Here is a 57,671-nt window from a genome sequence, read left to right on the forward strand (position 1 = left end):
AAATCTCAGTTTGTGTTGTCGAGAAAGGTTCAGAAGTCGGAGCGCACATACTCTCTGGCGCGGTGTTTGAAACGCGCAGTCTGGAGGAGTTGTTTCCTGATTGGGAGGCAATGGGTGCCCCACTGAATACTAAAGTCAATCAGGATAAAACCTACTATCTGAGTAATGAACTCAATGGTCATGAGCTGCCAACGTGGGCAGCGCCTAATACGTTACACAACGAAGGTAACTACATAATAAGCTTAGGTAACTTATGCCGCTGGATGGCGAATGAAGCGGAAAACTTAGGCGTAGAAATTTACCCTGGTTTCAGTGCCAGTCATGCTATCTTTGACGAGCAAAACCGTGTTTTTGGGGTAATTACTGGCGATATGGGCTTGGATAAAAATGGCGAGCAGAAAGCCAATTTTGAGCCGGGTATTGAGCTTCGCGCTAAGTTTACTTTGTTTGCCGAAGGTGCACGTGGTCATATCGGTAAACAATTGATTAACAAATTTAATCTGGCTGATGATAAAACGCCTCAGCACTATGCGATTGGCTTTAAAGAGCTGTGGGAAGTTCCAGCCGAGCAGCATCAGCAAGGGTTAGTTGTGCATGGATTAGGCTGGCCACTTGCGAGTGAGGCAACAGGGGGAAGCTACCTTTATCATTTGGAAGGTAACCAAGTTGCGGTTGGTCTGATCATCGACCTCAATTATACGAACCCTCATCTCAGCCCGTTTGACGAATTCCAACGGTTCAAACATCACCCGATGATTGAGCAATACCTTAAAAATGGTAAGCGCATCAGCTATGGCGCGAGAGCGATCGCTAAAGGCGGATTTCACTCCCTTCCAACTCAACAATTTGCTGGGGGATTACTGATTGGCTGTGATGCTGGCACGCTCAATGGCGCCAAAATTAAAGGCACTCATACCGCAATGAAATCAGGTATGCTTGCCGCCGAAGCGGTATTAGAAGCAATTTTAAATCAGTCGGTTAGTGCTGATTACCAGAAACATTTCCAACAGTCTTGGTTATACGAAGAACTGTATCAGGCGCGTAACTTTTCTAGTGGTATTCACCGCTTTGGCGCTTGGTTAGGTGGAGGCTTGGCGATGCTGGAACACAACGTGTTAAAAGGCAAAGCGAAGTGGAATGTACGCTGTGATAATCCTGATCATCAGTCGTTACTTTTGGCAGAAAAGAGCCATGAGATTGCCTATCCAAAACCGGATGGCGTATTGAGTTTTGATCGCCTCTCTTCAGTCTATTTGTCCAATATCTTCCACGAAGAAGACCAGCCATGTCATCTGCATCTTGCTAGTCAGCGAATTCCAATAGAGCAGAACTTAGCTCTTTACGCCGAACCAGCACAGCGCTATTGCCCTGCTGGGGTGTATGAAATAGTCAAGGGTGAGGAACAAGCTGAATTACAGATTAATGCGGCAAACTGCATTCACTGTAAAACCTGCGACATCAAAGACCCAAGTCAAAACATTACCTGGACACCTCCAGAAGGGGGCGGTGGCCCTAACTATCCGAACATGTAATTTTGCATGTAATTTCTATTAACAATTTATTTACTTAAAGTTTGCGTTAGTTCAAATCTTAATCGATGAACTGGATTGCAACTTCAACTTCTAGGCACTATTCTGACTTTAACTTGACGTTTACGTAAACTGAATAAATGAGTTGATGCATAGGTGTATAAGCAGTTGCCAGTATCAACGTCAGGCTGGATATGGAAATAGTGCTTCACGGAACGCACTCAAAAAGAAAGGGAGATCAACTATGGTATCGGAAACACCTCTTTTGCAGGTAAACGATATTTCATTGGCCTTTGGTGGGGTTAAAGCTTTAACCGATGTGAGCTTCCATGTGAACGAAAAGGAAATCTTTTCAATCATTGGTCCCAATGGTGCTGGTAAAACATCAATGCTCAACTGCATTTCAGGACGATACACGCCTAACAAAGGCTCCGTAGTGTTTGCCGGAAATGACGTCACCAAGCGTACACCGAGTCAACGAGCAGAGTTAGGTCTGGGTAGAACGTTCCAGAACCTGGCGCTTTTTTCTCATATGTCTGTACTCGACAACATCATGGTTGGCCGCCATCACCTGTTGAAAAACAATTTCGTGACAGGCCCGCTTTACTGGTTTTCTAACGCACAAAAAGAAGAGATGGCACACCGCAAGTACGTAGAAGACGTCATCGATTTCTTAGAAATCCAACACATTCGTAAAGCCACCGCTGGCACGCTCTCTTATGGGTTACGTAAGCGTGTTGAGCTTGCTCGCGCTATTGCTTTGAAGCCAAAACTACTTCTGCTTGATGAACCAATGGCCGGTATGAACCTTGAAGAAAAGGAAGACATGGCACGTTACATCATGGATCTCAACGAAGAACTGGACATCACCATCATCATGATCGAGCACGATATGGGTGTGGTCATGGACATCTCCAATCGGGTTCTCGTTTTGGACTTTGGTAAACACATTGCAATGGGGCAGCCAGAAGAAGTCATGGCGAATCCACACGTGAAACAAGCTTATTTGGGTGAAGAACTTCCGACATTAGAGGAGAGTGCATAATGGCACAGCAACATAATGATTGGGCAGATATAACCAACTTAGATACCTTTCCAAAAGTGTTGCAGCACAACGCCAAGCACTGGCCAGATCAGGTCGCAATGCGCGAGAAGGAATTTGGTATTTGGCGAGAATTTACTTGGCAGGATTATGAAGATCGAGTCAAGTGGATGGCGCTTGCACTACAAGATTTAGGTGTTGGTGAACAAGACGTTGTGGGGCTTTTAGGCGACAACCGACCTGAATGGGTGTGGGGCGAACTGGCCGCGCATGCGATCAAAGGTTATTCACTGGGCATCTATCAAGACTCGATGCACGAGGAAGTGGCGTATTTAATCAACTATGCCAAAGCGAAAGTAGTGATTGCAGAAGATGAAGAGCAATGTGACAAGTTGCTTGAGTTGGGCGATGAGATCCCGAGCGTTGAGTTCATCATTTATTGTGATCCACGCGGAATGCGCAAGTACGATGATCCAAGACTTATCGATGTCGAGAAAGCGTATAAAAAAGGTCAGTTAATCGACAAAGCTGACCCTGACAAATATCTGAATATGGTTGCGGCAACCAAAGGCAGCGATCTTTCGATTCTTTGTACCACTTCGGGTACGACTTCTAAACCAAAGCTCGCACAGCTTCACAGCGGCACGTTTTTGGATCACTGTGCGGCTTATCTTCGTGCCGATCCACGTTCTCCAGGTGATAACTACGTTTCGGTACTGCCTCTGCCTTGGATTATGGAACAGGTATATGTGGTTGGTCAGGCGTTGATTTCCCGTCAAATCGTCAACTTTGTCGAAGAGCAGGAAACCATGATGGCGGACTTACGCGAGATTGGCCCAAACTTCGTTCTACTGGCACCACGCGTATGGGAAAACATTGTGGCAGACGTGTCTGCTCGAATGATGGACTCTACGCCGTTTAAGCAGAAAATGTACAAACTCGGCATGAAGTTGGCGAATCAAGCCTTGGATCAGGGTAAACGCTCCAAGTTGGCGGAATGGATTCTTCTGCGAGCACTGCGAGACCGTTTAGGTTTCTCGAATCTGACTTCTGCGGCAACAGGCGGTGCGGCAATGGGTCCCGATACTTTCCGTTACTTGCAAGCGATTGGTGTGCCACTCAAACAGCTTTATGGTCAGACCGAAATGTGTGGCGCGTACACCGTGCATAAAGCGGATGATGTCGACTACGACTCAGTCGGTGTGGCGTTTGACAATGCGGAAGTGAAAGTTATTAACCCAGACAGCAATGGTGTGGGTGAGATCATTGCCAAAAGTACTGGCATGTTTACCGGCTACCTCAATAACCAGGCCGCTTACGATGAAGATGTGCAAGATGGCTGGATGCATACTGGCGACGCGGGCTACTTTAAAGAATCTGGCCACTTAGTGGTGATTGACCGTCTGAAAGATATGTCGGAAACCAGCCATGGCGACCGTTACTCTCCGCAGTTTATTGAAAACAAACTCAAGTTCTCACCATTTATCGCAGAAGCGGTTGTGGTGGGCAAAGACAGACCTTGGCTCTCTGCAATTATCTGTATTCGCTACGCGATCGTCGCCAAATGGGCAGAGCAAAAGGGTATTGCGTTCACCAACTACACCAACCTTTCTGCGCAACCTGAGGTGTTTAAAGCGATTCGCGAAGAAGTACTCAAAGTGAACGAGTCTCTGCCGGACGCACAGAAAATCAGCAAATTTATTCTGCTTTATAAAGAGCTGGATGCCGATGACGGCGAGTTAACCCGTACGCGTAAAGTTCGTCGTGGTGTGGTTGCGGAGAAATACGGTGACATCATCGAAACCATTTACAGTGCTGCGCCAAATGTCGATGTCGATACGGTGATTACTTATCAGGATGGGACTAAGACACGCATTCAAACGTCACTGGTGATTGAAACGCTTATTCAACATGAGCTGACACTGGTGGATAGCGAACAACGGAGGATCGCATAGTGAATACGGATTTATTACTGCAACTCGTCATTAATGGCGTAATCGTCGGCATGTTGTATGGCGTTGTCGCCATGTGCTTTGTATTGATTTACAAATCGACTCAGGTGGTGAACTTCGCGCAAGGTGAATTTCTACTGATCGGCGCATGGGTGTGCTGGGCGGCGTTGGTTCACCTTCAATTACCGTTCTTTATCGGATTCTTACTGACACTCGCCTTTATGATGGTGTTTGGTATTGCGGTCCAAACCATTGTACTCAGACCTTTAATCGGTGAGCCGATCATCTCGGTCATTATGGTGACCATCGGTCTGTCGATGTTCTTCCAAGCACTGATGAAATGGATATTTGGCGTATCAGCGGTATCGTACCCGCAAGTATTCGAAACAAACGTGGTGAATATTGGTGGTCTCAACGTTGAATTTGCTTACATCCTTAGTTTAATTTTCTCGATGATCATCATGGGTGCTTTCTACTGGTTCTTCAAATTCAGCAAAATGGGTTTGGCGATGCGAGCGACGGCATTTAACCAGCAAGTAGCCCAGAGTCTTGGCATTTCCATCAAGAAAGTGTTTGCGATCAGTTGGGCTATTTCGGCGATGGTATCCGCGACAGCAGGGATTGTTATCGGGATTGTAAACGGTGTTTCTGACGCGCTATCCATCATCGGCATCAAAGTATTCCCAGCGGTTATTTTGGGTGGTTTGGACTCGGTTGTTGGCGCGATTGTCGGTGGTATCACCATCGGCTTACTAGAGAATCTGGCTGAGTTCTTTGATAGCCAATACCTGCAAGTGGGTAACCTGTATAACATCGCACCTTTCTATGTGCTGTTAATCATTCTTGCCTTCAAGCCATACGGCCTGTTTGGTACCAAAGATATTGAGCGTATTTAAGGAGAAATAACATGGCTCAACTTAGCATGCGCCCATGTGGGGATTTTCGAACCACATACAAAAGTGATACGCCGATTTTTGAAACCAAAACCATTAGAAGACTAGCGATAGCGGGTGTTATCGCGATGTTGGCAGCGCCGCTGGTTCTGGATATCTACTTCCTCAACCTATTTATTCAGATTGCATATCTGGGTATTGCAGCGCTGGGTCTGAACATTCTGGTCGGCTTTACCGGGCAAATTTCGTTAGGTCACGGTGCGTTTTTTGGCTTCGGCGCATTTGCATCGGCATGGCTGAATAACCAATACAACATTCCTGTGGTGCTTGCCATTCCGCTCGCGGGTTACCTGACTATGATTGTCGGGATGATCTTTGGTCTGCCAGCGGCGCGTATCAAAGGGTTGTACCTCGCAATCGCAACCTTAGCCGCGCAGTTCATCTTAGAAGATTTCTTTGCTCGCGCTGAGTGGTTCAGTGGTGGTTCATACGGTGCAAGTGCAAACCCAATCAATCTGTTTGGTTTCGAATTTTCGACCGATGAAAGCTTCTTCTATGTTGCACTGTTTGCGCTGATCTTTATGTACATGTGGGCATCGAACCTGATTCGTTCACGTGATGGACGTGCGTTTGTCTCAGTTCGAGATCACTATTTATCCGCAGAAATCATGGGTATCAACCTGACCAAGTATCGTCTGCTCTCTTTTGGTGTCTGCGCATTCTACGCAGGTATCGGCGGCGCACTCTACGGTCATTACTTAGGCTTTGTCTCTGCGGAAGGCTTCACCATCATGATGTCTATCCAGTTCCTGGCGATGATCATCATCGGTGGTCTGGGCTCTGTAAAAGGCACATTAATGGGCACGATATTTATCGTATTGCTGCCGGAAGTTTTAGAGTTTGGCGTGACGGGTCTGGCTGCGTTTAGCGATAACACTTCGTTTATTGATGGGCTGGCTTACTTCAAAGAGATGGCAATTGGTCTGGTCATCATGCTATTTCTGATTTTCGAACCTCAAGGGCTGTCACATCGCTGGCAGCAGATTCGAGCATATTGGAAACATTATCCGTTCTCTTACTAATCGGTACGTCGTGTACTTAAGTGGAATATACCTCAATAACAAGGACAACGAGTTATGAACAAAGGACATTTAGCGACAACGTTGGTGCTATCTTCAGCACTGTTTACTACCGCATCTTGGGCAAAAGATTCCGTATTTGTCGGGCATCTGGTGGACTTCTCTGGTCCAACGGCTTATGTAAGTAAACCGTACGGCTCTGGTGTGCGAGATGCACTGCAGTGGATTAACGAAAATGGCGGCATCAACGGTACCGAATTAGAATTTGAAACGGTGGATATGGCGTACAAAGTGCCAGTTGCGATTTCTAACTACAAACGTTGGGTTGCCCGTAAGAACATGGTAGCGCTGCAAGGTTGGGGTACGGCGGATACCGAAGCGTTAATCTCTTTTGTCACCAAAGACAAAGTGCCAGTCTTTTCGGCATCTTACTCGGGTCACTTAACTGACCCAACAGGTAAAAACCCGAAAACAGCCAAACCTGCTCCGTACAACTTCTTCTACGGCGCTTCTTACTCAGATGCCTGTCGTGCATTGGTGAAATGGGCGAAAGAAGACTGGGAAGCGAAAGGCAATACCACTGCGCCTAAATTTACTCACATCGGTGATAACCACCCGTTCCCGAATGCGCCAAAAGAGGCGTGTGCAGAGTATGCCAAAGAACTGGGCTTTGAAGTGCAAAACCCAGTGGTTGTGTCACTTAAACCGGGCGATTTCAAAGCGCAATGTCTGTCGCTTAAAGAGTCTGGTACCAACTACGGCTACATCGCAAACTTAGGTGGTTCGGTTATTTCTCTGGTGAAATCGTGTAACACGGTCGGCACCGACTTCCAATACATGGCGAACATCTGGGGCGGTGATAAACCGGTTATTGAAGCGGCGGGTGACGGTCTGAAAGACTACGTTTTCCCGGGTATGACCGCATTCTGGGGTGATGATACAGAAGGAATGAAACTGGTAGAGGAAATTTCCAAACTGTCAGAATCGGAACCGGGAGAGTTTCGAACTCACCACTACATCCGAGGCGTGTGCTCTGCGTTCTACATGAAAGAAGCGATGGAGTGGGCGAAAGACAACGGTGGTATTACGGGTGATAACATCAAGAAAGGCATGTACGTACACAAAAACTGGGTACCAAAAGGTCTAGAAGGAGTATGTATTCCTGCTAACTGGCAACCAGAAGATCACCGTGGCACCACTACCGTAAACGTGTTTATGGGTAATAACCAAGGGGGCGCGGTAGACATCAAGAAAGTGTCTCAAGTTACATTGTCACGTCGTGATGATTGGTTAGGTTACTAATCTTCTACTTACTAAGCATAACGATTACTAAGAATAGGATAGGTGAGAGGCAACTCTCACCTGCACAAGGAGTGGCTTGATGAGTGAATTAGCAACGAATATAGAACCAGCAGAAATTCTGCTCTCGGTGAACAATATCGAAGTGGTCTACGACGAAGTAATCTTGGTTCTGCGTGGCGTGAGCCTTGAAGTACCAAAAGGTCAAATCGTGACGCTATTAGGCGCAAACGGGGCGGGTAAATCGACCACACTAAAAGCGATTTCGGGTTTGTTGAAAACCGAAGACGGTGAAGTGACTCGCGGTGAAATTACCTTCATGGGCGAGCGTATCGACAACAAGAGCCCGGAAGAAATTGTCCGTTCGGGGATCTTCCAGGTGATGGAAGGGCGTCGAATCGTTGAAGACATGACAGTTATTGAAAACCTTCGTTTAGGGGCGTTTACCCGCAACGACAACGAGGTCGAGAAAGACATCGAAATGGTGTTCGACTACTTCCCTCGACTCAAAGAACGTACTGGTCTTGCTGGCTACTTGTCTGGCGGTGAGCAGCAAATGCTCGCAATTGGCCGTGCACTCATGGCTCGCCCAAAAATGATCTTACTTGATGAACCGTCGATGGGGCTATCGCCACTGCTGGTGAAAGAAGTGTTCAGCATCATTGAGAAGATCAACAAAGACCAAGGCATTACCATGTTGCTGGTGGAGCAGAACGCGAACTTTGCTCTTCATGCAGCCGATTATGGTTACATCATGGAATCCGGCAAGATTGTGCTCGATGGCACTAAGCATGAGCTGCTTAACAATGAAGACGTGAAAGAGTTCTACCTTGGTGGCGGCGATGAAGAGCGCAAGAGCTTTAAGAACTTAAAATCTTACAAACGTCGTAAGCGTTGGTTGTAAGGAGTGGTGATGAACGAATTATTCGATGCGAAAGAGTCTCTGCCGTCAACAGAGAGAGAAGAATCTCTGTTTAAACGTCTGCCGACACTGATTGAAAATGCAAAAGCGCACAGCGAGCATTACGCCAAACTATTCGCAGATATTGATCCTACTGCGGTAAGTTGTCGCGAAGAGATTTCGAAGTTGCCGATTACACGCAAGTTTAATGTGCCCAGCCAGCAGCAACTCAACCCGCCGTTTGGGGGCGTCAGTATCGGGCATATGGCTCGCGTGTTTCAATCTCCTGGCCCATTGTATGAAGCGCAAACGGATGAAGCCGACTTCTGGCGTATGGGGCGTGCGTTTCACGCGGCTGGGTTTCGCCGCGGAGATTTAGTCCACAACACACTCTCTTATCATTTTTCCCCGGGCGGATTCATTATGGATGGCGGGGCGAGAGCCTGCGGCTGTGCTGTGTTTCCGGCTGGAGTAGGGAATAGTGAAGCGCAGATTGAAGCGATCAAGCAGCTTCAGCCAACGGGCTACACCGGGACACCATCTTACCTAATTACGTTGCTAACCAAGTATCAAGAGCAATATGGTGAGAAGCCGAGCATTGACAAGGCTCTGGTTTCTGGAGAAGCGGTCACTGCAGACATGCAAAAAGCGTTTTCAGACATGGGCATTGCAGTGTCTCAAGCGTATGCGAGCGCCGAACTTGGTTTGATTGCTTATCAGGTTTCTGGTGAACAAGGCTTAGTGATTGCAGAGGATATCATTGTCGAAATCGTTGACCCTGATGGTATGCCTGTTCAATCAGGTGAAATCGGTGAGGTGGTGGTGACTTCTCTGGATGAAAAATTTCCGCTTATTCGCTACGCAACCGGTGATCTCTCTGCTCACATCGAAAGAGACTCTGATTCACCACGTACTAATATGCGCATAAAGGGCTGGATGGGGCGCGCCGATTCGGCAGTCAAAGTTAAAGGCTTATTTGTTTATCCGCACCAGATACAGGAAGTGTGCCGTCGCCATGAAATTACCGGCTCGTTAAAAATTGAGCGCGATGGTTTCAGCGATACGATTACATTCTGTTGCCAGGAAGGTCACGTTTCTGCCGATGATATTCAAGCAACGTTGCAGTCTGTTACTAAGCTCAAGGGCAAGGTCCAGTTTGTGCCGAACAGCGCGGAGCAACCTCTGATTAACGATTTACGCAATTAGCAACGTTAGATATAACAGGGTAAGGCTAGGATAAAAGGGATACCGAGATAAGTCGCGTATCCCTTTTTAAGTTAAACAATACCGATTTAAAGGAAGTGCAATGAAAACGACAGACTCACCAAGTATCGATGTGAATTTCTGGGATGATTTGTTTGTCAAAGGCACAATGCCGTGGGATCGAAATCAAGCGCCCGAAGACCTAAAACGTTACCTAAGCCAAATCTCCGGTGATGCTCAATCTGTGTTTATTCCCGGTTGTGGTGCAGCGTATGAGGTAACACAGTTCGTCGATCATGGACATGATGTTGTCGCGATGGATTATAGCGAAGAAGCCGTGAAAATGGCTCAATCAAAGCTTGGCAGGCACAAAGATAACGTCAGGTTAGGGGATGTGTTTAGTGCTGAATTCTCCGAGCCGTTTGACGTGATTTATGAACGAGCATTTTTAGCCGCATTACCAAAAGAGAAGTGGGACGATTACTTTGCAATGATTCAGCGGTTATTACCAAGCAAAGGTCTTCTGGTGGGTTATTTTGTTATCGATAACGACTATCTATCGCGCTTTCCTCCGTTTTGTTTGCGCAGCGGCGAGTTGGAAAGGCGGTTAGATAAGTCGTTTTCTCTCATAGAATCCGAACCAGTGACTGACAGCGTCGACGTGTTTAAAGGTAAAGAGTATTGGATGGTGTGGCAAAAGAAGTAATGTTTTACGTTCCTGATGTGTAAACCGGACATGGAATTGAAAAACCATCGTTTACCTCTTTACTACTGGGAAAATAAGAGGCCTACGATGGTTTAGTTGGCTATTTTAATTTTTATTCAACGATATCGAACTCCGATAAGCCGTTTGCAGCTGCGCGCACTTGTTGCACCGTCACCATTGTTTTGCCTACAAAGACCTTCGCATAAGCACTGGCATCAGAAAGTTCCTCTGTAGTAAGACCTACACCTGCTTTGGTGGTAAAGTAAGCTTTAATCTCATATTCACCGGCATCCATATTAGGCAAGATAAAGTTAAAGTGGTGTGCTGCGAGAGTATCTTGCATTAGGCCTATTTCTTCGTCGGTAACTTCACAATCTTCTGTTACGTCTAAGGAGCCTTCGCTTACTACGTCTCCATTTTCATCAAGAGTACCTTCGACAGATAGCTCACATGTTTCGATAACGCCTGCCAACGTTGCACTCATCTCTTGAATTCTTTGAGAAAGAGTAATTTCACCAGGAACAGCTTCTACTTCTTCGCCTCCACCTACAGGTGTTGCCGTTACAACTACTGTCGCTCGTCCATCAGCAATCGCTTTGGCTAAAGCACCGTCTTTACCTTTGACTGATGTGTCAGTGACAATGCCAATCTCAGCAGAAACGCCAATCAATAGCTCTTTGTCTTGAGGTACTTTCAAGGTAGTAATAACATGACCGTGTTTTTCGGGTGCAACAATTTCATTCGTGTCATAGTTTTCAAAGTTGAGTGCTACAATCTGTGCCGGATTTGTGCTCCATGTTGCAGCGAATTTTGCAGATGGGCCTGCTAGTGCGGAAGTTGAGCCTAAGGCACCTGTTATCGCTGTTAATAACAAAATATTTTTAAAACTCATGTCTAACTCCTGATTATTGAAACAATAAGTTCCCCAGATTCTTAATACAATCAATAACGAAATGGGATACGACAATAAAATGACAGGCCACGTTTAAATTTAGTTATGGCCAGAATGGTCTTTAAATTAGTCCTTGATAAAAACCATTGGATAAGATACTAGTTGAAATAAAATTAATTGCACAAAAATAGTTTGCTTATTTAAAATTTCTATTTTAAAAAAGAAAACAATATGCAATTTGTTTTTTTCACAGCGAAAAACGCGAGATGGGAAAGTCATGAATAAGGAAGTTTTGTTTAAAGCTTTGATAATAAGATAAATTTATTTTGTTTTTCTGTTTAATTGTGGCAGGTGGTTAAATTTAAACTCTATATAAACATAGTTTCATATAAGTTGTAGTGAGTATTATAATTATTTGTTTATAATACGGTTTATAAATTTCCTCTTATTTTTATTATAAAAAATTAAATTTGAAAAATAGGCATAAGCAATCTAGTGAATAAATGAAAATAGTTTGAGGCCCATAAAGTTTACTCTTATTTATATGGGCGTTTTAATTGTTAAGTTATTAATTGAATTTACTAGCATTATTTGGAAGAAGAGAATTATTGGCCATAGTAGACAGATAAATAATCAAGAACAGCTTCACGATCATCGCCATCGAGTTCTTCCATACCTTGCTCTTCTATCATCCAGTCGAGCATTTTATCCCAACGCTTTCTGCTTAAACCTTGCTGAGCGACCATATGTAAAGAATGACAAGCAGAGCATATTGCCGCAACCAGTTCCATGTTTTCTCCCGGTGTTAAGATTCCATCCCCCGCTGATTTTACTTCCATTCCGGACGAAGGGGTGACCCAGTCAGGAGGTGAGGAGTTCTTAGTCGCAAGCCACGCGATGATGGCGGCTCGAGCCCCTGGGTCTTTCACTCCCGGAAACACCATGTTGGTGCCTGGTGCGAACTCAGTGGGGGACGCTAAAAATGCATCAAGCTTTTCAGCATCCCATTTGCCTTGATGCTGTTTTATTCCCTCGCTGTAATTAAAGCCCGCAAAACTAGCAATAGAACGTTCTGCCAGCCCCCACAGTGGCGGACCAACCACAGTGACGCCATTGGGTTCAAATTGGTGACAAGCTTTACATACCATTGCTTGTTGTTCGCCCACTTCAATTAACTCTGTGTTTGCAAAGGTAAGCCCACTAACAAGGCTTAATAGTGATAGAGAGAGCGGGAAGACCCGCTCTCTAAGGTTATGACTTTTCACTGTGGTTACCCCTTAACGACCAAAGCAACGCGATGAAAGGTGTTATTTAGGTATCCTTTTGGATTCCAAGCGATGGCAAAAGGTTGGCTAACATTCTGATCATCGGTCGCTTTCGCCCAAACTTCATAATAGCCCGGCTGAGGGAACTTCACTTTGGCGTTAAAGGTCTGCCATGCGCCGTCGTTTGCTGGATCGGCGAGGTCAGCATCCATCCATGTTGCGCCAAAATCTATCGAAAGCTGAACTTTTGTCACTTTACGGTCTCCAGACCAGGCATGACCGCGCACCGCAACCTCGTTTCCATCCACTTGTGAGTTTGTTTGAGGTGACGTGATGAGGGATTTCACCGGCATACGCTCGATGATTTCAAAATCCTCTTTTGCAACTTCTTCGCCGGGAGCCACTGGTCTGTTAGGCACACGATAGGATGTCCCTGTCATTTTCGGACCGTCATGTACCTGATCGCGGATTTGAATTCGTGTCAGCCATTTTTGCGAACAGGAGCCAGGCCAACCTGGGACAACTAAGCGTAGAGGCGCACCATTCATTGGGTGAAGAGGTTCACCGTTTTGTTCGAAAGCGATAAGGTTTTCAGCGCCCATCGCCTTGGCAATGGGTACGCCGCGAGAAATTGGTAACTTACCTTCCTGACCCGAAAGGTGTTTATCTGCACCGTAATGTGCCGTATAAACCGCACCGTCTTTGACACCGGCAGCTTTGAGAACATCAGCTAGCCTCACTCCCGTCCAGCTTGAACAGGCAACCGCACCATAAGTCCATTGATTACCTGATGCTTTAGGATCGAAGAATGCACGGCCATTACCGCCGCATTCCACGACAAGTTGTTGCTCGATCACATCGAAGTTTTTCTTCAGATCGGCAATCGTAAGTGTCATGGGTTTGTCCACCAGACCATCGATGGTTAAGTTCCACGCTTCAGCGTTGACTGCGGTTGGAGGGATGCCGTTGTTGCGTATGAAATGATGGCGGGTAGGCGTAATGTCGTCATTAAGAAGGTGAGGTGGCGTTTCAGCATTCATTGGTCTGTCGTTAAGCACAGTCAGACCATCTTTACCTTCAATCATTACGTCATCGAGCCCTTCCGCAAATGCTGCCGGGATAATCCCAGCTGGCATGTTTCGGTGGAAGGGAATGGCTCCGCCAAGCACGGCGGCCATCGTTGCTAATCCCGCGCCTTTTAAAAAGCCTCGTCTGTCAGGGTGACTGACTCGTCCAAAGACTTTCTCATCCGCAGACTCAGGATTTTTTTCATAATATTTATAAATCCCTTGTGGCTTGTTTTTCTCGTTCTCACTCATGATGCGTTCCTTTACCGGTTAACGCCCAAGAACATCTCTGTACTTTTATGGTTCTGCAGGTCGTTTCACCGAACTCTACAAATAACGTCCGAAATAAGTTTTACATCACTAACATTAGTCGACTATTGATAGCCTTAACAATATTTGAGAAAAATTTGCTCCTCATCAGCACACTTCGATGCTTTTTCGGATTTACAGGTTCTATTTTGATTCGGAGAAGGCTTAAAACCTTCATTTGTCGTTATGTGGATTACAATTTAATTAACACGCGTTGTATTAATCAAAAACAATAAGATAAAAGTGAGCTTCTATGTTCGATAAAGTCATTTCCTTTCTAGAGACCACCTTATTTACCTTTAATGATCAACCCATCACTTTGTGGGCAATATTGATGGTTCCCACTTGGATACTGGTTAGTTTGTGGCTGTCCAAAATACTTATTAAAGCGGTTACGTCCAGAATGGCGTCAGCAGGGAAAGATCCGAATGTTATTCATTTAGTTAAGCGGATATTGTTCGTCATCGCTCTCGGGATTATTTTCCTCACCACTCTTTCGTTGATTAATGTACCTATTACCGCGTTTGCCTTCCTGTCTGGTGCTGTCGCGATTGGCTTTGGTTTTGGTGCTCAAAACATCATTAATAACTTTATTAGTGGCTGGATTTTGATTGGTGAAAAGCCGATTAGGATTGGTGACTTTTTGGAAGTAGAAGGAGCAAAAGGCACGGTCGAGCAAATTAATACCCGTTCTACGCGGATCAGACGTACTGATGGTGTGCACATGTTAATACCAAACAGTCAGTTGATTGAAAACGTGGTCATTAACTGGACACTCTGCGACAGGTTGGTAAGAGGCACTGTCGTGGTCGGTGTTGCTTATGGAAGTGACGTAAAACTGGTCGCGTCGTTAATGAAAGAAGTGACGTTAAAACAAGAACAAGTGCTTGGTAACCCAGAGCCCGATGTATTCTTCCAGGACTTTGGTGATAACGCTCTTATCTTTGAATCGTATTTTTGGATCCATTCAACGGTTGAAGGAGGGATTCGTGCGGTATCCAGTCAGATACGTTTTGAAATTTATGAAGCCTTTGAGCGAAAAGGCATTGAGATCGCATTCCCTCAACGTGATGTCCATATTGATGGCGAAATTAAAGTTTCTCGGGAGCGTTAGCCAACCTTGCCTTGATTCACCGTTTCATGTGATGGCTCCTTAACCTTTAAAACCTTGAACCTCAGCGATACTCGCGGATTGTATGAATGCGCAAAAGGTTGCATTATGTGTGCTTCGTTTTCTTCATTAGAGAAGCAGGGAAATAATGAACACAAGATATAAGGATTTATTAGGTACCGAACTTTGCGTTATTCAGTCGCCGATGGCGGGTGTCCAAGGAAGTAATCTGGCCATTGCTGTGAGTGAAGCAGGAGGGCTAGGGTCCTTACCTTGTGGCATGTTGAGTATCGATCAAATCGTGAGTGAAATTGAGGCGATCAAAGCGGCAACCAGCAAACCATTTAATCTCAACTTTTTCTGTCATGATGCATCGCCTTTCAATCAACAGCGCCAAGCGATTTGGCAAAATGAGTTAAAACCGTTTTTTGATGAACTTGATTTAGATATGAAGCTTGCGGCTGGTGGAGCGAACAGGGTGCCATTCAGCCATGAGATAGCGGATGCGATTGAACCGCTTTCTCCTGAGTTCATTAGCTTTCATTTTGGTCTGCCCGATAGTGACTTGCTAGAGCGAGTCAAACGATGGGGCACCAAAGTCGTGTCATCTGCGACGACGGTAGAGGAAGCTCTTTGGTTAGAGTCTCGCGGAGTGGATGGCATCATTGCACAAGGCATAGAAGCTGGTGGACACCGCGGGATGTTCTTATCCAAAGATATCTCGACGCAAATGGGGTTGGTTGCACTTCTTCCTCAAATTGTAAATCGAGTCAACGTTCCGGTGATAGCCGCAGGTGGTATTGCTGACAGTCGCTCAGTGCATTCTTGTTTACAGCTAGGAGCGACAGCGGTACAAGTCGGAACGGCTTATCTGTTATGTAAAGAAGCTCAAACATCGCCATTGCATAGACAGGCTCTGAAAGAAACGAAATCACAACATACCGCATTAACGAATATTTTTTCTGGAAAACCAGCGCGTGGCATTGTCAATCGAGCAATGAGAGATCTGGGTTATATGAGCTCGTCTGTGCCGGAATTCCCATTTGCTTCCATCGAAATGACGCAACTTCGCAAGCAAGCTGAAAGCCAAGGCATAGATGACTTCACCCCGTTATGGTGCGGCCAAAATACACAAGGTTGCCAAGAAATATCGGCAAAAGAGATGACACTTGCGTTAGCTGGGCTGCGTTAATTTTCAATATTTATAGAGATTGGTAGTACGACTTAATCTCCCTGAGGCTGATGATGAGCACTCTGAATCGCATTAAGGGTATCGCGCACCAACTCTTGAGTTTGTTGCTTGAGCAGTTTAACAAACTGCACTTCAATATCGCTCAACGAGACCGTTTCTGGCGTTACTAGGTACATTTCGGTTACGGGCAGTGATTCGTAGGGAGGAAGTGGCCACAGTAGTCCTTGTGCAACGTAAGGTTTGGCGCTTTCGACAGTCAGAGCACCAAAGCCGATTCCTGCCATGATCATGCGGCGAACTTCCTCAACATTGGATGAAACGGCAACTAACTTCCCCCAAAACTGCTGTTGTTCACGAAAGTGGGCGATAGCGTCCAGTCCTTCTCCTGGCTGGTCGCTTTCAAAAGAGATGTAGGGCAAGCCTTTAATTTCGTCGAGGGTCAAGTCTTCGCGTCCAAAGCACAGGTGGGTTCGTCCGCAATAAAAACCCATCTGTTCGTAGCCGAGAAAGTCACAACGAATGCCTGTTTTGGCTATCTTCTTATTACTCAATCCTATGTGCAATAAACCGTCAGCAACGTGACTGACGATGTCAGCGCTTGGATGGGTATTAACGTTAAAAATAACGTTAGGGTACAGCGCGTGATAGTTCGCCAGTGTGGCATCAAACGCCGGGCACTGCAGATGACTGGCTATCTCAATCGTCAACTCGCCTTGAATATTATCCGCTTGATCAACAAATTGATCCGCCATGTTGCCAATGATACGACTCACTGATGAGGCATACTCGTAAACTCGCATCCCGTGCAGAGTAAGAGAGAACACGCCTTTTTTGCGCAGGATGAGCCGTTTATCTACGTGCTCTTCAAGTCGCTTCAACGCATTACTTACGCTGGGTTGGCTGAGCGATAACTTACGCGCAGCAGCACTAATACCACCTTCGTTAACAATGGTTAAGAACGTATACAGTAAGTTCCAGTCGAGATTACGTAAAAGGCGGTCTTTAGGGTTGAGCATGTGCTTCTTTCCTTGAATGGTTACTTGAACGAACACCCCATAGCGATAGGCTATGTATATCATACTAATTCATCATTATGGCTTTTAACTACTTTTTTCACATACTCAATACTGTCTTTGTGACCGTTTGCTGAAGTAGAAGGGAGATGTCTTCTTAGCGAGCGAGAATCTGGAATGAAACGATAACAAGAGTAGAAGGGAATCCATGATGTCAAAAGGAAAATTTTTAGGTGCTTTGCTTGCTACCTCCGTGGCCGTCGCTGCTTCAGCGGGCGTTAACGCAGAAACAATCAAAATTGGTACAGAGGGAGCGTATCCTCCGTTTAACTACTACACCGCAGACGGCCAGCTAGCTGGTTTCGATATCGAAATCGGTAAAGCACTCTGCAGCGAGATGAAAGTCGAATGTGAGTTCGTCGCTCAGGATTGGGACGGTATTATTCCGGCGCTTTTGGCGGGTAAATACGACATGATTCTGGCTTCCATGTTCATTACCGATGAGCGCAAACAACAAGTGGCATTCAGCGCTCCGTATCAGGCGTCTGCGATGACGTTTGTTGTCGATAAGCAGTCAGGTATTAAAGATGTGTCCCCAGAGGCGATGAAAGGCATGATCATTGGTGCACAAGGGTCTACGACACAGGCTGAGTACCTGCTAGCGAAATACCCAGATTCTGAAGTGCGTTTATACCCGACACAGGATGCAGTAAACCTCGACTTGGTTAGTGGTCGTATTGACGCTCAAGCGGGCGACATCATGCCAATGACGGACTGGCTAAGTTCTGAAGATGGCGCGTGTTGTGAAAAAGTTGGCAACCTGATCATGGACCGACAATATGTGGGTGATGGCGTGGGTATCGCATTTCGCAAAGAAGATCAGGAACTTCGCCAACGTTTAGATCAGGCGTTAGTGAGCATCATCAAAAATGGTACTTATCAGAAAATCAACGACGAGTTCTTCTCGATTAACTTACTGACTCTGAAATAAGTCAGATCAAATGTGGCGGCCTATGTCGCCACTGAGTAGTAAATCAAAAAGAGAGCGACGCGATGGATTATCTGATGTATCTGAGTCTGGGTGACACTGGCTGGGGAGACGAGCTGCTTAAAGGCTTAGTGGTGACTCTGGGGTTAGCTCTGTGTGCTTTGCCTGTGGGATTATTTTTGGGCACGGGCGTGGCCGCACTGTCGATAAGTACTAACAAGAGCCACCGCTGGTTTGCCAATGTTTATACCACGGTACTGCGCGGGCTTCCGGAGCTGCTGACTCTATTTATTATCTACCATGGCGTCGGTCTGCTGATTAACAAAACGCTGAAATGGATTGACCCTAGCAACGGTTTTTTCGAACTGAATCCGTTTGGTGCAGGTGTGATTGCACTTGGTCTGGTCTTTAGCGGCTACGCGGCAGAGGTGCTGCGTGGTGCCTGGAAAGCGATGGATAAAGGTCAGCGTGAGGCCGGATACGCACTCGCGTTGTCCAGACTTCAAATATTCTGGCTGATCGAGCGCCCGCAATTGCTGCGTTTGGCTCTGCCGGGGTTAGGTAACTTGTGGATCAACTTATTAAAGGATACCGCTCTGGTGTCGGTCATTGCACTCGATGACTTGATGCGTGCGGCGAACATCGCTGTAGGTGCCACCAAAAAGCCATTTTTGTTCTATCTGACGGTTTGTTTAGCCTATTGGGCTGTGTGCTTGTGCTGCGAAAGATTATTGGCAGCAATGGAGCAACACTCAAAACGTGGTATTCGAGTGAGTCGCTAAGGAGAAAGCTATGACAGATTTTATTGCTAAGGTCGCTCCTATGTTACTCGATGGGGCATGGATGACGCTGAAAATCACCTTTATTTCGGTTTCGATAGCGGCTTTGCTGGCATTGCCTATGTCACTATTGCGTATTCAGCGGGCACGCATCTATCGTTGGCCAGCACAGCTCTTTATCTCTTTCTTTCGTGGAACGCCACTTATTGCTCAGCTGTTTTTACTCTATTACGGCTCTGGTCAGTTTCGCCCTTGGCTAATGGAAATGGGAATGTGGGGCTTATTCCGCGATCCAGTTAACTGTGCGCTATTGGTGTTCACCCTCAACTCACTGGCATATCAGACCGAGATATTACGCGGTGCAATTCAGTCTGTAGATGCAGGTGAGATAGAAGCGGCCAAATCAATGGGCATGAATAATAGCTTGTTGTACAGACACATCGTCATGCCGCTTGCGTATCGTATTGCTTTTCCTGCTCTTGGGAATGAATGTATTTTAATGCTCAAAGGCGGCGCAGTCGCGAGTGTGATTACCGTGATGGACTTGATGGGACAAACTCGACGCGCATTTTCTCAGACTTTTGATATCTCGACGTACTTTCTGGCGGCAGCGATGTATTTGGTGATTGCAACTGTATTTGTAATGGCCTGGCGTCAGGCAGAACGTTATCTCTATCGTCATCAGATCCAGCGAACGCCAGGCACACAGCCAGCGACTGTCGCTACGACCTGATTTTTCAACCCTACCACAACCTGATGGCAACAGGAGCAAAGACTCTTGTGGGCTCGTTTGACTTTAAAAAAGGATCAACACAATGAACAAGATTGAATTGAAAACGCCTTATTTGGTGTTTCTGGGCGATGCAAATGATCTTCTAATGGCGAAAGTAGCTAAAGGTGTGGCTCACTGGCGACCAGAAAAGTGTCTGGCGCAATATCGACTTCCGGGCGCAAAAGCAGACCTCGGCATCGCTGAAATGTCACCGCGCGAAGCGGCTGAGTGCGGCGCGAAAACCTTTATTCTTGGCCTAGCACCCGTAGGTGGCACGTTGCCACTGGCTTGGATTGACATCTTAATTGAAGCGATGGAATCGGGAATGGACGTCGCAAGTGGTTTACACATGCGCCTAAACGACATCCCTGAACTGGTTGCAGCAGCTGAACGTACGGGTCAAAAACTTCTGGATGTTCGCGTGCCTCAAGGGCCAATGGTATGTGGCACAGGCCTTCCGCGCACTGGTAAACGTCTGCTGAGCGTTGGTACTGATTGCTGTGTTGGAAAAATGTTTACCACGCTAGCGATCCATCGAGAGATGGAAAAACGCGGTATTCCGGCAACGTTCCGCGCCACTGGCCAAACCGGTATTCTTATTGAAGGTAGCGGTGTGCCTGTAGATGCCGTGGTTTCCGACTTCATTTCAGGCATGGTTGAAACGCTCTCTCCAGATAACGCACCAGAACATTGGGACATTATCGAAGGGCAGGGCTCACTTCTGCATCCAGCTTATGCGGGGGTAAGCTTGGGCTTGTTACATGGTGCTCAAGCGGATGTGATCATCGTTTGTCACGAGGCTGGTCGCACGCAAATGGATGAAATGGAAGGTTACAGCGTGCCTGATCTACAGACGGTTATCGACATTAACCTTACGATGGGCCGCGTGACGAACCCGAATATTCGTCTGGGTGGTATCGCGCTGAACACGGTGAATTTGAGTGAAGAAGAGGCACTCGCTGAAATTGCACGTATTGAGAAACAATTTGGTGTACCTGTGGTCGACCCTGTCCGTACAGGCGTGGCGAAAATTGTCGATGGCATCGAAGAGGTTTGCTATGCGTAAGATGAGTGTGCGCGTTGAAAGGTGGCCACTGCATGAGCCATTTGTCATTTCACGCATGGATCCGATGCTGCATGGTGAAGTTGTGGTTGTTGAGATAGAACAAGATGGACTCGTAGGGCGTGGCGAGTGCGAACGGATGAATGTCTTCGAGCCCGATTACCCTTACGATGTCTTGGCGGATGTTGAATCTGTTGTTCAAGCAGTAGAGTCGGGTATCAGCCGTGAAGAACTCGGTGAGTTGTTACCATCTGCTGCGCCACGCAATGCCGTTGACTGTGCTTTGTTTGAATTGGAAGCCAAGCTAAAACAGCAACCAGCATGGCAAATGGCGGGTTTTAGTGACGCACCTCAGCCAGTAACAACGGTATTCACTTTATCACTCGATAGTGCTGAAAAAATGGGCAAAGCGGCTGAAGCGCAAAAACATCGCCCAATTCTGAAGCTAAAACTCGGTCGCGACGGTGACTTAGAACGTGTCCGTGCAGTACGTGAGGCAGCGCCTAATACCCGTTTGGTGATTGATGCCAACACCGGTTGGAGCTTTGCACAGCTGTGTGAGTACTTGCCAGTTCTCGCTGAACTCGGTGTGGAAATGGTTGAGCAGCCGTTGTCGTTTGAAGAAGAGCACTTACTGGAAACGATCACGCCGTTGTTGCCCATTACCGCGGATGAGTCTTGTATTGATCGTTCCTCGCTAGCTGCTTTGAAAGGACGCTATCAGGCGGTGAATATTAAACTGGACAAAACCGGTGGCATGACAGAAGCATTGGCTTTGCTTAAAGATGCGCAGGAGATGGGCTTTGAAGTGATGGTCGGGTGCATGATTGGGACTTCTCTTGCTATGGCTCCGGCACTGCTTCTCGCTCAACAAGCTCGATGGGTCGATATTGATGGGCCACTTTTGTTATCAGAAGACAGAACACCTGCGCTCAATTATTGCGAGAGCGTAGTCGAGCCGACAGAAGGTGTATGGGGATAAGACTGCAGCCTGACTTTTATCTAACGTCTAACTTTTATCTCGTTCAAAGCCATGGTCAAGTGCCATGGCTTTTTTGTTATTTTGGCGAGAGCGAATTCCTGATCGTATAAATTAGCCACAGTCTCGCTTGGCTTAGGCCTCTGAGGGACAGGTAATTTCTTGCAACCATTTGTTGACTTCGAATGCATTGGCTCCGAATGGTCAAATGATGATGAGGTATCGTAGGTGCAGGAGTGGCATTGAAAGCAATGTTGCCTGTCATTTGGTAGGATGTTGTTCTTTTTATAAGTTAACTGGTTGTTAGAGCTAAAAAATGGCGTTCAGCACTCCCTAAGTTGCAACTATGTTGATAAGATGACGGCGACGATTATGTAAAGAAGGCAAAATTACATCGGCAAAGAGAGCAATGCTGCTGACTTACAGTGCATTTTAGTTCTTTGTCTCGGGGAATCGATTGCTTTGGCTGACTTGATTAAAAACCGTGTATGAAACGGAAAGCAAACTATACATCCACAGTAAAGACTGATGTAATACCTTCGAGCTTCAATATTTGTGCGAGTAGCGCTGAGTAAAAGACTGTATATGAAAAAAATTATCTCCTTGGCTGTGTTAATTAGCCTAGCAGGGTGTGTTACGACATCTACTAGTAATCCTGTTTTATCGGATGTACACGTAGAAAAGTGTGAAGAGCTCGGTAGACTAGTCGTCACTCAAGATAAAGAGTTCCAACCATCAATGTCAGTGTCATCGCTCGTTTTAAACCAGTTGCCAGTTGTTGCTGAAGATTTTAAGGGTGGTGTTCTGACCTGTAGTGTTGTCGGAGCTACTGATACGGGTTACGCCATTGCGTATGACGAGAGTTCAGAGATTTATCTACACCGCAGGTTTAGTGGCAACAACAAGACTGCAGTTCTGGCTAGCCTGACCGAGCAAGTGGCACAAGAAGAGCAAAGACGCCAAAATTTAGAGCGCGAGAAAAGAGAACAAGAGCAAGCTGCTAAACGTCAGGCCATGATTGATGAACGCATTCAGTTTTGTTTGGACTTTGGGGCAAAATACGCTGATATCCTTAAAGGGCACGGCATGAGAGTTGATAACGTGTCAGTATACGACTCGTGGAACAGCGGTGAATCCGTCACTTGTGTTAATAGTTACGACGGTTACTGGGTCGATGATATTAATGAAAAGGGTACCGAACAAGTGAGAGAACAGCATGTTATCAATAAGAAAACGGGAGAGTATCAAACGATTTTTCGCTGATAATCGACCGTTAGATTAGGCCGAAACCTTAGATTACTCAGATTTCTATCTGTTTGCCCAAGCCTAATTCTAAAGGCAAAGATAGACAATCACATTTGATGAAGGGTTACCAGTTGGACAATGGATTCAGAATCCATCCAGTTCGAACACGGTAACCCTCGCTTTAGTTTGAGAACGGTTAAGCCAATAGTTCTCTTCTAACGATGTCCGCTCCGGCACTTAGGGCATTAAGTTTGCCTCTCGCTATTTGTCGAGACAACGGTGCCATACCGCAGTTGGTGCAAGGGTAAAGCTTATCGGCATCAACAAACTCAAGTGCTTTTCTCAACGTATCGGCGACTTCCTCTGGTGTCTCAATCGTATCGGTTGCGACATCAATTGCCCCAACCATCACTTTTTTACCACGAAGAAGTCCGAGTAACTCGATAGGCACTCGAGAGTTGTGACATTCTAATGAGATGATATCGATATTAGATTTTTGCAGCTTTGGAAAGACTTCTTCGTATTGACGCCACTCAGAGCCCAACGTTTTTTTCCAGTCGGTATTGGCTTTGATGCCATAGCCATAGCATATGTGGACAACCGTTTCACATTTCAGGCCTTCAATGGCTCTTTCTAATGCTGCGATTCCCCAATCATTGACTTCGTCAAAGAACACATTAAACGCAGGCTCGTCAAATTGGATGATGTCCACACCCGCAGCTTCGAGTTCTTTTGCTTCTTGGTTGAGTATTTTGGCAAATTCCCAAGCCAGTTTTTCACGACTTTTATAATGATCATCGTATAGCGTATCAATCATCGTCATAGGACCTGGCAATGCCCATTTGATGGGTTTATCGGTCTGCTGGCGCAAGAACTTAGCATCTTCGACAAAAACTGGCTTTTGGCGAGAAACAGGGCCCACTACGGTTGGAACACTCGCATCATAGCGATCACGAATTTTAACCGTTTTGCGATTCTCAAAATCAACGCCGCTGAGATGCTCAATAAACGTCGTTACAAAGTGTTGTCGCGTTTGTTCGCCATCGCTAACAATATCAATATCTGCGAATTGTTGTTCCTGCAAAGAAATACGTAACGCATCTTCTTTACCGGCCGTTAGTTCTTCACCTTGTAATTTCCAAGGTGACCAAAGTGTTTCAGGTTGAGCGAGCCAAGAAGGTTTAGGTAAACTGCCTGACGTCGAAGTAGGTAATAATTTTTTCATAATAAAGGCTGCTGTCTATATTCGTTGATTATAAAGCGTAGTTAACTGACCAATTCTCAAGAATTGTTTTATATGGTTTGATGAAATGTTCTTCAGTAAACTTGCCCTGTTGAATAGCTAACTGGCTACGTTCTTCTCGGTCATAAACAATTTGAGTTAATGAATGATCCAGGTTATTCAAGTTTGGCTGATAGCGCTTTCCTGCCGTCGAATTAGCATTATAAATCTCAGGACGATATATTTTCTGGAAGGTCTCCATCGTACTGATCGTACTAATGAGCTCAAGATTGGTGTAATCATTGAGTAGATCACCAAAAAAGTAGAAAGCTAAAGGCGCGACACTATTTGGTGGCATAAAATAGCGAACCTGTAAGCCCATTTTCTTGAAGTACTGTTCAGTCAAAGAAGACTCATTAGGTTGGTACTCAAAGCCCAGCACAGGATGATGGTTCTCTGTACGTTGATAGACTTTGTTGTCTGAAACACTCAAGCAGATAACCGGCGTTTTTTTGAAGTTTTTCTTGTAAGTATCTGAATCTACGAAGCTCTTGAATATCTTGCCATGTAAATCGCCAAAGTTATCTGGAATGCTAAATTGATTTTGGTTCTTGTTATGATCCAAAAGTAATACGCTAAAATCATAATCTCGAACATAAGAAGAAAAGTTATTGCCAACAATGCCTTCAATACGCTCATTAGTTTTATGATCAACAAAGTTCGTTTTTAATATTTCAATCGAGGGGAAGGTTTGACCGCTGCCTTCAATATCCAGATCAACAGAAATTATTTCCAGTTCTACTGAATAACGATCGCCAGCGGGATTATCCCAGCTCGCTAAGGCGTTAAATCGATTGTTAATCATCTTTAAGGTGTTGCGTAAGTTCTCTTGACGACTCTCACCTCTAGCCAAGTTGGCAAAGTTTGTCGTGATACGTGTGTTATCAGAAGGCTGATAATTTTCATCAAAGCAAATGCTATTAATCGTAAATGTAAAGTCTTTATTCATTTTGAGCTGACATCCTATACCTAAGGTAAACCTGAACTTATTCCTAGCTATCTCTGTACTTTCTAAATTTTTTCTGACGTTATCTTTGTTGTTAGTGACAAAAAATCGAGTAGAGATTCAAATTCAATATTATTTTGAGTTATAGATAGAGTGTTTTTTATACCCTTCGTGCCACATGAATTAAAACGCTTTTACTTAATGTGGCACATGAAAAATATTCATGGTGTGGCATAGAGAGGAGGGAGAGGCTCAATAATTTCCTTGTTCTCAGTGTTAAATCTGCTTAATCAAAGCACGTAAGTACCAAGCGCGACGATCACGACAGAGAGATTGATCTCTGCAAGAATGCTGTTATCATTTCAAATGGTTTGAATTCAAATTATATTAATTGAAGTTATTATGAGCAGATTAAAATTCGGTATTCAATTTTCGATTACCTCCCGTTTATGGCGAAGACACATCGACCAACGACTAGCTCAGGTAGGTTTTACCGATGTGAGTTGGTCACCGCTTTTGCACTTAGACGAGTTTGGTGATGGTATCAGTCAAAAAGCGTTGGCATCTTCTGTTGGCATAGAAGGCTCATCACTGGTTCGCCTTCTCGATAGCTTAGAAAAGAAAGGCTTCATCACTCGCCAAGCCGACCAACATGATCGTCGGACAAAACGAATTTATTTAACGAGTGAGGGTCGCCAGCAGGTTTCGGTGTTACGTGGCCATTTGCAAGAAATTGAAGAAGATATGCTGTCTGATATTTCTGATGAGGAGATAAACACCATGCTGGGCGTATTGAATAAGTTAACCACTCGTTTTAAAAGTTAAGTAGTGAGAGGCCGAATGCTGGAGAGATTAGTACACTGGGGATTCGATACCAGCCGTCTTAGTTTTGCGTTTAGGACGGCCGTTGCGTCTTGTGTGGCGTTATTTATTGGATGGTTACTCGGGTTAGATCACCCATCCTGGGCAGCGATGTCTGTTTGGGCAGCCTCCCAGCCAGGGCGGGGCATGCTGATAGAGAAAGGGCTATTCCGTATTCTGGGAACACTTATCGGTACGCTAGTTGGGTTGGCTTTAATGCATCTTTGCGGTGACCAGTTATTTTTGCTGGTTATCGGCTTGGCATTATGGGTTGGTCTATGTACAGCCGCAGGTAATGTCATCCATGGTTTGTTTAGCTACTGTACCTTACTGTCTGGCTATTCTGCTTCACTGGTTGTGCTTTTAAGTGAGGTCAACCACCAAAGCATCTGGACGCTTGGCGCGGACCGCCTTCTCACAGTTCTCACTGGTGTCATTGTGGCACTTGTGGTCGGCCTTGTGTTCGCCCATCGAAGTGACGAGGACGCGCTGATCTGGCGACTTCGAACTCTGACGGTATCCGTACTGCGTGCGTTGCAGCAACAGGTTCGACAAGAGCCGCTTTCTCAGTCCGTCGAACAACTTCTATTGGAAGCTTCACAAATTGAAGAAGCGTTAGATCCACATAGCGCAGGCTCACTTCGTTCTCGTCGTGCCGTCCAATCCATGCGTGCTGTGGTATTTGCGCATGTTTCTCTCTTAACAATACTGGCCGAAAAGCGTCCTGTTCTTCGCAATGATGAGCTGGCGGATTACTTACAAAAAGTCATTGATGCGCATGATCTGAAATCTCCTCTTGAGCAAGTGGTATCTAACCTGACTTATGCCATTCAAGCCTGTAACACACCTCATGTCGCTCACGGACTGGCTGAACTGAAACAAGCGTTATCTGGTAGGCACGCATTTAATCAACACGGTCGAATGACTACCACACAATCGCCTTATCACGTTGTACTTCATCGTGATTGGGTAAGTGCTTTGCAGGCTATGTATCGCACTAGTGCGCTTATCCTTATTGCGGGTTCAGGTTGGGCTATTACCGGCTCGCCGATAGGGGCATACGTTTTACTCGGAACATCTGTAATGGTGACGCTGTTCTCTACCTTTGAGAGTCCGGCACTTATTATGAAACACATCACCTTATGGCAAGTGGTGGCAGTGGCTGCAACTGCTATCTGTCAATTGTTGTTGTGGCCATTGGCGAACTCGGAATGGCAAATGCTAGTTATGATGGTTCCGTTTATTTTGCTCATCACACTTCCGTTTGCTTACCCTAAGGTGATGTCAGGATCGATGGATTATGTGATGATCTTTTTGTTGCTCTCGACACCAAGTTTGCCTTATACCCCTGATGCAGGCGAAATGGCTATCAAAGGCGTCGCAATCATCGCCGGACCGACACTGGCACTATTGGCATTTAAGCTTATCTTTCCAACCAATTTGCTTCGCAGACAACAAGTGCTCATGCAGGCGATGTGGCGTTCTCTTTCCTCTCTAGCTTCAGATACTACGTCTTTCCCGTTTTGGCAGGCGCGTATGAAACACAGAGTTGTTAGGCTAACGAGTATGACTCGAAAAACCAGTCTGGACTGGCCGCAGCATGGTCGTGCAGGGCTCGGGCTTCTGATGCTTGGTCAGTGTGTTGAAAACTTGCGCCGAGAAGCAGCAGAGTCGCCAGAAGGGTATCATCAGTCACGGCATCAGGTTTGGTGTAAGCGCCTGCAACAGGCATTACGTCAGTCACCACAAGACACGTTAGCGCTATTACATCGCTATGCTGAGATGGAGAAACATCGAACGCCACTCCTCAGCGCGCAGGCTTCAAGTGCGGCGGAAGAGTTGGCACAAACCCAGCCACTTTGGAGTCGTTGGGTAGGGTAATTTGTAGGTTTATGATTAGGCTGACTATGATGCAGTGACTCAGGTTGGCTGGCTTACATCGCCAGATTACCCTGAGTTACTGCGTAGTCACTTTATAGGCTTCTCGGTTAAAGGCTTCTAGGATCGCCAAGTGCAAGCGCAACTTTTGACGCTGGCGGTTTACCTAATGCGCGGCAGATTTGCCAACCTGCTTCATTGACAGCGTTGAGATCAACGCCCGTTTCAATACCAAGTTGCTCACACAGATAAAGCACGTCTTCTGTTGCGACATTGCCACTCGCTCCTTTTGCGTACGGGCAGCCTCCCAGACCAGCAACGGCGCTATCAATAGTATTGATTCCAATTAGCAAGGCTTGGTAGATGTTGGCCAATGCCTGCCCGTAAGTATCGTGAAAATGTACTGCGAGCGCATCCTTTGGTAGTTGCATTAACAGCGAATCAAGCATGGCAATAACGCGATTTGGGGTTGCTTTGCCGACAGTATCGCCCAGAGAAATTTCATAACATCCCATATCAAACAGTGTATTCGCTACCGCGGTGGTTTGCTCTGGTTTGATTTCGCCCTCGTAGGGGCAAACCATGGTGCAGGATAAATACCCACGTACAGGAATGTTATGCTGCTGTGCTAACGCTACCACAGGTTCAAACCGCGCGAGGCTTTCCGCAATACTGCAGTTAATGTTCTTCTGGCTGAACGCTTCAGAAGCGGAGCCAAATACCGCAATTTGCTTTACGCCACTTTCCAACGCTCGTTCTAATCCTGCTAAATTGGGGGTGAGCGCACTGTAAACTACGTCTTGTTGCCGAGTGATTCCCGCAAATACTTGATCAGAATCGGCCATTTGTGGCACCCATTTCGGCGAGACGAAAGAACCCGCTTCAATGTGTTTTAACCCGCTGAGGCTCAATTGATCGATTAAGCGGACTTTATCCACCAACGTCACTGCGGTTTCATTTTGCAGGCCGTCGCGAGCGCCAACTTCGACGATATTAACCTTCGCTGGTAGCATACTCGCGCTCCTTATCTACATAGACACTTTCTGGTGCTGAAGCTAAATGCAGCAGTATCGAACCATGCTGTACTTGGTCTCCATGCTGATAAAAAACCTCATCAACAGTAGCAGCTACCGGAGCGGTGATGGTGTACTCCATCTTCATCGCTTCGAGAACTAACAGTGGATCGCCAGCGGCCACTTCGTCGCCTTTATTCACCATGACAGCGGAGATTATGCCGTTAAGTGGCGCGGTTGGGCTAAGCTCATCCTCTTTGCCTTTTGGTGATTCAAAGCTTGGTTGGTGCGCAAATGTACGTTGCTGACCAAGATAAAACAGCGTCGTTTTTTGTTCGTCGTTGAGTGCATTAAAGATGTAACGCACCTCATCAATATCAACGATGAACTGTCCATCTTTTTCAAGCAGGCAGACCTGATGTACTTGATCACCACATTGAATCGTAAATTGGTCAGGATGCTGGAAACCGGACTCCTTAGCAGAATGGTGTAAGCGTACTTGATGGTTAGACGTTGCATCCGTGAAGTTAAATCGATACACGTTCTCAACCGACAGCCTAAAACCTTGCTTAGTAGGGGACGGTAATGATGAATCTCCAGACGTCGAGGTGATATCGTTCCAGCGCGCAATCGCGGCCAATGTGAGCCAGATCGAATCAGACACGTTTTGTTGCTCGTTAATGCCTTGCTGGTGTTGGACCAAGAATCCAGTATCAAGCTCAACATCAGCAAAGGCTGGCTGCGAAATAATGCTGTGCAGATAACCAATATTGGTGGTGACGCCACGCACGTGATACTCAGTTAAAGCCTGTTTAAGCTGTTTGAGTGCAATGTCACGCGTTTGACCCCAAACGATCAGTTTACTGATCATCGGATCGTAGTACTCACTAATGGCATCGCCTTGTGTGACACCACTATCGACACGCACACACGCCAAGCGAACATTGTTGTCTGAAACGGGTTCTTTCAAGTAATCAATGCGGCCAGTCGACGGCATAAAGTCATTCTCGGCGTCTTCGGCGTAAATTCGTAGCTCGATTGAGTGACCGTTATGTGTGATTTCGTTTTGTGAGAAAGGTAAACGCTCGCCAGCGGCAACGTTGAACTGCCATTCAACGAGATCAACACCTGTTATCAATTCAGTGACTGGGTGTTCAACTTGCAGACGGGTATTCATCTCCATGAAGTAGAACTGACCACGGCTATCAAGTAAGAATTCAACCGTACCAGCGCCAACGTAGTCGATCGCCTGAGCGGCCTGAACAGCGGCTTCACCCATTTGCTTACGCAGTTCATCACTCAGACCGGGAGCAGGCGCTTCTTCGACGACTTTTTGGTGACGACGCTGAATGGAACAATCGCGATCAGAAAGATAAACGCAGTTGCCATGTTGATCGGCGAATACCTGCACTTCCACGTGGCGCGGCTGCAATATGCATTTTTCGATAAGAAGCTGTTTGTCGCCAAAGCTTGAAAGTGCTTCGCGCTGCGCACCGTCAATGGCTAACGGCATTTCAGCCGCACTGTTGACTACTCGCATGCCTTTACCGCCACCACCTTGAGTCGCTTTTAGCATCACCGGGTAACCGATTTTTTCCGCTTCTGCCAATAAATGCTCTACGCTGTTGTCTGTGCCGTGATAGCCGGGAACCAATGGTACGTTCGCCTCTGACATGATTGCTTTGGCTTGAGATTTAGAACCCATTGCCTCGATTGCGCTGGTGGAAGGGCCAATAAATACAATGCCATTTTCACTGCACGCTTTCGCCAGTTTCGGGTTCTCCGAAAGAAAGCCGTAGCCAGGGTGAATAGCGTCGGCTTGCCATTTTTTTGCAGCACCGATGATGGCATCAATGTCCAGATACGACTCACTCGCCGGAGCGGGGCCAATAAATTCGGCAAAGTCCGCATGTTTGACGTGCAGGCTGTTGCGATCGGCCTCGGAATAGACGGCAACGGTTTCGATGGCCATGCTTTTTGCGGTTTTAATGATTCGGCATGCGATTTCACCGCGATTTGCAATCAGTATTCTTTTAAACATGATTCCTCCAATGAGCGGCACGCTTTTCGAAAAAAGCAGTCAGGCCTTCTTGTCCTTCTGCGGATACACGAGCAGCAGCTATCGCTTGGCTGGTGTATTCAATTAATGAGTGGTCGATAGGTTGGTTATCACAACGTAAACAAAGTGCTTTTGCCGCCTGCATGGCTTGCGGACCATTATTAATCAGGTGATCAACCATACGATTGACCGCCTCTTTTGGCTGGGGATCGATTTGATGAAGAATGTTCATCGAAAGCGCAGTCTCGGCATCAATCAGTTCCGCGGTTAAAAAATAGCGTCGGCTTTGTCGTTGTCCAATCGCTCGGATTACGTAAGGTCCGATGGTCGCGGGCAATAAGCCGAGTTTCACCTCACTCAAACAGAAGCGGCTCTCAGGTGTGCCAATGGCAATATCGCAGCAGCAAATCAGCCCAAGCGCACCACCAAATGCTGCGCCATGCACCATGGCAATCGTTGGTTTACTGAAGGTATCCAGCGTATGCAAAAGTTTTGCTAGTTGCTGTGCATCTTGAAGGTTTTCACTTTTGGTTTTGGTTGCCATTGACTGCATCCAGCCAAGATCAGCCCCCGCAGAAAAGTGTTTTCCCTGTGCAGTTAACACCAGTGCACGGAGAGAATCTTCCTTTTCGAGTTGCTCTAGTGTCTCAATAAGTGAGGCAATCAATTTGTCATTAAATGCGTTGTGCTTTTCTGGCCGATTCAGGCTCAACCAGGCAACGCCATTGCTGTCTTTTTCAAGCAGTAGTCCGGTCATGTGACTTCCTTTGTCTGACATTTCAGTCTGATATTCCAATGCTCGCTAATCAGCACTTTATTCATCATTGATGGATAGCGAGGAGTTAAGGTTTGCTTTGTATCCGACTACATACGGAAGATGCCAAATTTGCTGTCTGGTATCGGTGCATTAAGCGCAGCAGACAGAGCAATGCCGACAACATCTCGGGTTTTCGCGGGATCAATAATGCCGTCGTCCCACAGACGAGCACTGGCGTAGTACGCGTGGCTTTGCGTTTGATATTGCTCCGCAATTGGACGCTTGAACGCTTCCTCTTCCTCTGCGCTCCAGCTTTCACCTTTGCGCGTTTTAATATCACGGGTCACTTGCGCCATTACACCCGCAGCTTGCTCGCCACCCATAACGGAAATACGCGCATTTGGCCACATCCACATCATGGTTGGATCATAAGCTCGGCCGCACATACCGTAATTGCCCGCGCCATACGATCCACCAATAACAACGGTAAATTTAGGCACGTCCGCACATGCCACAGCGGTCACCATTTTTGCGCCATGCTTAGCGATGCCTTCTGCCTCGTATTTCTGACCGACCATAAAGCCTGTTATGTTCTGCAAAAAGAGAAGTGGAATTTTTCGCTGTGCACACAGCTCAATAAAATGGGCGCCTTTTTGTGCCGACTCAGAAAATAGAATGCCGTTGTTAGCAACGATCCCAATCGGCATACCGTGGATATGAGCAAAGCCACAGACTAAGGTCTCACCGAACAAGGCTTTAAATTCATCAAATTGTGAATCATCAACAATTCTTGCAATCACCTCTTTTACATCAAACGGCTTTTTAAGGTCGGTACCGACGATGCCGTAAAGCTCCTGCGCAGAGAAACGCGGTGTTTGTGGTGCTTTTTGCTTAAGTTGGACGGGTTTCAAGTGGTTGATTTGAGAGACAGCTTGTCTTGCGAACTCTAACGCATGGTGATCGTTTTCTGCATAATAGTCGGCTACGCCAGACGTACGGCAGTGAACATCGGCACCGCCAAGATCTTCTGCACTCACTTCTTCACCAGTCGCTGCTTTTACAAGAGGTGGACCCGCTAAGAAGATCGTACCTTGCTCTTTTACGATGATGGAAACATCACACATGGCAGGAACGTACGCGCCGCCAGCAGTACACAGCCCCATCACGACAGCAATTTGTGGGATGCCTTTGGCCGACATACGGGCTTGGTTGTAGAAAATACGACCGAAGTGGTCTTTGTCTGGAAATACTTCGTCTTGGCGGGGTAGGTTAGCGCCGCCAGAATCGACTAAGTAAACACACGGAAGTTGGCATTTTTCTGCAATTTCCTGAGCTCTTAAGTGCTTTTTAACGGTAAGTGGATAGTAACTGCCGCCTTTTACCGTCACGTCGTTGGCGACGATCATGCACTCTGTGCCGTCTATCACACCCACACCTGCAACCACTCCGGCGCATGGAACGTAATCAGGGTACACATCCCAGCCAGCAAACTGACCGATTTCTAAAAAGGACGAACCTGGATCGAGTAGGGCCAGAATGCGCTCTCGAGCAGGGAGCTTGCCTTTCTTCTGCTGATGTTCTCGCGCTTTTTCGCCGCCACCGTCCTCTATTTGCGCGGTCACGGTATAAAGTTGATCCACAAGTGACGCCATAGAGCGGTAGTTTTCCTGATACTGCTCTGAGTGGGTATTAATATTGGTCGTCAAAAAAGCCATAAATAGCCGATCTCCATTCGGAGTGACAGGCACAGATTGCCTGTCACCAATTTAGGTTGAACAATGAAATGTGTTGAGTCAGTCCGCCTGAGGTTGAATGATAACTAGGCGCTTTCGTTAAACAATTCGCGACCAATAAGCATGCGTCGGATTTCCGAAGTACCCGCGCCGATTTCGTACAGCTTGGCGTCACGAAGCAGACGACCCGTATCAAACTCATTGATATAGCCGTTTCCTCCGAGTAACTGGATCGCATCCAAAGCCATTTTGGTTGCCAGTTCCGCGCTGTAGAGAATCGCACCAGCGGAGTCTTTACGTGTGGTTTCACCGCGATCACAAGCGGCTGCCACAGCGTAAACGTAGGCTTTAGCAGCATTCATTTGTGTGTACATATCCGCGATTTTCGCTTGCACAAGCTGGAATTCGCCAATGGATTTGCCGAACTGTTTACGGTCGTGGATATATGGCACAACGATATCCATACATGCCTGCATAATGCCAAGCGGGCCGCCGGCAAGCACAACGCGTTCGTAGTCCAAACCGCTCATCAACACTTTCACGCCTTGGTTTTCTTCACCAAGAATGTTTTCAGCAGGGACTTCGCAGTTTTGGAATACCAATTCACAAGTGTTCGAACCGCGCATACCTAATTTGTCGAGCTTTTGCGCTTGAGTGAATCCAGGGTACTCACGTTCTACTATAAAGGCCGTGATGCCTTTGGAGTGCTGGCTTGGATCGGTTTTGGCGTAGACAACATAGGTGTGTGCATCCGGACCGTTAGTGATCCACATTTTGTTGCCATTTAGCAGGAAGATATCACCTTTACGTTCGGCTTTAAGCTGCATGGATACCACATCGGAACCTGCGCCAGGCTCGCTCATGGCAAGAGCGCCAATATGTTCACCGGAGATGAGCTTAGGCAGATATTTCTCTTTTTGAGCTTGTGTCCCGTTGCGGTGGATTTGGTTAACACAAAGGTTGGAGTGCGCACCGTAGCTTAAAGCAACCGAAGCTGATGCCCGGCTGATTTCTTCCATCGCTATCACGTGGGCGAGGTAGCCCATGTTTGCGCCACCAAACTCTTCGCTGGTGGTCACACCTAAAAGACCCATTTCACCTAATTTGGACCAAAGATGGTTTGGAAAGTCGTTAGATTGGTCGATAGATTGCGCGAGAGGCGCAATTTCTCTTGCAGCAAAACTATTGATTTGCTCGCGAAGCAAATCGGTATTTTCGTCATAAACAAAGTTTAGGGAAGAGTAGGTAGATTTCATTGCGTGTCCTTGCCTTTACGTCACCTACATCCCAGTGCTTAGGTGTCAGGTGACTTTTTCGCCTTTCATGGTTCTCAGTGTGTTTTGGCATCGCAACTGCGCAGCATTTAATTCCATCATTACCGCTTGAATGTCATTCGCCTGCTGTTGCAATGCTGCCTTCTTCTCTTCGATCAACCGAATCATATAGTTCAACTGCTCAGTACTTTGATCGGTATCGTAGAGTTCAAACAACTCTTTGATATCTGCAAGAGAAAAGCCTAATCGCTTACCTCGCAAAATCAGTTTTAGTCGAATTCGATCGCGACCATTGTAGATTCGAGTGTTGCCTTTACGTTCTGGAGTTAGCAGACCTAAATCTTCGTAAAAGCGAATACTTCGGGTTGTAATATCGAACTCTTTCGCGAGCTCACTGATCTTAAATGTATTCATTCTTTAACCTTACGACTTTCGTATAACATTTATCCGAATATACAATTCGTTAACGTTAAAGTAAATAACTAGTGAACACTCTTGAGCCTTGATATTACTGACGTTTACCCGAAACTGACGATTCACTCGAACAAACAATAACCTCAAACTTGACGTTAACGTAAATGTTAGTATAGTTATGACGTAAACGTCAACAAAAGGTTAATAGAATGAAAAACGAAACATGGATTGTTGCCGCTAAACGAACGCCTATCGGTGCTTTTCAAGGGGCATTAGCTTCAACCGATGTCACTGAACTCGGGGCGACAGCCATTCAGGGCGCTTTAGCAGAAAGTCAGCTTGATGCAGACAAATTAGATGAAGTACTGATGGGCTGTGTGCTTCCAGCAGGTGTGGGACAAGCACCTGCAAGACAGGCGAGTTTAAAAGCTGACATGCCACAATCCATCGGTTGTACCACGCTGAACAAAGTGTGTGGGTCGGGCATGAAGACCGTGATGCTTGCTCATGATCTTATTCAATCTGGCAACGCGCACGCGGTTATTGCTGGTGGTATGGAAAACATGTCTTCGTCTCCTTATCTATTAAAGAAAGCGCGCGAGGGTTTCCGTTTAGGTCACGAACAAGTGCTCGACCACATGTTTTATGATGGTTTACAGGATGCCTATCAAGGCGAGCTGATGGGGGTCTTTGCTGAACAAACAGCGCAAAAGTATCAGTTTAATCGTGAAAGCATGGATTCTTGGGCGCAGCAATCGGTGACTCGTGCGCAGCAAGCAATTGAGCAAGGTTTGTTCAAAGAAGAGATCGTGCCTGTTAACGTGAAAAGTCGACGCGGCGACATCTTAGTTGCCGACGATGAGCAACCGAGCAAACTCGACGTTGCCAAAATTCCAACTTTGCGCCCTGCGTTTGCTAAAGATGGTGGCATAACAGCGGCAAACTCAAGCTCCATTTCAGATGGCGCGTCGGCAATGGTATTGGTCGATAGCGAGTTTGGTCGTCAGGAAAACCTTCAACCTCTGGCGAGAATCGTGGGTTACAGCACACATGCAAGGCTGCCAGAAGAGTTCACCATCGCACCTGTCTTTGCGATTGAAAAACTGCTGGAAAAAACGGGCTGGGACAAATCGGACGTTGACCTTTGGGAAATTAATGAGGCCTTTGCTGTTGTCACTCAATACGCAGTGAAAGTGCTCGAACTCGATGAGAACAAAGTTAACCCGCGCGGTGGTGCTTGTGCGTTAGGTCATCCTATTGGTGCCAGTGGTAACCGCATCCTCGTGACGTTGATTCACGCGCTTAAGCAAACTGGCGGAAAACGTGGCGTTGCATCGCTTTGTATTGGTGGCGGTGAGGCAACCGCGATCGCGATTGAAATCTGCTAATTCATTCTCAACAAAGTTTCACTTACATAACAGTAGTCAGTAACAAGCTGAAAAATACAAGGATGTCATCATGACAGAACAAGTAAAGCAGTATATCGGTGGTGAATTCGCCATCTCCGACTCAAAACAATGGCTAGATGTAACCAACCCGGCAACCAATGAAGTGATTGCACAAGTACCTTGTGCCACGGAATCAGAAATGAATGCGGCGATCGCCAGCGCAACAGAGACGTTTAAGCGTTGGAAAGAAGTGGCTGCACCGGAGCGTGCAAGATTGATGCTGCGTTACCAACATCTACTAAAAGAGCAGCACGACGAGTTGGCAATATTGCTTTCAAGCGAGACAGGTAAAACCCTAGCGGATGCTAAAGGTGATGTTTGGCGCGGGATTGAAGTCGTTGAACAAGCTGCAAACATTTGTAGCTCAATGATGGGCGAAACGGTTGAGAATGTCGCAACGAATATTGATGGTTACTCTTACATTCAACCACTTGGTGTTTGTGCAGGTATCACTCCGTTTAACTTCCCTGCGATGATCCCATTGTGGATGTTCCCTATGGCGATTGCGTGCGGCAACACCTTTATTTTGAAACCGTCGGAGCAAGTGCCGCTAACCGCGATGAAACTGGCTGAACTGTTTGAACAGGCCGGTGCACCAAAAGGTGTATTGCAAATTGTCCACGGCAGTAAAGAGCAGGTTGACCGCATTCTTACCGATCCAGTCGTCCGCGCTATCTCTTTTGTTGGCTCTGTGCCGGTTGGAGAGTACATCTACAAAACGGGCACTGACAACCTAAAACGCGTTCAGTCATTTGCTGGTGCGAAGAATCACATGGTTATTATGCCTGATGCAAATAAACAGCAAGTGATTAATAACCTTGTTGGCGCGTCAGTTGGTGCCGCAGGTCAGCGCTGTATGGCGATTTCAGTGGCGGTGTTTGTAGGCGAAACCAAAGAATGGATTCCAGAGCTTAAAGAGGCGTTAGCTCAAGTTCAGCCAGGTGCGTGGGATGATGAATCAGCGGGTTATGGACCGCTTATTAGCCCGCAAGCGAAACAACGTGTGGTGAACTTAATTAATGAAGGCAAAGAATCTGGCGCGAACTGTGTTCTGGACGGTACCGACTGCCAAGTGGCTGGTTTTCCTGACGGCAACTGGGTGGGTCCAACACTGTTTACCAACGTGACGACAGACATGTCGATTTATCAGGAAGAGATTTTTGGCCCAGTGTTGCTGACCATGGAAGTGGATAATCTGGACGAGGCGATTGAGCTTATCAACGCGAACCGTTTTGGTAACGGTACGTCTATTTTCACAGCGAATGGCGCTGCCGCGAGAAAGTATCAGCACAATATTGAAGTGGGTAATGTGGGTATTAACGTGCCAATCCCAGTTCCGTTGCCATTCTTCTCATTTACGGGTTGGAAAGGCAGTTTCTATGGCGATTTGCATGCCTACGGTAAACAAGCGGTTCGCTTCTACACTGAAACGAAAACGGTCACCGCACGCTGGTTTGAAGATGACATTCCAAGCGGTCCGAACATGACCATTCAGCTTAGCTAATTACCCACGTTAACAGTATATGGCCAAGCTTATTCCTGCTTGGCCTAGATTCAAATGCAATGAATTAGACCTTAGGACTTCAAGATGGATTTTGAATTAAACGAAGATCAAATCGCATTCGCAGACGCAGCTAAACAGTTCGCAGAACAGATGCTTGCACCGCACGCCGCAGAGTGGGATGAAAAACAACACTTCCCTAAAGATGTACTTCGTCAGGCGGGTGAACTGGGTTTTTTGAGTATCTATACGCCACCTGAGCACGGTGGCCTGGGGCTTTCCCGTTTGGATGCTGCGATTATTTTTGAACAATTGGCGATGGGTTGTACGGCAACTACAGCGTTTATGACTATCCATAATATGGCAACCTGGATGATCACCAGCTTTGCCAAACCGGAAGTTGCTCAACAATTTAGTGGTGAATTGATCACGGGTGAAAAGCTCGCTTCTTACTGCCTCACTGAGCCAAATGCAGGTTCTGACGCGGCATCTCTGACGACGAGTGCAGTGCGTGATGGCGATGAGTTTGTTTTGAATGGCGCAAAAGTGTTTATCTCTGGCGCGGGTGATACGGACGTACTCGTTGTTATGGCTCGCTCTTGTGGAGAAGGTGCTGGCGGTGTATCTGCTTTTGTTGTACCTGCTGACAGCGAAGGCATCAGTTACGGTAAGAAAGAAGCCAAAATGGGCTGGAACTGCCAACCAACGCGCATGATCACCTTCGAAAACGTCCGAATTCCGGCTGACTACTTGTTGGGTGAAGAGGGTGAAGGCTTTAAATTCGCTATGCTCGGTCTTGATGGTGGCCGAATCAATATCGCTACCTGTTCTGTTGGTACGGCACAACAAGCGCTGAACGAAGCAAAACAGTACATGACAGAGCGTAAACAGTTTGGACGTTCACTAGCTCAATTCCAGGCGCTGCAATTCAAGCTGGCGGACATGGCAACAGAGCTGGTCGCTGCCCGTCAAATGGTGAGACTTGCGGCTGCAAAACTCGATGCTCAACACGCAGAAAAAAGTGCGTACTGCGCAATGGCGAAACGCTTTGCAACGGATGTGGGCTTCAAGGTTTGTGACGAGGCACTGCAAATTCACGGCGGTTATGGCTACATCAAAGAATATCCAGTTGAGCGTCACTTCAGAGACGTTCGTGTTCACCAAATTCTTGAAGGTACCAACGAAATCATGCGTCTTATCATCTCAAGACGCCTACTCACGGAAGGCGTTGAGCTGGTTTAGCCTGCGCAGTAGAGCTTTACCTTAAAGAACAAAAGGGATTGAAAGATTATGACAGCACAAATCAAATTAGAGCGTGAAAATCACATTGCCAAGCTAACCATCAGCAATCCACCTGCAAATACGTGGACGCTTGAGTCTTTGAATCAGCTTAAAGAGTTGGCAATTGAGCTCAGCAACGATCGCTCTATCTACGCTTTGGTACTAACGGGTGAAGGGGAGAAGTTCTTTTCTGCTGGTGCGGACCTTAACAACTTTTCATCCGGTGACAAATCGCAAGCGGCGGATATGGCGTTTGCATTTGGTGAAGCGTTTGAAGCCTTGTCAGCGTTTGATGGGGTGTCTATCGCGGCGATCAATGGCTATGCAATGGGCGGTGGTTTGGAAGTTGCGATGGCTTGCGACATTCGTATCGCTGAAGAGCAAATACAAATGGCGTTACCAGAAGCGTCGGTTGGCTTATTGCCTTGTGCCGGAGGAACGCAAAATCTCACTGCGTTAGTCGGTGAAGGTTGGGCGAAGCGCATGATCCTATGTGGTGAACGTGTGACAGCCGAGCGAGCAGAGAAAATTGGTTTGGTTGAAGAAGTCGTTGAAAAAGGACAAGCGTTGGAAACCGCAATGGAACTGGCACAGCGTGTCGCGGGTCAATCGCCTAAGTCTGTATCTGCTTGCAAAACACTCATTCAAAATCGACGTAGCCAGACACATGCGGCAGGGCTGGTTTTGGAACGTGAATTGTTCTTACAGCTTTTCAATACGCAAGATCAGACAGAGGGTGTGAACGCTTTCTTGCAAAAGCGTAAGCCAAACTGGACCAATAGCTAAGGAGTCACCATGGCGAGCAACGTAGAGATGACCAGCAAAGTAAACGTGTCAAAGCTAGAGTGTGCCGATGGTTCTGTCATTGGTGTACTGGAGTTAGATAATCCAGCGGCGCTCAACGCACTGAGTTATGTAATGATTGAGCAGCTATACAATCAGCTGCTTGAGTGGCAAATCGATGACAACATCGTTGCGGTGTGTTTGCATGCGAAGGGTGAAAAAGCATTCTGTGCAGGTGGTGATATTCAAGCCATTTACCGCGCGTTAGAAAACAAAGAGCAAGATTTTAACTCTGCACTTTCCGCGATGAAGACGTTCTTCGATCTTGAATATCGCTGCGATCACCTGATTCATACCTATTCAAAGCCGATTATCGCTTGGGGACATGGCTACCTGATGGGTGGTGGGGTCGGTCTGTTTATGGGCGCAAGTCATCGCGTGGCGGAGACCAACACTCGCTTTGCGATGCCAGAAATCAAAATTGGTCTTTATCCGGATGTGGGCGCGACCTACTTTTTGAATCAGTTACCAAAACACTACGCGCTGTTTCTTGGTTTAACTGCCTGTCAGATTAATGCGACCGATATGAAAGCATTAGGGTTGAGCCAATGGATTACCCAGCCTGAAAGCAAAGGGGATTTCTTCTCTCAACTGTCTGATATCAATTGGAAAAGTGAGGCAGACATTAACGAGAAGATTGCGACACTACTTCGTACTTTAGAAGTCGACGAACCGGGCGAGGGATTGATGTTACCTCATGCTAACTTGATAGAGCAGCTTTGTCGTGGCGATTTACCAACGATAGCTGACGCGATAGCCAACGCTGATGTGGATGATAAATGGTTCGTGAACGCGCAGAAAGCACTCAGTTATGGCAGTCCTCTTTCACTCAATCTTACTTACCAACAATTGACTCAGTATCAGGGGCTGTCTTTGGATGCTTGTTTTGATATGGAGTTTAATCTCACATTGCGTTGTGGCTTAGAAGGTGACTTTAGAGAAGGGGTTCGTGCGCTCATCATCGATAAAACCAATCAGCCAACGTGGATGCACAAGAGTGTTGTCGATGTGACACCACAAGAGCTGCAACGCTTTTTTGCACCCATTGATTCAGTGGATTACCCACTCAAAGACACGCAATTGGCGACAGCTGAACTTTAGTTGAACGGAATAGTTAAACGGATTAGCGACAAGGAAGAGACAGAACATGGATAAAATAGCATTTATTGGTCTTGGCAATATGGGCGCACCTATGGCTAAGAACCTGGTTAAAGCCGGTTTGAAGGTTGAAGTATTTGATTTGAATCCGAACGCCGTGGCGGAACTGACCGCACTTGGCGCTTCGAGTGCTGATTCTGTTCAGCAAGTCGTTCAAGGTGCGGGCATTGTCGTCACTATGTTACCTGCTAGTCAGCACGTAAAAAGTGTCTATCTTGGTCAGGATGGCATTTTAGAAAGCGTTGAGTCTGGAACATTGCTGATTGATTCATCCACCATTGATCCCGCGACCGCGCGTCTGGTTGGTGAAAAGGCACAGCAGTTAGGCATCAGCTTTGTCGATGCACCGGTTTCGGGAGGTGTGGCTGGCGCAGCAGCAGGGACACTGACATTTATTGTTGGTGGAACACAAGAGAACTTTGTTCAGGCTAAAGCGTTGCTTTGCCATATGGGAAAAAACATCTTCCATGCGGGTGACGCTGGTGCTGGTCAGGTGGCGAAAATCTGCAATAACATGATGCTGGGTATTCTGATGAGCGGCACTTGTGAGGCACTTAACCTCGGTATCGAGAACGGTCTCGATCCTAAAGTGCTGTCTGACATTATGCTGCAAAGCTCAGGTCGAAACTGGGCGTTAGAGCTTTACAACCCGTGTCCTGGCGTGATGGAGAATGCGCCGGCGAGTAATGGCTATCAAGGTGGTTTTATGAGTCAGCTTATGGCGAAAGACCTCGGTCTTGCTATGGAAGCGGCAGTTGCCAGTCAAACTTCAACGCCAATGGGTAGCGTGGCACGCAATCTATTTAATTTTCATAACGGTCAGGGCAACGGACAAAAAGATTTCTCTAGCTTGTTTGAGTTCTACCAAAAGCAAAACCAAGCCTAAGGAGCGCTTATGGAGTTAGCAAATAAGGTTGTTGCGATTACAGGTGCTGGGCAGGGGCTTGGCAAACAGATGGCATTATCGCTGGCAGAAAGCGGAGTGAACCTCGCGTTAATCGATCTCAATTTGGAACAATTGAGGGAGACACAGGCAGAGTGTGAATCTCTGGGCGTTAATGCCCGAGTTTATGTGACGAACGTGACAAACGAACAACAGGTTTGTGCGGCATTTGAGCAAATTGAAGCGGACTTTAAACAGCTCAATGGCGTGATTAACAACGCTGGCATCATGCGTGATGGTATGTTCATTAAAGTGAAAGACGGTCAGATCACGCCAATGTCTCTGGAGCAGTTCCAGTCGGTTATGGACGTAAATGTCACGGGTACTTTCTTATGCGGACGTGAAGCGAGCAAAGTGATGCTCAACACCGACAGTAAAGGTGTGCTTATCAATATATCCAGTGTGGCTCGTGCTGGGAATATTGGTCAAACCAATTACTCTGCCTCCAAAGCAGCAGTGGCGACAATGGCGACGGTATGGGCGAAGGAATTAGGACGATTTGGTATTCGCTCTGTTGCTATCGCGCCGGGCGTAATCAAAACGGCGATGACGGACCAGATTAAACCAGAAGCCATGGATAGGCTAATCAAGATGATTCCTGTTGGTCGTTTGGGGCTTGCTGATGAAATCTCCGCGACCGTGAAATATGCATTAACTAACGAGTTCGTGACCGGAAGAGTATTAGAAGTAGATGGTGGTATGCGAATGTAACCTCACTCACAAGGCTAACAATGTTCGTTGTATTGTTAGCCAACATCAAAATTTCCTCATTGATGGCAGTTGCATAAGCCCGGATTGAGCTTCTCTATCCGTTTTACGTTTCATGCCAATTTATCTTTCCTGTTTCTCTTTACATCTCTTTAAGTGCTTTTTCTAAAACCGTTTACGGATCACACTTTTGAATCGCCGTTATCGGGCATGAAAAATCCTACTTCATAGCGACCAATAATTGTGCAAATGAAAATTATAATGTTATGAGACTGTTACCACATGGCGTGGGCAATGTTTGTGCAAACAGAACAGTATCGGTGCAATCATTAGTGTACGATGTAAATTTTTTGTGTTGATAAATTTGAAAATTAATCTACCCGAAAATTAAAAAACACAAAGATAATAATTTTACGTCTATAATATATTGAAAAATAAAGATTAAATTTCTTTGGTTAAGCTGTTTATCGCCTTTTAATGAGTCATTTTCAACACATCATCTCTGTGTCTCAAAGCACAAATTTCCAACATTCTTCGGATGAATCTACAAAAAATAGTTTGAGATCGAACTAAAATTCAGGCATTTTATATTTAACTAACCGTTCAATTAAAAATGAAAGGGGATGAAATGCCGAAGGTGGGAATGCCTGAAATCAGGAAGCCACAGCTGGTGAAAGCGACAATGTCAGTGATTGATAGGGTGGGCTTACATGCAGCGAGTATCTCGTTGATCAGCAAAGAAGCTGGCGTATCAACGGGTATCATCAATCATTACTTTGGTGGTAAGCACGGGTTATTGGAAGAAACGATGCGCGAGATCCTTCGCCAGCTTTCATTCACGATCACGAAAAAGCTTCGTGAGCTGCCGGCTGATGCTCATCATCAACGTATCAATGCCATTATTGACGGTAACTTTGTCGGCTTTCAGGCTGAAAATAAAGTGGCCAAGACATGGCTAGCCTTCTGGTCTTATTCGATGCATGACGAACAGCTAAAGCGTCTGCAACGTGTAAACGAACGACGTCTTTTGTCCCATCTAAGAAGAGAATTAAAAGCACTATTAAGTGCAGAGCAAGCGGAATTAGTTGCTCACGGGATTGCGTCACTCATTGATGGAATATGGCTACGCGGAACGCTCAACCCGCAAGGCATCGATGCAGAAAAAGCAAGAGTCATCATCAACGACTATCTCGAAAAGCAGCTAACGTACTACTCACAAAAAATTTAAAAGTCACAGGTCTTCAAAATGGAAATGAAAACACATTACATCGACGGTGCAATGTACACCGGAAGCTCTGAAGAGCATTTCACCACATACAATCCGGCTAATGGTGAGCCGTTAGCCAATGTTAAACAAGCAAATCAGCATGATATGGAAGCGGCGGTTGAGTCTGCAAAACGTGGCTTTGAAGTATGGTCTGCAATGACGGCAATCGAACGTAGCCGTATTCTTAACAAAGCCGTTGCGATTCTACGCGAACGTAATGACGAATTAGCCGCACTAGAAGTAGCGGATACAGGTAAGCCAATCCAAGAAGCAAACGCTGTTGATATTACGACAGGTGCTGATGTGCTGGAATACTATGCGGGCTTAGCGCCTAGCTTACAGGGCGAACAACAGCCGCTAAACGAAAACCAGTTTTTCTACACACGCCGTGAACCTTTAGGCATTTGTGCGGGTATTGGTGCTTGGAACTACCCAATTCAAATCGCAATGTGGAAATCCGCACCGGCGCTTGCTGCGGGTAACGCAATGATTTTCAAACCATCGGAAGAAACGCCGCTGACAGCACTTAAACTGGCTGAAATTTACTCAGAAGCGGGCATGCCTGACGGTGTATTTAATGTTGTGCAGGGTGATTACCGTGTTGGCCAAATGCTAACGGCGCATCCGGATATTGCGAAAGTCTCGTTCACTGGCGAGTGCGGTACAGGCAAAGTCGTTATGGGTGACAGCGCGAAAACACTTAAGCAAGTCACCATGGAACTGGGCGGTAAGTCACCACTGATCGTATTCGAAGATGCAAAACTGAATGATGCAGTATCGGCTGCCATGGTTGCAAACTTTTACACTCAAGGTGAAGTATGCACCAACGGTACCCGCGTATTTGTTCATGAATCCATTTACGACGAATTCGTGGCGCAGCTTAAAACTCGTACTGAACTGCTGGTTGTCGGTGATCCCCTTGATGAAAACACGCAAATTGGCGCTCTAATTTCAAAAGAGCACGAAGGCAAAGTGTTGTCTGCAATTGAAGAAGCGAAAGCAAGCGGCGCGACTCTGCTGACTGGTGGTTACAAAGTTACGGAAAATGGCCTTGCTAACGGTAACTTCGTTGCTCCAACGGTATTTATCGGCTGTGACGATAGCATGAGTCACGTACAGCAAGAGATCTTTGGTCCTGTTATGTCTGTGCTTAAGTTCAGTGATGAAGCTGAGGTTATCGAGCGTGCGAACGACACGGAGTATGGTCTGGCAGCGGGTGTCTTCACGCAGAACCTCTCTCGTGCACATCGCGTTATTCATAAAATTCAGGCGGGTATCTGCTGGGTTAATGCCTGGGGTGATTCTCCGGCAGAAATGCCAGTAGGCGGTTACAAGCAATCAGGTATTGGCCGCGAAAACGGCGTCGAAACACTGAAGCACTATACGCAAACCAAGAGCGTACTAGTTCAACTGAGCGATTTCGAAAGCCCTTACGCTTAAACCTTCCAGGAGAATCAAAATGCAACAACGCTACGATTATATTATCGTCGGTGCGGGTTCGGCCGGCTGTGTTTTAGCGGATCGCTTGAGTGAAAGTGGCCAGCACTCTGTTTTATTGCTAGAAGCGGGCGGCACAGATAAGAGTATTTTTATCCAAATGCCAACAGCACTTTCTTATCCGATGAACACCGAAAAATACGCTTGGCAATTCGAGACCGTGAAAGAAGACGGCCTTGATGGACGCCAACTGCACTGTCCTCGCGGTAAAGTTCTTGGCGGTAGCTCATCTATTAACGGCATGGTTTACGTACGTGGTCATGCTTGCGACTTCGACCAGTGGGAAGAAGAGGGCGCAAAAGGCTGGAACTATCAGACGTGTTTACCTTACTTCCGTAAAGCGGAATCTTGGGTTGGTGGCGCGGACGAATACCGTGGCGATAATGGCCCTGTTGGCACCTGCAACGGTAATGACATGAAGCTTAACCCGCTATACGAAGCGTTTATCGAAGCTGGTAAAGATGCGGGTTACCCAGAAACGGATGATTACAACGGTTACCAGCAAGAGGGCTTCGGTCCGATGCATATGACTGTTGATAAAGGCGTTCGTGCTTCGACGTCTAATGCGTACTTAAGCCGTGCTAAAAAGCGTAAGAACTTCACGTTAATGAAGCGAGTCACCGTCCACCGCGTTTTACTTGAAGGCAAGAAAGCGGTCGGCGTTGAATTCGATCAATCAGGTTCTGTTAAGCAGTGTTTTGCAAACAGTGAAGTGATTTCTAGTGCGGGTTCAATTGGTTCGGTACAGCTGCTGCAACTTTCCGGTATTGGTCCTAAAGATGTGCTGGAAAAAGCAGGTATCGAGGTGAACCACCAGTTGGAAGGCGTGGGTAAAAACCTGCAAGACCATCTGGAGGTTTACTTTCAATATCACTGTAAACAGCCGATCACGCTTAACAGTAAGTTAGGTTTGGTGAGTAAAGGGTTAATCGGTACCGAGTGGATTCTCACCCGTAAAGGCCTCGGTGCGACCAACCATTTTGAATCGTGCGCGTTTATTCGTTCTCGTGAAGGCTTGAAGTGGCCGAATATTCAATACCACTTCTTACCAGCTGCGATGCGTTATGACGGTCAGGCTGCCTTTGATGGTCATGGATTCCAGGTGCACGTTGGCCCTAATAAGCCAGAAAGCCGAGGTTCAGTAGAAGTTGTTTCATCGAATCCGAACGACAAGCCGAAGATCGAGTTCAACTACATCTCCACCGAGCAAGATAAGCAGGATTGGCGTGATTGTATTCGCCTAACGCGTGAAATCTTGAATCAGCCAGCGATGGACGAGTTTCGTGGCGATGAAATCCAACCGGGTTTAAACATCACGACTGACGAGCAAATTGATGAATGGGTGAAGCAGAACGTAGAGAGTGCTTACCATCCATCGTGTAGCTGCAAAATGGGTGCGGACGATGACCCGTTAGCGGTTCTGAATGAGCAGTGTCAGGTACGTGGCATCCAAGGATTACGTGTTGTGGATTCATCCATTTTCCCAACCATTCCAAACGGCAACTTGAATGCGCCAACCATCATGGTTGCCGAACGTGCTGCGGATATGATCCTCGGAAACGCATTACAAAAATCAAACAATACTCCGGTTTGGATTGCACCGAATTGGCAAGAGATGCAACGAATGCATCCACCAAAAAGAAATTTAGATTCAATCTCATAATTCAAATAATCAACAAATAGTCAGTAATCATTACAAGGAACTAAACATGTCTAAGATGACGAAAATTGTATCAACTATCGCGTTAAGTACCTTAGCAACCGGTGCTTACGCAAATCAGTGTGAAACTGTTCGATTTGCTGATGTAGGTTGGACAGACATTACAGCAACAACCGCCGTTACTTCAGAAATACTAAAAGGGTTAGGGTACAAGACCAAGACAGATCTGCTTTCTGTACCTGTAACTTACTCATCAATGGCCAATGGTGACATTGATATTTTCCTGGGCAACTGGATGCCAACAATGGAAGGCGATATCGCCAAATACCGCGATGCTGGCACCGTCGAAACCGTTAAAGCGAACCTTGTCGGAGCTAAGTACACGCTTGCGGTACCAAAATACGTTTATGACTCGGGCGTAACGAGCTTTGCTGACCTGATAAAACATGCTGACAAGTTTAAAGACCGCATTTATGGCATCGAACCAGGTAACGATGGTAACCGCTTAATTCAATCTATGATCGACAGCGATGCATTTGGTTTAAAAGGTTTCAGCCTTATCGAATCGAGTGAAGCAGGCATGGTGTCACAAGTTTCACGCGCAGTGCGTCGCAACCAGTGGATTGTTTACCTGGGTTGGGCACCGCACCCGATGAACAACAATGTTGAGATGGAATACCTGTCTGGTGGCGATGACTTCTTCGGCCCAAATTACGGTGGCGCGAATGTCTACACAAACGTACGTAAAAACTACCTTTCTGAGTGTCCAAATGTAGGTCAACTAGTGAAAAACCTAGAGTTCAGCCTAGAAATGGAAAACGAGTTAATGGAAGCGATTCTTAACCAGAAGCAAAAGCCATCGAAAGCGGCACAAGCGTGGTTAAACGCGAATCAAGATCAAATCGAAGCGTGGCTTAAGGATGTGAAAACGGTCGATGGCCAGGATGCACAGGCAGCGATCACAGCGTACCTAAAAACAAACGCTTAATTCGATTTATACCCCAAGAAACTCAACTTGAGTAACGATTTGGGGATAGTAGTGGGCGGTGATGCCCACTTCATTAACACAAAGGGTTTATTGTGAATATTATTACGGACAACAAACTACCATTAGGGCAGTGGATGGAAACGGGTGTTGATTGGTTAACCATCAATGCGTCTGGGTTCTTTGATACTATCTCAATTACACTTGAAACCATCATTATGTTTGTGGTGGATATTTTCAAATGGATGCCACCTGCGGCTCCAATCATCATGACGGCGGCAATCGCGTGGTTCCTACATCGTAGTCTTCCTCTTGTTGTATTTATCGTGCTTGCGTTACTCGCGATTCTTAACCTTGGCTATTGGCAAGAGATGCTGGAAACCTTTGTCCTTGTTTTTGCTGCGACAACGATTTCCGTATTAATTGGTGTGCCTTTAGGAATTATGGCTGCGCATCGTCCTTGGTTGTATACATTACTCAGACCGATTCTGGACTTGATGCAAACCGTACCTACGTTTGTATACCTGATTCCGACACTGGTTCTGTTTGGTTTAGGTATCGTACCGGGGCTTATCTCAACCATTATCTTCGCCATTGCGGCTCCAATTCGATTGACTTATCTAGGCATCATTAAAGTGCCGGAAGAGTTGTTGGAAGCAGGTAAAGCGTTTGGTGCAAGCCGAATGAAACTGCTGTTTAAGGTGGAGTTACCTGCGGCATTACCAAGTATCATGGCAGGCGTGACGCAATGTATCATGCTGTCTCTTTCAATGGTGGTTATTGCGGCGCTAGTGGGTGCTGACGGTTTAGGTAAGCCGGTTGTACGTGCGCTAAACACCGTAAACATCTCACAAGGTTTTGAAGCAGGATTAGCGATTGTTCTTGTGGCAATCATCCTAGATCGCTTGTGTAAAGCACCAAACCAGAAGGAGGCGTAATCATGGACGCAATTACTATTGAAAACCTTGATGTGGTTTTTGGTCAACAGCAAACGCAAGCGCTGAACCTGCTAGACCAAGGTAAATCGCGACAAGAAATTATTGATGAAACTGGTCAGGTCGTCGGGGTTGATAACGTATCATTGAGCGTTAAACAGGGTGAAATTTGTGTACTGATGGGCCTGTCGGGCTCGGGTAAATCCAGCTTACTTCGCACCGTGAACGGGTTAAATAACATTTCCCGTGGTTCACTGAAAATCAAAGATGGTGACGACATGGTGGAACTCGCGAACTGTGATGAACAGACGCTTCGCCATCTACGTACTCATCGTGTTTCTATGGTATTTCAGAAGTTCGCTTTGATGCCTTGGTTATCGGTCTTAGATAACGTGGCGTTTGGACTGGAAATGCAAGGCATTGGCAAAGCTGAGCGTCGTGAAAAAGCACGTGCACAGTTAGAAATGGTGGGATTGTCAGAGTGGGAAAACAAGTTTCCTCATGAGCTTTCTGGCGGTATGCAGCAGCGTGTTGGCTTGGCTCGCGCCTTTTCGATGGACACTGACATCTTATTGATGGACGAACCGTTTTCAGCACTTGACCCATTAATTCGTGCGCAGCTTCAGGATGAACTGATTTTGCTCCAAGAGAAGTTGAATAAAACGATATTATTTGTAAGTCATGACTTGGATGAAGCACTTAAAATTGGTAACAACATTGCCATTATGGAATCGGGCAAACTGATTCAGCATGGCAAGCCAGAACAGATCATTCTGACACCAGAAAACGATTATGTGGCTGACTTCGTGGCACATACTAACCCGTTAAACGTGCTTAAAGGCCGTTCTTTAATGCAGTCGTGTGATGCTCTGGTACGTCAAGAAGAACGTGTTCTCATCTGTGCTGATAAAGACATTTGGGTGTCGCAAGATCCGAAAGGATTGAGGTTAATTGATACTGATAAGCTGTTGATTCTTTGGGATAGCGAATCATCGAACCTTGATGATGTGAAAGAAAATACGTTGGTTCAGGTTAGCCCGGATATCAGTATGCGTGAAGCGATAGAGCTTAAACAGCGCAGTAACCAGCCTTTATTGATGGTTGAAGATAACCAGTTGGTCGGCATATTGAGCGACAATGAGTTGTACAATGCACTACTGGGTAACTTCAGGTCAGATAAAGTGGCTTGATAACTCCAGAACAGAAAGTTCGGAGAATAAAAAGAGCCGCAGCTTTGGTACGCTGCGGCTTTTGTCTATCGAGTCGAAATTAATTTCAATTTACTCTGCTCATTGCTCTTTCTTTTCTTTGTCCTTATTCACTGCTTTCGCAATATCTTGTACCGCTTCAACTAAATTAATTGGCATCGGGAAAATAATTGTCGAAGTTTTATCGGTGGTAATTTCAGTTAGCGTTTGCATATAGCGCAATTGCAAGGCATTTGGTGCTTCATTTAGCATTTGTGCCGCTTCTTTTAACTTGTTAGACGCTTCTAATTCACCAGTCGCATGGATGATTTTTGCACGACGATTACGCTCCGCCTCGGCTTGACGAGCAAGCGCTCGAACCATACTTTCATTCAAATCGACATGTTTAACTTCAACGGTGGCTATTTTAATCCCCCAGTCATCCGTTTGTTGATCGAGGATGGACTGCAAATCTTTATTGAGTCGCTCTCGCTCAGAAAGAAGTTCATCTAGCTCATGTTGCCCTAATACTGAACGAAGCGTTGTTTGCGCTAACTGACTGGTCGCCTCGCTGTAGCTCTCAATATTGTTGATAGCCATTTGCGGGTCGACGACGCGAAAATAGACCACAGCGTTTACGCGAACAGACACATTATCTTTCGTGATAAGGTCTTGTGTCGGTACGTCCAACACGACAGTTCGCAGGTCTACGCGCACCATTTGTTGGATAAAGGGAATCAAGATGATCAGGCCAGGGCCTTTTACCTCTTGAAATCGACCCAAGAAGAAAATTACGCCACGTTCGTACTCGCGCAGAACTTTGAAAATTTGTGTCGCTAGTGCGATCAACAGAACCAGGATTACAGAAACAGTGTAGAGCAACATATTCGCCTCCTATTCATTAGGGCGGTCATTTGGCTTTACCGTTAAGGTTAGCCCTTTCACATTGACAACGGTAACTTGGTCACCTTGTTTGAGTCCTTGGTTTAGTTCAGCTTTGGCGGTCCAAAATGCGCCATCCATTTGCACGCGACCTTCACCGTCAATGAAATCATCGCTTACGACTGCTTGTTTGCCAGGGTAGGTTTCAAGACCAGTCGTGACCCTTCGGTGGCGTATTCTCACTAGCATACCGACAGTCAGAATGATCAGCGCAACTGAAAAAATGGCAACGCCAAAGATTAAAGGCAATGCGACTTGAAAACCCGGTAAGTCACTGTCCATCAGGAATATCGAACCGAGAATAAAGGCAACCACACCGCCCAAGCCCAAAACTCCGAAACTCGGGCTAAATGCTTCCGCAATCATTAGCGCAATGCCGAGTAGTAGTAGCCCCAGACCAGCGTAGTTAACGGGCATCATCTGTAGTGCGTACATCGCAAGTAGCAAGCAGATGCCACCTAATACGCCGGGTAAGCCAATTCCGGGATTGTAGAACTCTAAAAGTAGACCATAGATACCAATAAGGATCAGAATGTAAGCAACGTTGGGATTGGTGATGACGGCAAGCATTTCCGCACGCCAATCAGGGACTCTTTCTACCCAGACAGGGTTTTCCAATGATAATGTCACGGGCTGATTGTTTATTTTTACGGTCGTTCCGTTAATAGCCTGAACCAGCTCTTCGGGTGAATTTGCTATATAGTCAATGACATTCAGCTTTAGCGCTTCCTGAGCGTCGAGACTTGCCGCTTCACTCACGGCCTTTTCCGCCCATTCAGCATTGCGATCGTGAAGCTTAGCCAACCCTTTTATATATGCTCTGGCGTCATTGATGACTTTCTTTTCCATCGCTGTTTTAGCCGGGACTTTTTCAGAGGTGCCATCTTCAGTTTCTTGTTGGTCTTTGGCTTTTTCGTTTTGATCATCGCCAGAAGAAGGGGCTCCCGGTGCTCCACCACCCAATGCGACAGGGGTAGCAGCGCCAAGATTTGTAGCCTCTGCCATTGCTGCGACGTGGCTGGCAAGAAGAATATAAGTACCCGCACTGGCTGCTCGAGAACCCGATGGTCCAACCCATGTTGCGACGGGAATGGAGGAAGTAGTGATGGCATGAATAATGTCTCTCATCGAGCTATCCAGTCCGCCCGGTGTGTCCATCCTTAAAATGACTAAACTGACGTTTTCCTGCTGGGCTTGTTCTATTTCTCTGGAAAGGTAATCACTGATAGCGGGGCCAATAGCACCGTTGACCGGGACGATCCATACCGTGTTAGCCAATGCCTGACTAGCAAACAGGATAAGCGGTAATAGCCATATTCGTATCCATTTCATACAGTCCTCCTAGTGCAGTGACAGGGACTTATTGAAAAGCTTATTTAAAGTATATACGCAAGTAACAGGACAGTATGAGCACAGCGCTATAGATTTATTTAATCGGATGGCAGTTTGAACAACCCGATACGGTTGAACAGAGGATAACAAGGAGCGGGGAAAGAGTTGGAGCCATTTTCCCCTCTATCAGAGCAACTCGCTGACCTGATGACCAGAGAACGTTTTAAGTACAGCATCCATTGGCATCGGTCTGTAAAAATAGAAACCTTGTAGGTTATTGATGTTCCAGACTTTGAGCTTACGCACCTGACTTGCTGTTTCTACGCCTTCAGCAACGATCGTTAATCCTAATTCCTGCGACATATTGACGATGTTACGTACCAGTGTTTTGGCTCGGTCATTAAATTCAATTTCATCAACGTAGGACTTGTCTAATTTAACAATATCCAGTGGGAAGTTGCAGATACTGCTGAATGAGGAAAAGCCAGTACCGAAATCGTCCAGCGCAAGTAGAACGCCGAGGCGCTTTATCTCATTAATGCAGTGAATCGAGTCGGCTTCAGTCCCCATTAACATGCTTTCGGTAATTTCAAGCACAATACTTCCTGGAGAGATTTGGTACTCATCAATCAGCGTCGTAAGGTATGAAATAAGCCTTGAGTGATAAAAATGACGGGCACTTAAGTTAATGTGAACCGAAAGCTGTGGTAGTCCTTTAGCATGGCGAACTTGGTTAAGTTGTCCAATAAACGCACAAGATTGCTTGAGGATGGATTCCCCAAGCTCAATAATCAATTTGCCTTGCTCAGCCATAGGAATAAAAACGGTCGGTGACACCATGCCGAGATCCGGGTGTTGCCAGCGAGCAAGTGACTCAAAGCCAATCACCTCTTCGGTTTTTGCATCAACAATTGGCTGGAAATACGGAATGATGTCGTTCTGTTGTATTGCTTCTTCTAAATCACGGTTAATGATGTTCAAGGTTTCTGCTTGGACAGATAGCGCTTCATCAGTAACGAAAACTTCGCGAGCCTGACGCCCACGAATTGATTGTGCTGAGTGACGCGCAGCCAAAAGTAGATGTTCAAGAGGCTGGTGGGTGATCTTTGGATCCATCATCACTGCTTTAGTATCGAGTGATACGGTAATACCAGAAAATACCACCTTATAAGAAAGTTGGTGTAGTAGGCGGTTGGTCGCCTCTATGACTTCACTATGATTGGCCTCTCGTGGGATGAGTACTATAAACTCGTTCTCGCTGATTCGGCCAATTTGAAAAGCTCCTAAGTGCTCTCTCAGTATCTTTGCAATGTATTGGATTGCTTCATCAAAGACAAAGTGCCCGTATACTTCTGCAATTTGTTTTAGCTGTTTACTTTTGAGGAAAATGAACGAAAACTGGTTGGGTTGTGTTTGTACCAGTTTATCAAGCGCTTCAGCTATCACTGGGCGATTACAGAAACCCGATACAGGGTCTAAGTCGGTCAACTGTTGAATTTTTTCCGCTTGTTGCTTTGTTTCCCGGATATCCTGAATTAATAACATGATCGCACTCTGACCATCGTGCTGAATCAGTGCCGCTTCAATTAGGCAGTCAATAGTATCGCCATGACCATCGAGAAGTTGCGCTTCAAACAAAGTTCTGCCGTTTTCTAACTCGATCAGCATCTCTTCAAGTTGGGATTCACTAGTATGAACGGAGCAAAGGGTATTGAGTGGGCGTTTAATCAAATCCGGCTTTTGATGATTAAGCATTTCTAACGCTCGTGGGTTGGCATCGACAATTTCACGCTCAATCACGAAAAGCATACCCAGCGAAGAGCTATGATACAACGCGCTGAAGTTATGCATTGAATCCTTTAACTTCGATTGTGTCATCGACGTATTGTCAGAAAGCTTCTGCACCAGTTTAGACGCTAGTTCCAGTTCGTCTGCGCTTATTGACTGAACCCCTTCAAGCTTATATTCCGACGCGATTTTGTACATATTGTCAGCGAAGTTATTGAATCGAGCTGACACTTTTTTTCTGAAAATGAAAAATGTGGCCATTGCTATGATTGATGCCACTACCCCGACAGTTGCGAATAAGTAGAGAAACAGCGCGTTACCTTTAGAGTAGTAATCACGTTTCATCTCTGTTTCTACCCATGCAATAGGAGAACCTTCAATGTCATTCAGTAGCGAAGCTTTGGTTATAGAGTTCGACGATTTTTCAATGTCTCGTATAAGGTTATTATCTGCCCCCGGCGATAGTAGGGGGATCAATGAGTTTTGAGCGAATAGAATAGAATCAAAGTCACCGGGAAAGCGCGACGTTAAGTTTCTTCCCCACAATAACCAGCCATTTGATGCACTATTACTCTCACTGTTTTTTACCGGGGTTAAGCTAAGCCCCCAGATGGATTGATCAATTTTCAATAACCCAGAAAGGTGAGTTGGATGTGCATCCGACTTTTGATTCATCGACGCTATATGTTGTTGAATGAGCGGATGATGCACAGCTTTAATCGATAACGTAGACGACTTTTCTCGAGCCAGTGAGAGTAATTCCTGGCCTGACAGCGTGACAAACGACATCATGTCCAAATTCAATGAATTAAGCGTTTCTATATACAGGTTTCGTTCGGTGTAACCTGCAATGTCGGGATCTTCTAGAAACAGATCGTAAGTTTCATCCCAATATGCCCAGTCATAAGAGTTAGTCGTCTGTTGGGAGACCATCAAATCAACGACAGCGAGTGCTTGCTGGTTTGCATGGTTTATTTCCATGTCTTCTAGTTGATTGACGCTGTACAGGAAAAAATAACGAACGATAAATAAACAACTTAGTACCATTCCAAGCAAACCAAGTGAGAAGTATAAAGCGGTCTTATAGCGGAGATTTAAGTTAGATAAGCGAAATGTTTGCATTAAAAAATGGTAATAGGTATAAGTTTTTTGCAAGTGTATGGCATCTAATACTATATTTTTTTGACGTAAGTTCAAATTGTTAAAAATGAGTTAGAGAAATAGTTATACAGTGTCGTTGCATAATCTCGTCCGGCTACTAACCATATAGATCCCCATAAAAACCACCTAATAACCTTGTTCTGTATACTCGGCGCTATTCATGCTTTTTTATGAAAAGAGAACGAATGTTCATCTGAGTTTATAAATAGCGTAGGTGATAGTAAACTGTCAAAAAACAAAGGAATTTGTCATGTTTATTGTTTACCGTTTAGCCAAATTAGCCATTATCTGTATGATCTTCTTTACCATTTATGATTTGATTGCCTATGGAGAGATCACTTGGTTCCATCGACTATTGTCATATTTCAACTAATTTGAACCTTATGGCAGGTCGCTCAAACACCTGCCACACATTAGAGCAATACGCAGATATTCAAATAGATAGGAAGTTCGTATGAGTAAGCACACCGCCATGGTTCAGTGGCAGCGCCAAGCAAGCGAGATTTTCAGCGATAATCAATACAGTCGCGCGCATACGTGGACGTTTGACGGCGGTTTGCAGGTGCCTGCTTCTCCGTCCCCTCATGTCGTACCTCTTCCTCTTTCCGTGGCGGAAAACGTCGACCCAGAAGAAGCGTTTGTTGCGGCGCTTTCGAGTTGCCATATGTTGGTCTTTCTATCGATAGCCGCCAAACGTCAGTATGTCATCGACTCTTATGTTGACGCTGCTGAAGGTGAGCTCACAAAAGGGGACAATGGTAAAGAGTGGGTTTCTCGTGTGGAGTTGAATCCCAGCATCGTGTTTTTGGGCGACAAACAGCCCACGCACGAACAGTTAGAAAAAATGCATCATATGGCGCATGAAAACTGTTTTATTGCTAACTCTGTAAAAACTGAAGTAGTAACAAATATTCTTACGTAACCGAAATTCACCACTCCACTTTGGGTTTTGTCTAGATAACATCGGCTAAATTCACTGAGACGCACGCGACAATGTCAGCTTATGTCGATGAGACGAAATGACATTGTTGTGCGTCAGCGCAAATGTCATTTGTTAAATTAATGTTATTGTTTGCATATGTTAACCTGACAAGATTAAGACATGACGAGCCGCACCCCACTGGAGTCGTTTATTCAAACGGACGGCACCCCGACGTTTGGTCATCTTGAAGCCATGCCTAAATCGTTACAGCTTGATCGCTTCGAATACCGGAATGAGATGGACCGACCTGCGTCGAGATTGCGTAAGTATTTCGGCTACAAGCAATTCCAGTTTGTCTCTCTGGTTACTCCTGAGTATCTCATAGGCATTGCGATCGCTGATATTCGTTATTTGGCCTCTGGTTTTTGTTATCTTTATGACATTAAAAACAACGAACTCGTTGAACAGCAGTGGCTGAAACCTTTCAATCTTGGTTATCAAACTGAGCCATCAAGTTGGTCAAGCTCCGCGACTCTGGCGGATGACGCGATCCAGTTTTCCATCCAGGAAGGTACGTGGCACGTCCATTTTGTGTCTGGCTCAGTCAATGCGGTAAT

At 46.2% G+C, this 57,671-nt stretch carries 50 protein-coding genes (2 of these 50 only partly in view); 35 read left to right on the forward strand and 15 right to left on the reverse strand.

From position 1 onward, the window contains the following. The 9 genes from VEJY3_RS18510 to VEJY3_RS18550 all read left to right on the forward strand — a co-directional run. Positions 1-1,532, forward strand: partial view of an electron transfer flavoprotein-ubiquinone oxidoreductase gene (locus tag VEJY3_RS18510; RefSeq protein ID WP_014233942.1) — the 3' portion only. Its footprint begins 106 nt before the window's first position; 1,532 of the gene's 1,638 nt are visible here — the last part of the coding sequence; the start codon falls outside the window, past its left edge; its stop codon occupies positions 1,530-1,532. A gap of 241 nt (positions 1,533-1,773) precedes the next feature. Continuing rightward, positions 1,774-2,574 (forward strand): ABC transporter ATP-binding protein, encoded by an 801-nt coding sequence (locus VEJY3_RS18515; RefSeq protein WP_014233943.1) that lies wholly within the window; start codon positions 1,774-1,776, stop codon positions 2,572-2,574. Then, complete coding sequence (locus VEJY3_RS18520; RefSeq protein WP_014233944.1) at positions 2,574-4,526, forward strand: long-chain fatty acid--CoA ligase; 1,953 nt, start codon at positions 2,574-2,576, stop codon at positions 4,524-4,526. The genes VEJY3_RS18515 and VEJY3_RS18520 overlap by 1 nt, the downstream gene beginning before the upstream one ends. Next, positions 4,526-5,419 carry a branched-chain amino acid ABC transporter permease gene (locus VEJY3_RS18525; protein WP_014233945.1) on the forward strand — a complete coding sequence of 298 codons (894 nt, stop codon included), beginning with the start codon at positions 4,526-4,528 and terminating at the stop codon, positions 5,417-5,419. The genes VEJY3_RS18520 and VEJY3_RS18525 overlap by 1 nt, the downstream gene beginning before the upstream one ends. 11 nt (positions 5,420-5,430) lie before the next feature. Then, complete coding sequence (locus tag VEJY3_RS18530) at positions 5,431-6,498, forward strand: branched-chain amino acid ABC transporter permease (protein ID WP_014233946.1); 1,068 nt, start codon at positions 5,431-5,433, stop codon at positions 6,496-6,498. 54 nt (positions 6,499-6,552) lie between these two features. Continuing rightward, the gene (locus VEJY3_RS18535) at positions 6,553-7,797 is read left to right on the forward strand and encodes an ABC transporter substrate-binding protein (RefSeq protein ID WP_014233947.1); all 1,245 of its coding nucleotides are present in this window, start codon (positions 6,553-6,555) and stop codon (positions 7,795-7,797) included. 79 nt (positions 7,798-7,876) lie between these two features. After that, the gene (locus tag VEJY3_RS18540) at positions 7,877-8,698 is read left to right on the forward strand and encodes an ABC transporter ATP-binding protein (RefSeq protein ID WP_014233948.1); all 822 of its coding nucleotides are present in this window, start codon (positions 7,877-7,879) and stop codon (positions 8,696-8,698) included. A gap of 9 nt (positions 8,699-8,707) precedes the next feature. Continuing rightward, the gene (locus VEJY3_RS18545; RefSeq protein ID WP_014233949.1) at positions 8,708-9,901 is read left to right on the forward strand and encodes a phenylacetate--CoA ligase family protein; all 1,194 of its coding nucleotides are present in this window, start codon (positions 8,708-8,710) and stop codon (positions 9,899-9,901) included. 100 nt (positions 9,902-10,001) lie between these two features. Beyond that, positions 10,002-10,604, forward strand: coding sequence for a methyltransferase domain-containing protein (locus VEJY3_RS18550; RefSeq protein WP_014233950.1), 603 nt, complete (start codon positions 10,002-10,004; stop codon positions 10,602-10,604). Positions 10,605-10,716: 112 nt separating this feature from the next. On the opposite strand, the gene VEJY3_RS18555 is transcribed toward VEJY3_RS18550, so the two are convergent. From VEJY3_RS18555 to VEJY3_RS18565, 3 genes are all read right to left on the reverse strand, one after another. Then, positions 10,717-11,496, reverse strand: coding sequence for a hypothetical protein (locus VEJY3_RS18555; protein WP_014233951.1), 780 nt, complete (start codon positions 11,494-11,496; stop codon positions 10,717-10,719). Between the two features lie 605 nt (positions 11,497-12,101). After that, positions 12,102-12,761 carry a cytochrome c family protein gene (locus VEJY3_RS18560; protein WP_014233952.1) on the reverse strand — a complete coding sequence of 220 codons (660 nt, stop codon included), beginning with the start codon at positions 12,759-12,761 and terminating at the stop codon, positions 12,102-12,104. A gap of 5 nt (positions 12,762-12,766) precedes the next feature. After that, entirely contained in the window at positions 12,767-14,080 is a 1,314-nt protein-coding gene (locus VEJY3_RS18565; protein WP_014233953.1) for a molybdopterin-dependent oxidoreductase, read from the reverse strand. A 310-nt stretch (positions 14,081-14,390) separates the two neighbouring features. Here VEJY3_RS18565 and VEJY3_RS18570 point away from each other — a divergent pair, with 310 nt between their 5' ends. Continuing rightward, the gene (locus VEJY3_RS18570; RefSeq protein WP_014233954.1) at positions 14,391-15,251 is read left to right on the forward strand and encodes a mechanosensitive ion channel family protein; all 861 of its coding nucleotides are present in this window, start codon (positions 14,391-14,393) and stop codon (positions 15,249-15,251) included. Between the two features lie 145 nt (positions 15,252-15,396). After that, positions 15,397-16,440, forward strand: a complete 1,044-nt coding sequence (locus tag VEJY3_RS18575; RefSeq protein ID WP_014233955.1) for a nitronate monooxygenase family protein — start codon at positions 15,397-15,399, stop codon at positions 16,438-16,440. Positions 16,441-16,472: 32 nt separating this feature from the next. Here the strand turns inward: VEJY3_RS18575 and VEJY3_RS18580 are convergent, their stop codons facing one another. After that, entirely contained in the window at positions 16,473-17,519 is a 1,047-nt protein-coding gene (locus VEJY3_RS18580) for a LysR family transcriptional regulator (protein ID WP_237708195.1), read from the reverse strand. 145 nt (positions 17,520-17,664) lie between these two features. Between VEJY3_RS18580 and VEJY3_RS18585 the strand changes: the two genes are divergently transcribed. The 6 genes from VEJY3_RS18585 to VEJY3_RS18610 all read left to right on the forward strand — a co-directional run bounded on the left by VEJY3_RS18585 (position 17,665) and on the right by VEJY3_RS18610 (position 23,297). Continuing rightward, on the forward strand, positions 17,665-18,444 hold the full coding sequence (locus VEJY3_RS18585) for an ABC transporter substrate-binding protein (protein WP_014233957.1): 780 nt from the start codon (positions 17,665-17,667) through the stop codon (positions 18,442-18,444). A gap of 62 nt (positions 18,445-18,506) precedes the next feature. After that, on the forward strand, positions 18,507-19,223 hold the full coding sequence (locus tag VEJY3_RS18590; protein WP_014233958.1) for an ABC transporter permease: 717 nt from the start codon (positions 18,507-18,509) through the stop codon (positions 19,221-19,223). A gap of 10 nt (positions 19,224-19,233) precedes the next feature. Further along, positions 19,234-19,953, forward strand: coding sequence for an ABC transporter permease (locus tag VEJY3_RS18595; protein ID WP_014233959.1), 720 nt, complete (start codon positions 19,234-19,236; stop codon positions 19,951-19,953). 82 nt (positions 19,954-20,035) lie between these two features. Continuing rightward, on the forward strand, positions 20,036-21,058 hold the full coding sequence (gene dgcN / locus VEJY3_RS18600) for an N-acetyltransferase DgcN (RefSeq protein WP_014233960.1): 1,023 nt from the start codon (positions 20,036-20,038) through the stop codon (positions 21,056-21,058). After that, positions 21,051-22,037, forward strand: coding sequence for an N-acetyl-D-Glu racemase DgcA (dgcA, locus tag VEJY3_RS18605; RefSeq protein WP_014233961.1), 987 nt, complete (start codon positions 21,051-21,053; stop codon positions 22,035-22,037). The genes dgcN and dgcA overlap by 8 nt, the downstream gene beginning before the upstream one ends. Before the next feature lie 582 nt (positions 22,038-22,619). Continuing rightward, positions 22,620-23,297, forward strand: coding sequence for a hypothetical protein (locus tag VEJY3_RS18610; protein ID WP_014233962.1), 678 nt, complete (start codon positions 22,620-22,622; stop codon positions 23,295-23,297). Between the two features lie 178 nt (positions 23,298-23,475). Here the strand turns inward: VEJY3_RS18610 and VEJY3_RS18615 are convergent, their stop codons facing one another. Next, on the reverse strand, positions 23,476-24,504 hold the full coding sequence (locus VEJY3_RS18615; protein ID WP_014233963.1) for a methionine synthase: 1,029 nt from the start codon (positions 24,502-24,504) through the stop codon (positions 23,476-23,478). A gap of 28 nt (positions 24,505-24,532) precedes the next feature. Further along, positions 24,533-25,510, reverse strand: coding sequence for a DUF1852 domain-containing protein (locus VEJY3_RS18620; RefSeq protein WP_014233964.1), 978 nt, complete (start codon positions 25,508-25,510; stop codon positions 24,533-24,535). 399 nt (positions 25,511-25,909) lie between these two features. On the opposite strand from VEJY3_RS18620, the gene VEJY3_RS18625 reads away from it, so the two are divergent. Together VEJY3_RS18625 and VEJY3_RS18630 are read left to right on the forward strand one after the other, a co-directional pair. Further along, positions 25,910-26,332, forward strand: a complete 423-nt coding sequence (locus tag VEJY3_RS18625; RefSeq protein ID WP_014233965.1) for a MarR family winged helix-turn-helix transcriptional regulator — start codon at positions 25,910-25,912, stop codon at positions 26,330-26,332. 15 nt (positions 26,333-26,347) lie between these two features. After that, positions 26,348-28,249 (forward strand): FUSC family protein, encoded by a 1,902-nt coding sequence (locus VEJY3_RS18630; protein WP_014233966.1) that lies wholly within the window; start codon positions 26,348-26,350, stop codon positions 28,247-28,249. Positions 28,250-28,356: 107 nt separating this feature from the next. On the opposite strand, the gene VEJY3_RS18635 is transcribed toward VEJY3_RS18630, so the two are convergent. The 6 genes from VEJY3_RS18635 to VEJY3_RS18660 all read right to left on the reverse strand — a co-directional run bounded on the left by VEJY3_RS18635 (position 28,357) and on the right by VEJY3_RS18660 (position 35,496). After that, a complete protein-coding gene (locus VEJY3_RS18635) occupies positions 28,357-29,259 on the reverse strand; it encodes a hydroxymethylglutaryl-CoA lyase (RefSeq protein ID WP_014233967.1) in 903 nt (300 codons plus the stop codon). Beyond that, positions 29,240-31,300, reverse strand: coding sequence for an acetyl/propionyl/methylcrotonyl-CoA carboxylase subunit alpha (locus tag VEJY3_RS18640; protein WP_014233968.1), 2,061 nt, complete (start codon positions 31,298-31,300; stop codon positions 29,240-29,242). Before VEJY3_RS18640 ends, VEJY3_RS18635 begins: the two co-directional genes overlap by 20 nt. Further along, on the reverse strand, positions 31,293-32,075 hold the full coding sequence (locus tag VEJY3_RS18645; RefSeq protein WP_014233969.1) for an enoyl-CoA hydratase-related protein: 783 nt from the start codon (positions 32,073-32,075) through the stop codon (positions 31,293-31,295). Before VEJY3_RS18645 ends, VEJY3_RS18640 begins: the two co-directional genes overlap by 8 nt. A gap of 107 nt (positions 32,076-32,182) precedes the next feature. Beyond that, positions 32,183-33,790: a carboxyl transferase domain-containing protein gene (locus VEJY3_RS18650; protein WP_014233970.1), complete on the reverse strand. Its 1,608-nt coding sequence runs from the start codon at positions 33,788-33,790 to the stop codon at positions 32,183-32,185. Positions 33,791-33,894: 104 nt separating this feature from the next. Next, positions 33,895-35,064, reverse strand: a complete 1,170-nt coding sequence (locus tag VEJY3_RS18655) for an isovaleryl-CoA dehydrogenase (RefSeq protein ID WP_014233971.1) — start codon at positions 35,062-35,064, stop codon at positions 33,895-33,897. 45 nt (positions 35,065-35,109) lie between these two features. Beyond that, positions 35,110-35,496 (reverse strand): MerR family DNA-binding transcriptional regulator, encoded by a 387-nt coding sequence (locus VEJY3_RS18660; protein ID WP_014233972.1) that lies wholly within the window; start codon positions 35,494-35,496, stop codon positions 35,110-35,112. A 209-nt stretch (positions 35,497-35,705) separates the two neighbouring features. Between VEJY3_RS18660 and VEJY3_RS18665 the strand changes: the two genes are divergently transcribed. The 13 genes from VEJY3_RS18665 to choV all read left to right on the forward strand — a co-directional run bounded on the left by VEJY3_RS18665 (position 35,706) and on the right by choV (position 50,912). Then, entirely contained in the window at positions 35,706-36,884 is a 1,179-nt protein-coding gene (locus tag VEJY3_RS18665; protein WP_014233973.1) for a thiolase family protein, read from the forward strand. A gap of 70 nt (positions 36,885-36,954) precedes the next feature. Next, a complete protein-coding gene (locus VEJY3_RS18670; protein WP_014233974.1) occupies positions 36,955-38,448 on the forward strand; it encodes a CoA-acylating methylmalonate-semialdehyde dehydrogenase in 1,494 nt (497 codons plus the stop codon). Positions 38,449-38,532: 84 nt separating this feature from the next. After that, positions 38,533-39,687: an acyl-CoA dehydrogenase family protein gene (locus tag VEJY3_RS18675; protein WP_014233975.1), complete on the forward strand. Its 1,155-nt coding sequence runs from the start codon at positions 38,533-38,535 to the stop codon at positions 39,685-39,687. Positions 39,688-39,735: 48 nt separating this feature from the next. After that, positions 39,736-40,512 carry an enoyl-CoA hydratase gene (locus VEJY3_RS18680; protein ID WP_014233976.1) on the forward strand — a complete coding sequence of 259 codons (777 nt, stop codon included), beginning with the start codon at positions 39,736-39,738 and terminating at the stop codon, positions 40,510-40,512. Between the two features lie 27 nt (positions 40,513-40,539). Beyond that, a complete protein-coding gene (locus VEJY3_RS18685) occupies positions 40,540-41,670 on the forward strand; it encodes an enoyl-CoA hydratase/isomerase family protein (protein WP_041170471.1) in 1,131 nt (376 codons plus the stop codon). 46 nt (positions 41,671-41,716) lie between these two features. Continuing rightward, on the forward strand, positions 41,717-42,613 hold the full coding sequence (gene mmsB / locus VEJY3_RS18690) for a 3-hydroxyisobutyrate dehydrogenase (protein WP_014233978.1): 897 nt from the start codon (positions 41,717-41,719) through the stop codon (positions 42,611-42,613). A 9-nt stretch (positions 42,614-42,622) separates the two neighbouring features. Then, entirely contained in the window at positions 42,623-43,381 is a 759-nt protein-coding gene (locus VEJY3_RS18695) for an SDR family oxidoreductase (protein WP_014233979.1), read from the forward strand. Between the two features lie 625 nt (positions 43,382-44,006). Further along, positions 44,007-44,606: a transcriptional regulator BetI gene (betI, locus tag VEJY3_RS18700; RefSeq protein ID WP_014233980.1), complete on the forward strand. Its 600-nt coding sequence runs from the start codon at positions 44,007-44,009 to the stop codon at positions 44,604-44,606. 18 nt (positions 44,607-44,624) lie between these two features. Then, positions 44,625-46,085 (forward strand): betaine-aldehyde dehydrogenase, encoded by a 1,461-nt coding sequence (betB, locus tag VEJY3_RS18705; protein WP_014233981.1) that lies wholly within the window; start codon positions 44,625-44,627, stop codon positions 46,083-46,085. A 19-nt stretch (positions 46,086-46,104) separates the two neighbouring features. Beyond that, the gene (gene betA / locus VEJY3_RS18710; RefSeq protein ID WP_014233982.1) at positions 46,105-47,805 is read left to right on the forward strand and encodes a choline dehydrogenase; all 1,701 of its coding nucleotides are present in this window, start codon (positions 46,105-46,107) and stop codon (positions 47,803-47,805) included. A gap of 46 nt (positions 47,806-47,851) precedes the next feature. Next, a complete protein-coding gene (locus VEJY3_RS18715; RefSeq protein WP_014233983.1) occupies positions 47,852-48,790 on the forward strand; it encodes a choline ABC transporter substrate-binding protein in 939 nt (312 codons plus the stop codon). Positions 48,791-48,882: 92 nt separating this feature from the next. Further along, positions 48,883-49,725, forward strand: a complete 843-nt coding sequence (choW, locus tag VEJY3_RS18720) for a choline ABC transporter permease subunit (protein WP_041170393.1) — start codon at positions 48,883-48,885, stop codon at positions 49,723-49,725. A gap of 2 nt (positions 49,726-49,727) precedes the next feature. After that, on the forward strand, positions 49,728-50,912 hold the full coding sequence (gene choV / locus VEJY3_RS18725) for a choline ABC transporter ATP-binding protein (RefSeq protein WP_014233985.1): 1,185 nt from the start codon (positions 49,728-49,730) through the stop codon (positions 50,910-50,912). A 99-nt stretch (positions 50,913-51,011) separates the two neighbouring features. On the opposite strand, the gene VEJY3_RS18730 is transcribed toward choV, so the two are convergent. The 3 genes from VEJY3_RS18730 to VEJY3_RS18740 all read right to left on the reverse strand — a co-directional run bounded on the left by VEJY3_RS18730 (position 51,012) and on the right by VEJY3_RS18740 (position 56,018). Next, positions 51,012-51,794, reverse strand: a complete 783-nt coding sequence (locus VEJY3_RS18730) for a slipin family protein (RefSeq protein ID WP_014233986.1) — start codon at positions 51,792-51,794, stop codon at positions 51,012-51,014. Between the two features lie 9 nt (positions 51,795-51,803). Then, entirely contained in the window at positions 51,804-53,183 is a 1,380-nt protein-coding gene (locus tag VEJY3_RS18735) for a nodulation protein NfeD (RefSeq protein WP_014233987.1), read from the reverse strand. Between the two features lie 186 nt (positions 53,184-53,369). Beyond that, on the reverse strand, positions 53,370-56,018 hold the full coding sequence (locus VEJY3_RS18740) for an EAL domain-containing protein (RefSeq protein ID WP_014233988.1): 2,649 nt from the start codon (positions 56,016-56,018) through the stop codon (positions 53,370-53,372). 364 nt (positions 56,019-56,382) lie between these two features. On the opposite strand from VEJY3_RS18740, the gene VEJY3_RS26085 reads away from it, so the two are divergent. From VEJY3_RS26085 to VEJY3_RS18755, 3 genes are all read left to right on the forward strand, one after another. Further along, on the forward strand, positions 56,383-56,505 hold the full coding sequence (locus tag VEJY3_RS26085; protein ID WP_014233989.1) for a membrane protein: 123 nt from the start codon (positions 56,383-56,385) through the stop codon (positions 56,503-56,505). An 81-nt stretch (positions 56,506-56,586) separates the two neighbouring features. Further along, positions 56,587-57,054, forward strand: coding sequence for an OsmC family protein (locus VEJY3_RS18750; RefSeq protein ID WP_014233990.1), 468 nt, complete (start codon positions 56,587-56,589; stop codon positions 57,052-57,054). 180 nt (positions 57,055-57,234) lie between these two features. Further along, positions 57,235-57,671, forward strand: the start of a protein-coding gene (locus VEJY3_RS18755) for a DUF2804 domain-containing protein (protein ID WP_014233991.1). It continues 574 nt past the right edge of the window; 437 of the gene's 1,011 nt are visible here — the first part of the coding sequence; it begins with the start codon at positions 57,235-57,237; its stop codon lies beyond the right edge, outside the window.

Origin of the sequence: Vibrio sp. EJY3, assembly GCF_000241385.1 — a bacterium.
Classification (GTDB): Bacteria; Pseudomonadota; Gammaproteobacteria; order Enterobacterales; family Vibrionaceae; genus Vibrio; species Vibrio natriegens.

Coding starts and splice junctions, on each gene's coding strand:
- VEJY3_RS18515 (WP_014233943.1), top strand. CDS start 1,774: ATGGTATCGGAAACACCTCTTTTGCAGGTAAACGATATTTCATTGGCC.
- VEJY3_RS18520 (WP_014233944.1), top strand. CDS start 2,574: ATGGCACAGCAACATAATGATTGGGCAGATATAACCAACTTAGATACC.
- VEJY3_RS18530 (WP_014233946.1), top strand. CDS start 5,431: ATGGCTCAACTTAGCATGCGCCCATGTGGGGATTTTCGAACCACATAC.
- VEJY3_RS18535 (WP_014233947.1), top strand. CDS start 6,553: ATGAACAAAGGACATTTAGCGACAACGTTGGTGCTATCTTCAGCACTG.
- VEJY3_RS18540 (WP_014233948.1), top strand. CDS start 7,877: ATGAGTGAATTAGCAACGAATATAGAACCAGCAGAAATTCTGCTCTCG.
- VEJY3_RS18545 (WP_014233949.1), top strand. CDS start 8,708: ATGAACGAATTATTCGATGCGAAAGAGTCTCTGCCGTCAACAGAGAGA.
- VEJY3_RS18550 (WP_014233950.1), top strand. CDS start 10,002: ATGAAAACGACAGACTCACCAAGTATCGATGTGAATTTCTGGGATGAT.
- VEJY3_RS18555 (WP_014233951.1), bottom strand. CDS start 11,496: ATGAGTTTTAAAAATATTTTGTTATTAACAGCGATAACAGGTGCCTTA.
- VEJY3_RS18565 (WP_014233953.1), bottom strand. CDS start 14,080: ATGAGTGAGAACGAGAAAAACAAGCCACAAGGGATTTATAAATATTAT.
- VEJY3_RS18570 (WP_014233954.1), top strand. CDS start 14,391: ATGTTCGATAAAGTCATTTCCTTTCTAGAGACCACCTTATTTACCTTT.
- VEJY3_RS18575 (WP_014233955.1), top strand. CDS start 15,397: ATGAACACAAGATATAAGGATTTATTAGGTACCGAACTTTGCGTTATT.
- VEJY3_RS18580 (WP_237708195.1), bottom strand. CDS start 17,519: ATGATATACATAGCCTATCGCTATGGGGTGTTCGTTCAAGTAACCATT.
- VEJY3_RS18585 (WP_014233957.1), top strand. CDS start 17,665: ATGTCAAAAGGAAAATTTTTAGGTGCTTTGCTTGCTACCTCCGTGGCC.
- VEJY3_RS18590 (WP_014233958.1), top strand. CDS start 18,507: ATGGATTATCTGATGTATCTGAGTCTGGGTGACACTGGCTGGGGAGAC.
- VEJY3_RS18595 (WP_014233959.1), top strand. CDS start 19,234: ATGACAGATTTTATTGCTAAGGTCGCTCCTATGTTACTCGATGGGGCA.
- dgcN (WP_014233960.1), top strand. CDS start 20,036: ATGAACAAGATTGAATTGAAAACGCCTTATTTGGTGTTTCTGGGCGAT.
- dgcA (WP_014233961.1), top strand. CDS start 21,051: ATGCGTAAGATGAGTGTGCGCGTTGAAAGGTGGCCACTGCATGAGCCA.
- VEJY3_RS18610 (WP_014233962.1), top strand. CDS start 22,620: ATGAAAAAAATTATCTCCTTGGCTGTGTTAATTAGCCTAGCAGGGTGT.
- VEJY3_RS18615 (WP_014233963.1), bottom strand. CDS start 24,504: ATGAAAAAATTATTACCTACTTCGACGTCAGGCAGTTTACCTAAACCT.
- VEJY3_RS18620 (WP_014233964.1), bottom strand. CDS start 25,510: ATGAATAAAGACTTTACATTTACGATTAATAGCATTTGCTTTGATGAA.
- VEJY3_RS18625 (WP_014233965.1), top strand. CDS start 25,910: ATGAGCAGATTAAAATTCGGTATTCAATTTTCGATTACCTCCCGTTTA.
- VEJY3_RS18630 (WP_014233966.1), top strand. CDS start 26,348: ATGCTGGAGAGATTAGTACACTGGGGATTCGATACCAGCCGTCTTAGT.
- VEJY3_RS18635 (WP_014233967.1), bottom strand. CDS start 29,259: ATGCTACCAGCGAAGGTTAATATCGTCGAAGTTGGCGCTCGCGACGGC.
- VEJY3_RS18640 (WP_014233968.1), bottom strand. CDS start 31,300: ATGTTTAAAAGAATACTGATTGCAAATCGCGGTGAAATCGCATGCCGA.
- VEJY3_RS18645 (WP_014233969.1), bottom strand. CDS start 32,075: ATGACCGGACTACTGCTTGAAAAAGACAGCAATGGCGTTGCCTGGTTG.
- VEJY3_RS18650 (WP_014233970.1), bottom strand. CDS start 33,790: ATGGCTTTTTTGACGACCAATATTAATACCCACTCAGAGCAGTATCAG.
- VEJY3_RS18655 (WP_014233971.1), bottom strand. CDS start 35,064: ATGAAATCTACCTACTCTTCCCTAAACTTTGTTTATGACGAAAATACC.
- VEJY3_RS18660 (WP_014233972.1), bottom strand. CDS start 35,496: ATGAATACATTTAAGATCAGTGAGCTCGCGAAAGAGTTCGATATTACA.
- VEJY3_RS18665 (WP_014233973.1), top strand. CDS start 35,706: ATGAAAAACGAAACATGGATTGTTGCCGCTAAACGAACGCCTATCGGT.
- VEJY3_RS18670 (WP_014233974.1), top strand. CDS start 36,955: ATGACAGAACAAGTAAAGCAGTATATCGGTGGTGAATTCGCCATCTCC.
- VEJY3_RS18675 (WP_014233975.1), top strand. CDS start 38,533: ATGGATTTTGAATTAAACGAAGATCAAATCGCATTCGCAGACGCAGCT.
- VEJY3_RS18680 (WP_014233976.1), top strand. CDS start 39,736: ATGACAGCACAAATCAAATTAGAGCGTGAAAATCACATTGCCAAGCTA.
- VEJY3_RS18685 (WP_041170471.1), top strand. CDS start 40,540: ATGACCAGCAAAGTAAACGTGTCAAAGCTAGAGTGTGCCGATGGTTCT.
- mmsB (WP_014233978.1), top strand. CDS start 41,717: ATGGATAAAATAGCATTTATTGGTCTTGGCAATATGGGCGCACCTATG.
- VEJY3_RS18695 (WP_014233979.1), top strand. CDS start 42,623: ATGGAGTTAGCAAATAAGGTTGTTGCGATTACAGGTGCTGGGCAGGGG.
- betI (WP_014233980.1), top strand. CDS start 44,007: ATGCCGAAGGTGGGAATGCCTGAAATCAGGAAGCCACAGCTGGTGAAA.
- betB (WP_014233981.1), top strand. CDS start 44,625: ATGGAAATGAAAACACATTACATCGACGGTGCAATGTACACCGGAAGC.
- betA (WP_014233982.1), top strand. CDS start 46,105: ATGCAACAACGCTACGATTATATTATCGTCGGTGCGGGTTCGGCCGGC.
- VEJY3_RS18715 (WP_014233983.1), top strand. CDS start 47,852: ATGTCTAAGATGACGAAAATTGTATCAACTATCGCGTTAAGTACCTTA.
- choV (WP_014233985.1), top strand. CDS start 49,728: ATGGACGCAATTACTATTGAAAACCTTGATGTGGTTTTTGGTCAACAG.
- VEJY3_RS18730 (WP_014233986.1), bottom strand. CDS start 51,794: ATGTTGCTCTACACTGTTTCTGTAATCCTGGTTCTGTTGATCGCACTA.
- VEJY3_RS18735 (WP_014233987.1), bottom strand. CDS start 53,183: ATGAAATGGATACGAATATGGCTATTACCGCTTATCCTGTTTGCTAGT.
- VEJY3_RS18740 (WP_014233988.1), bottom strand. CDS start 56,018: ATGGTACTAAGTTGTTTATTTATCGTTCGTTATTTTTTCCTGTACAGC.
- VEJY3_RS26085 (WP_014233989.1), top strand. CDS start 56,383: ATGTTTATTGTTTACCGTTTAGCCAAATTAGCCATTATCTGTATGATC.
- VEJY3_RS18750 (WP_014233990.1), top strand. CDS start 56,587: ATGAGTAAGCACACCGCCATGGTTCAGTGGCAGCGCCAAGCAAGCGAG.